The sequence below is a fragment of the Cognatilysobacter terrigena genome (assembly GCF_004361065.1).
GTDB classification, from domain to species: Bacteria; Pseudomonadota; Gammaproteobacteria; order Xanthomonadales; family Xanthomonadaceae; genus Cognatilysobacter; species Cognatilysobacter terrigena.
Map to the genome: position 1 here is coordinate 1 of NZ_SELT01000022.1, position 53,188 is coordinate 53,188.

Sequence of the window (53,188 nt, forward strand, 5' to 3'; positions counted from 1 at the left end):
GAACGACGTGTGCGTGCGCATCGACGAGCGCGTGCTGCGCCAGGTGAGCGAGAACCTCGTCACCAACGCGATGAAGTACGCGCCGGAAAGCGAACTCACCATCGCGGGCCGTCCAGGCGCGCCCGGTTACTGGCAGCTGGTGGTCGAGGATCGCGGCCCGGGCATTCCGGCCGCGAAGCAGCGCGAACTGTTCAAGCCGTTCGTGCGCCTGCACGAAGGCGACGACGGCATTTCATCCGGTCTCGGCCTGTCGCTGGCGAAGCAGATCATCCAGAAGGCCGGCGGCCAGCTCTGGTACGAAGACCGCAAGAACGGCGGCGCGCGCTTCGTCATCGAGCTGCCGCAGAGCGCCTGAGCGCACTTCGACGCGCTGCGTCGAGCGCCGAACCCATCACCGCACAAACGAAGATGCCGCCGGAGGCCGGCGGCATCGACGGGTCGGCCCGGGCCGACCTCCTCTGGAACTCAGTGCTCGGTGCGCGACTCGCGCGTGCTGCGCGCACGGCTGGTCGACGCGCGGCGGGTGCCGGTGCGGCGCTGCGTGCGCGTGCGGCCCTGCGTCGTGTTGTCCTCGTCGGCGTTGCGCGCCTCGATGCGGCGCGAGCGGCCTTCGATCGCGCCGTCGTTGCCGTTCTCGGCACGCTTGGCGCGACGACGCGCGGCGTACCAGAGCAGGCCGGCGCCGGCCAGCGCCGCGCCGAACACCACCGGGTTGCGACGAACGACCTTGAGGCCGACCTTCGACGCGCCCTTCAGCGCGCCCAGCTTGGCGCCCGCGTCGAGCCACTCGCTCGCGCGCGGGGCGAGGCTGCCGATGCGGTCACCGGCCTGGCTGGCGAGATCCAACATGCGTTCGGGGAGACGGTCCAGCGTGCTCATGGCGGAAGTCCTGCGGGGGATCGAGCGCCAGTGTTGGCGCGAAATCGTCGAAGCGGCGTGAGAGCGGAGCGTCATCGCTGAACAGCCGCTGGCTCGCGGGCGCGGTTCGCGGTCGGGGACTGCGGCAATGTCCTTGGGAGAACCGACGCGTGCTGGGTGCCGCTAACGTCGGACGGGACGTCGCGGAGTACGCAGGTGAATCGCTTCGGCCTTTGCGTAATGCGTCGCGGTGTCATCCGCTTGCGATGCGATCGCAGCACGGAGTCAGGCGTCCCGCGTCCCGCCGGCGAAAGGTCGATTGCCGTGCAATACACGGGCTCGAACGAAAGCCTATGTTCCCCGCGGCTTCGCGCGATGCGTCGCCGTCGCGGTCCATGGATCGTCGGGCCACGGGTGCTTGGGGTACCGGCCTTTCATCTCCTTCTTCACTTCCGGGTACGTGCGTTCCCAGAAGCCGCGCAGGTCCTGCGTCACCTGCAGCGGTCGGCCGGCGGGCGAGAGCAGGTGCAGCGTCAGCGGGATGCGGCCGTCGGCGATGCGCGGCGTGTCGGCGAGGCCGAAGAGTTCCTGCAGCTTGACTGCGAGCACCGGCGACTGCGGCGTACCGTCGGCATCCGTCGCGTAGCTGATCGCACGTTCCATGCCCGACGGCACGGCGATGCGCACCGGCGCGAGCGCATCGATGCGTTGGCGCGTCGACCAGTCGACGCCGGACTTCAGCGCTTCGCCGAGATCCTGTTCACTCAACGCGTCGAGTCGCGTCTTGCCGGTGAGTGCGGGCTTGAGCCAGGTGTCGAGCGTCGCGAGCAGCGCGTCGTCGGACAGATCGGGCAGCGCATCGGCGAGTTCGGGCACCCACGCACGCAGGCCGCGCACGCGGTCGCGCCATTGCCGGAGGGAGTCGGTCCACGGCAACGCATCGAGGCCGAGCTGACGCACCGCATCGACCAGCGCATCGGCATAGCGCGACGGATCCGGCTTCGGCAGCGGCTTGGATTCCAGCACGATGCGATCGAAGCGACGCTCGCGCACCGCGGCGATCGCGCGGGCGTTCGCATCCCAGACCACGCGATCCTCGCTGACGAAGCGCTGCGGGAATTCACGTTCCAGACGCGCCTCGTCGAGCGGCGCAGCCTGCAGGATGCGCGCATCCCGCGCTTCGTCGCGCAGCTCGTTGACGACGAGCCACGGCTCGCCGCGCAGCAGCGAGTCGTCGAAGAGGCGCACGGTGCGGCCGGTCGCGAGCTGGTAACGGAGTGCGTCGGTCGGATGCTGGCGCGCGATGCGATCGGGAAACGCATGCAGCAGCACGTCGCCGAACAGATGCGGCGCGACGTGCGACGGGGGTGCGGCATCGAGACGCAGGCGGCGTCGCCACTGCTTCGAGGCCTGGTCGATCTGCGCGAGTCCGCTGCGCGAGGCGTCGGCCGGCACGCGGCCGTTGCGGAAGGCCGCCAAGGCTTGCCAGCGATCGGCGAGCGCGTCGCTGCGCGGGCGACCCGGTACGGGCCGCAGCGGATCGCGCGCTTCGATCAACGCGGCGAGGTCGCAGGCGATCGCCTGTTCGCGCCCATCGGTCGACGCGAGCAGCATCGCCGCGAGGCGCGGATGCGTGCCCAGCGCGAGCATGCGCTTGCCGAGCGTCGTGACGGTGGTGCCGTCGAGCGCGCCGAGGCGACGCAGCAGATCGCGCGCCGCATTGAATGCGCCCGTCGGTGGTGCATCGGGGAAGCGGAGGTCGTCGCCGCCCCAAAGCGCGAGTTCGAGCGCGAGTGCCGACAGATCAACCTGCGCGATCTCCGGTCGACGCTGCGGTTCGAGCCGTTGCGACTGCGGCCACAGCCGATACGCCCAACCGTCGGCGACGCGCCCCGCGCGGCCCGCACGCTGGTCGGCCGAGGCCTGCGCGATCGGGACGACGTCGAGTCGCGAGAAGCCGCTGTTCGGATCGAAGCGCGGCTCGCGCGCGAGGCCGGTGTCGATGACGACGCGAACGCCGGGCAGGGTGACACTCGATTCGGCGACGTTGGTCGCGAGCACCACGCGACGTCGCCCATCGGTCGACGGTTGCAGCACGCGCGACTGCTGTTCGACGGGCAGTTCGCCGTGCAAGGCGAGCACCTCGGCGTCGACGTACTCGACGAGCTGCTGCATGCGCGCGATCTCGCGCTGGCCGGGCAGGAACACGAGCAGGTCGCCCGGATGCGTCGCAAGCGCGTGGTCGATCGCACGACGCACCTGATGCTCGCTCTTCTCGTCACGACGCGCCGGAAAATGCGCGATCTCGACGGGATAGCTGCGGCCTTCGCTGGACAGCCGCGGCGCGTCGAGGAACGTCGCGAGGCGCTCGCCGTCGAGCGTCGCCGACATCACGACGATGCGCAGGTCCTCGCGCAGCTGCGCCTGCACGTCGAGCGCGAGCGCGAGGCCGAGGTCGGCGGCCATGTGGCGCTCGTGGAATTCGTCAAACAGGATCGCGCCGATGCCATCGAGCATCGGGTCGTCCTGGATCATGCGTGTGAGGATCCCTTCGGTGACCACCTCGATCCGCGTCGCCTTAGACACGCGATTCTCGAAGCGGATCCGATAGCCGACGGTGTCGCCGACCTCCTCGCCTCGACTCTTCGCCATGAACATCGCGGCTGCACGCGCGGCCACGCGACGCGGCTCGAGCATCAGGATCTTCCGCCCCTCGAGCCACGGCGCATCGAGCAGCGCCGGCGGCACCTGCGTGGTCTTGCCGGCGCCGGGCGGCGCTTCCAGTACGAGGCGCGGATGCACGGCGAGCGACTCGCGGATGCGCGGCAGCAGGGGATCGATGGGAAAGGCGAGGCGATTCACGCGACAAGGATAGAGCGTCGGCGCGCACGACCTCGGCCTGCGCGCGTCATCGCGACGAGCACGGCGTGCTCCTCGCTATCCTATGCAGCCGTTTCCGCGAGCCCCCGACGTGCAGCTCATCGACATCGGCGCCAACCTCACCCACGACTCGTTCGATCGCGACCGCGACGCCGTGCTCGAACGCGCGCGCCATGCGGGCGTCGTGCAGATGGTGGTGACGGGCGCCCGCCGCGAGCATTCGCCGAAGGCGCTGGAACTCGCGCAGGCGCATCCGGGCGTGCTGTTCGCGACCGCCGGCGTACATCCGCACCATGCCGTCGAATACACCGTCGAATGCGACGCGGAGATGCGCGCGCTGCTCGCGCACGACGAAGTCGTCGCCGTCGGGGAATGCGGGCTCGACTACTTCCGCGATTTTTCGCCGCGCCCGGCGCAGCGTCGCGCCTTCGAGATGCAGCTGCAGACGGCGGTCGACACCGGCAAGCCGCTGTTCCTGCACCAGCGCGACGCGCACGACGACTTCGTCGCGATCATGAAGAACTTCGAGGGCCGCATCGGGCCGGCGGTGGTGCATTGCTTCACCGGCACGCGCGAGGAAGCGTTCGCCTACCTCGATCGCGACTGGCACATCGGCATCACCGGCTGGCTCTGCGACGAACGCCGCGGCCAGCACCTGCGCGAGATCGTGCCGCACATCCCCGCGAACCGCCTGATGATCGAGACCGACGCGCCCTACCTGCTGCCACGCACGCTCAGGCCGACGCCGAAGGATCGCCGCAACGAGCCCGCGTTCCTCGCGCACATCGTCGAGGAGCTTGCGCGCGACCGCGGCGAGACCGTCGAAACGGTCGCCGCGAAGACCACCGAAGTGGCGCGCAAGTTCTTCCGCCTGCCGGCCTGACGACGAGCGTCAGCCGTTTTCCACCACGGCGTGCGCGGGCTTGCCACGCCGCAGCTTGCGCCGCATCCAGCCACCGAGGTCGTCGACGACGGTGTATGCGGCGGGAATCACGACCAGCGAAAGCAGCGTCGACGTGATCAGGCCGCCGATCACCGCCACCGCCATCGGTCGACGGAAGCTCGAATCCCCCGACAGCCCGAGCGCGATCGGCAGCATGCCCGCGCCCATTGCAATCGTCGTCATCAGCACCGGGCGCGCGCGCTTGCGGCAGGCGTCGACCAGCGCGTCGTGCTGCGTCATGCCCTGTTCGTCCTCGGCGATGACGGCGTAGTCGACGAGCAGGATCGAGTTCTTGGTCGCGATGCCGATCAGCATCAGCAGGCCGATCAACGCCGGCAGCGAGAGCAGGTTGTTCGTGAGCAGCAGCGCGCCGAACGCGCCGCCCGCGCACAGCGGCACCGCGGTGAGGATGGTCAGCGGTTGAAGCGCGTGGTTGAACAGCAGCAACAGCACCATGTAGATGCAGGCGATGCCGGCGATCATCGCAACGACGAAGCCCGTGAACAGTTCGACGAAGACTTCGGCGTCGCCGGTGTTGATGAAGCTCAGGCCGGCGGGCGGATTCTTCACCGTCGGCAGCTGGTTCACTTCCTTCATGACGTCGCCGAGCGGACGCCCGTTGAGTTCGGCGGTGAAGGTGACGTTGCGCTGGCGCTGGTAGCGCGAGATCACCGACGGCCCACTGCCGGGTTCGATGTCGGCGACCGCGGCGAGCGGCACCGGCCCGTTCTTGCCCGGCACGCGCAGCTGGCCGATCAACGCGGGATCGCGCAACGTCTGTTCGGAGAAGCCGACGCGGATCGGGATCTGGCGCTCGGGGAGGTTGAGCTTCGCGAGACGCTGCGTGTAATCGCCGCTGGTCGCGATGCGCGCGGCTTCGGCGATGTCGGCGGTCGATACGCCGAGATCGGCCGCGCGTTGCGGATCGGGACGGATCTCGATTTCCGGGCGCAGCAGCGACGCCGACGAGCTGATGCTGCCAAGCCCCTTGATCGTGTGAAGCTCGCGTTCGAGCGTGACCGACGCGTCCTGCAGGCGCTGCGCGTCGTCCCCGGCGAGCACGAGCATCAGGTTCTCGCCGGGCTCGTTCGAGATATACGACAGCCGCACGCCGGGCAGGTCGGCCAGCTGCGTGCGCACCTCGCGTTCGAGCTGCTTCTGGTCGCGGTCGCGCGTCTTCGGCTGGCCCCAGTCGAGCACGAGCGTCGCCTTGCGCGGCTCGCCGACGCCGGTCTTGTTCGGATCGCCGACGTCGAGCACGCTGCCGACGGTGGTGTAGACCTGCTTGAGCTCCGGGATCGCATGCAGCTTCGCGCGCGCCTGCTCGGCGATGCGCGTCGTGTCCTCCAGTCGAGTGCCCGGCGGCAGTTCGAGCTGCAGGTTGCTGCGACCGATGTCGGTGAACGGAATGAACGTGGTCGGGATCAGCGGCACCAGCGCGAGCGAGGCGATGAAGAACACCGTCGAGATCGCGAGCGTGATCCAGCGATGGCGCAGCGCGGCGTCGACGAGGTGCAGGTAGCGCCGCATCAGCGGACCTTCCTTTTCCTCCTCGCCATGCGACTTCAGCTGGTACGCGGCGATCATCGGCGTCAGCAGCCGCGCGACCAGCAGCGAGAACAGCACGGCGGTCGCGGCGGTCCAGCCGAACTCGCGGAAGAACTTGCCGGCGATGCCGGGCATGAACGCGACCGGGATGAATACCGCGGCGAGCGTCATCGAGGTCGCGATCACCGCGATGCCGATCTCGTCAGCCGCTTCGCGCGCCGCCTCGAGCGGCGTCTTGCCCATGCGCAGGTGGCGCACGATGTTCTCGATCTCGACGATCGCGTCGTCGACCAGGATGCCCACGACCACGCTCAGCGCAAGCAGCGTGATCATGTTGAGCGAGAAACCGAGCCAGTACATCACCGCGAAGGTCGGGATGATCGACAGCGGAAGCGCGATCGCGGAAATCCACGTCGCGCGGAAGTCGCGCAGGAACAGCCAGACGACGGCGAGCGCGAGCAGCGCGCCTTCGAACAGCATCTCCATCGACGAGTGATACGAACGCTCGGTTTCGCCGACGGTCGACGTCACCTGCTGGAAGCGCATGCCGGGGTTCTTCTTCGCGAGCGCATCGAGCGCCGCTTTCACGCCGTCGGCGACTTCGAGTTCGCTCGACCCGCGCGTGCGCGATACCGAGAACGCGACGACCGGCCGGCCATCGAGCAACGCGACCTGCGTCGGGTCCGCGGTCGAATCGCTGATGCGCGCGAGCGTGCCGAGGCGCACGGCGCGGCCGTCGGGCAGGGTGATCGCGAAGTTCTCGAGGTCCTTCGCGTCCTGCACGGTCGCGATCGTGCGCAGCACCTGCTGGCCCGCGCCGACCTCCGCCTTGCCGCTCGGCCGTTCCACCTGCGAACGCGCGAGCTGCGCGTTCACGGCACCGGCGGTGGTGCCGTAGGCCTGCAGCGCATCGGGATCGAGGTCGATGCGCACCATGCGATCGACGCCGCCCTGGCGCGCGACCTGCGCGACGCCCGGCACGCCGAACAGCGTGCGCGTGACGTCGCGATCGACGAACCACGACAGCTCGTCGGTGCCCATGCGGTCGGACTGCACCGCGTACGTCATCAACGCGCCGCCGATCGTGACCTTGGTGACCAGCGGTTCCTGGATGTCCTGCGGCAGGTCGGCGCGGATGCGGCTCACTGCCGCGCGCGTGTCGTCGAGTGCGCCGGCGAGGTCGGTTTCGAGCTTGAACTCGATCGCCGTCGTGCTCACGCCTTCGGTGACGGTGGACGTGACGCGCTTGACGCCGTCGAGTGTCGCGACCTGGTCTTCGACCTTGCGCGTGACTTCGGTTTCGAGCTGGCTCGGCGACGCACCCGGCTCGCTGATGGTGACCACCACCATCGGGAACGAGATGTCCGGAAAGCGTGCGACCGGCAGCTTCCAGAAGCCCCAGAGGCCGGCGACGCACAGCACGAAGAAGATCATCAACGCCGGCAGCGGCCGGCGGATCGCCCAGGCGGAGACGTTGATCATGGCGCGGCGTCCGACTCCGACGCGGCGCGTGCGGGCGTCGTCGACGGGACGGGTGTCGTCGTCGCAGCAGGCGCTGTCGACGCCGCCGCCGGGACGATGCGCACCGTGTCGCCGTCGCCGAGGAAGCCGGCACCCTGGTCGACGACCTGTGCGCCGCTCGCGAGCCCGTCGAGGATTTCGACGACGCCGTTCGCGGTGGTGCCGGTGCGCACGCGCATGCGATGCGCGATGCCCTTCGGATCGACGGTGAACACATACGGATTGCCGTCGCGCTGCACGATCGCCGTCGCCGGCACCACCAGCGCCTTCGCATTGCCGACGAGGATGCGGCCCGGCAGGTACGCGCCGGTGCGCAGGCCGTCCGGTTCCGGCAGATCGGCATACACCGTACCGGTGCGCGTCGACGGATCGACACCCGGCGGCACCGCGCGCACTTCGCCTTCGACGTCATGCCCGTCCGGCGCACGCACCATCACCGCATCCCCGACGTTGACCGCGGCAAGTTCGGCGTCGGCAAGATCGGCGCGCCACTCGAGGCGTCCATCGCGAATCAGGCCGATGAGTTCCGTGCCGGCGGCGACAATTTGTCCCGGCTGCACCGCGCGCTTGCTGACGATGCCGTCGTCCGGCGCGCGCAGTTCCGCGTAACTGCGACGCAGCCTCGCGGCGTCGAGCTGCGCACGCACGGTGGCGACGCGCGCGTTCGCCTGGTCGCGCGCCGCGCGCAGTTCGTCGACCTGGCCCGCGGAGATGTACTTCTGCGCGACCAGCGGCTCGGCGCGACGCAGGTTCGCCTGTGCGAGCGACGCCGCGGCCTGCGCCTCGCGATAGCTCGCCTGCGCCTGTTCGAGTTCGCTCTGCAGCGAACGCGCGTCGAGATCGAGCAGCACCTGCCCACGTCGCACGAAATCGCCGACGTCGACATAGAGGCCGGTGACGCGCAACCCGCTCAGTTCGACGCCGAGCTGCATCTCCTCGCGCGCGGCGACGGGGCCGGACACGCGGATCTCGCGCGGAATCTCCTGCAGGCGAGCCGGCACGGTGGTGACGGCCATCGCCGGCGAGGCTTCGGCGGGTTTGGCGTCGTCCTTCTTGCCGCAGGCCGCGAGGGCGACGGCGGCGACGAGCAGGGCGCAACAGCGGAGCGTCGTGGGGCGCATTCGAAGGGAGCGGGGCGGTCGAGGCCGCCAAGGATACGGGGCGGTATGTGCAGGACGTCGCGCCGGCATCGGGCGACGTTGCGGAAGGTGATGGCGGTGTCGATGCGTGCTCGTTTCGGGTGCTTTACGCGCCCAGATCGCCTTGTCCGAAAAGACGACGCCCGCCGGGTCAGCGGCGGGCGTCGAGGTCGACTGCGCGGTGCGCGAGATCAGTGCTTCTTCTTCGGCGGCGCCGCGTTGAAGTGCACGCCCTGCGCTTCGAGTCGCGCACACACCGCGCGGCGCTCGGCGGCGGACTTGGCCTTCATGTGCTTGGCCTCGGCGTCGTAGGCGCGGGCGAAGCGGGCGTCGAAGTCCTTGGGCAGCATGTGGCGCGCCTGCAGCATCTGCTTGGCGCCGTCATGCGCGTTGCGGCGATGCGTGTCCGCGCTGCCGCCCGCGCAGTTGGCGGCGGCGACCGCGCCGGCCGCGCTGGCGCCGATCACGTCGGACGCGGTCATGGACGGCGGATTCGCGGCCGTCGCGACGGTCGACGCGGCAGCGAGCGAAAGGGCGAGAAGAGTGCGGATCATCGTGCGCATCCTGCAGGCGGGCGCGGCAGTGTAGCGGGGCGTTTTTGAACCGCCCCGTCACGCGTCACTCGTAGCGCAGCGCCTCGATCGGATCGAGCCCGGCGGCCTTCGACGCCGGCATCAGGCCGAACACCACGCCGACCAGCGCCGAAAAACCCGCAGCGACCAGCACCACCCACAGCGGCACACTGGCCGGCGGGAAATTCGGAATCATCATCGCGATGCCCGCGCCCGCGGCGTAGCCGAGCACGATGCCGATGACGCCGCCGAGCAGCGCGAGCAGGGCGGCTTCGAGCAGGAACTGCACGAGGATGTCGCGTCGCGTCGCGCCCAGTGCTTTCAGGATGCCGATCTCGCGCGTCCGCTCGGTCACCGACACCAGCATGATGTTCATGATGCCGATGCCGCCGACCAGCAACGAAATGCCGACGATGCCGCCGAGCACCGCGGTGGCGGTCGCGGTGATCTTCGACAGCTGGTCCTTGATCGAATTCGCCGCTTCGATCTTGAAGTCGTCGTCCTGGCCCGGCTTGAGGCCACGGCTCGCGCGCAGCGCACGCCGTGCGCGCTCGCGCACCGAATCGACGTCCTCGATGCGCCGCACGGTGAACGACACGCCGATCATCGGTTCGACCGTGTTGCCGTTCATCGCACGCGCGACTTCGAACGGGATGACGACGTAGTTGTCCTGGCTGAAACCGAACACTTCGCCCTTCGGTTCCATCATGCCGACGACCTTGAACCAGTCGCCGCCGAGCTTGATGTATTCGCCGACCGGATTCGCCGGCAGGTGCAGCTCTTCGCGCACCTTGGTGCCGATCACCGCGACATGGCGCCGCCCGGCATCGTCCACGGCGACGAGGAAGCGGCCCACCGACGGAAAGCGCGATCGCACCTGCTGGAACGCGGCGGTGGTGCCGATGATCTGCGGCTGGCTACTGCGGCCGCGATAACCGGCCTGTCCACCCGGCACTACCAGCGTCGGCGCCACGTCGTCGATGCCGGTGACGCGATAGCGCAGGGCATCGACGTCCTCGGCGGTGAGCGTGTTGATCTTGCCGGTGCGGAAGTTGTCGTTGTCGTTCTGCGCCTCGACGCTCAGCGTGTTGCCGCCGAGGTCGGCGAACTGGTTGCTGATCGACGCGGAAAAGCCCTGCACCAGCGACACGACGGCAATGACGCTCGCCGTGCCGATGAGGATGCCGAGCGTCGTCAGGAAGCTGCGCATGCGATGCGCCGACAGGCTCGACAGCGCGGCGCGGAATGCCTCGAGGTAGGCCTGCATCAGTGCACCGCCGTGGCGCGGGGCGGGTTGACGGTGTCCTCGACGATACGGCCGTCGAGCACGCGCAGCACGCGATGGCAGTGCGCGGCGATGTCGGGCTCGTGCGTGACGACGACGACGGTCTGCCCCTGCGCGTGCAGCGCATCGAACAGCGCCATGATCTCGGCGGAGGTCTGCGAGTCGAGGTTGCCGGTGGGTTCGTCGGCGAGCAGCAGCGACGGTTCGCCGACGAGCGCGCGCGCGACCGCTACGCGCTGGCGCTGGCCGCCGGAGAGCTGGTTCGGGCGATGATCGAGGCGATTGCCGAGGCCGACCTTGGTCAGCGCTTCGGTCGCGCGTCGCACGCGTTCGGCACGCGGCATGCCGCGATACACCAGCGGCTGCATCACGTTCTGCAGCACGCTCTGGCGCGGCAGCAGATGGAAACTCTGGAACACGAAGCCGATTTCGCGATTGCGCACGTGCGCGAGTTCGTCGTCGGCCATGCCGGCCACGTCGCGACCGTTGAGCACGTAGCGGCCTTCGCTCGGCGAATCCAGGCAGCCCAGCAGGTTCATGAGCGTGGACTTGCCCGAGCCGGACGGCCCGGTGAGCGCGACGTATTCGTTGCGACCGATGGACAGATCGACGCCGCGCAGGGCGTGCACCGTCTCGTCGCCCATCGTGTAGCGCTTGACGATGCCGGCGAGCTCGATCACTTGGCTTCGCCGTCCTTCGCGTCCTCGAGTTCCTTCGCGCTCTTTTCGCTCACGCGATCGCCATCGTGCAGCGTGCGCAGCGTCTTGGCCGGGCCGACGATGACCTTGTCGCCCGACTTCAGGCCCGAGGCGATCACCTGCCAGCGGTCGTCGGCGACGCCAGTCTTCACCGCCTGCTTGCGTGCGCGGCCGTCGCGTTCGATCCACACGTAGGTCTTGGCGACGGTCGCCTTGGCCTCCTCGTGCTTGGTCGCATTGGCGTCGTCTTCCGCTGCGGCGGCGGCGAGTTCGTCGCTGTCGTCCATCACCGCTTCGACCGGCACTGCGAGCTGCGGGCGCCCGTCGCCGAGGTAGATGTCGGCACGCGCGCTCATGCCCGAACGGGGGTTGAGCGAGCCCGGCAGGGTGAGCGCGACGGTGACCTTGTACGCGCGCGCCTGGCCTTCGACCGTCGGCGCGAGTGCGATCTTGTCGACGCGGCCGTGCAGCGCGGTGTCGGGATACGCGGCGGGATACACGTCGACCGCCTGGCCCACCGACACCTGGCCGATGTCGGCTTCGTCGACCTTGAGCTCCGCGGTGAGCGCGGAGACGTCGGCGATCTTCATCAGCTTCGCGCCGGCGAGTGCGTTCGTCGACGGGATCGCGGTCTCGCCGACCTTGATCGGCAGATCGACGATGCGGCCGGAGATCGGCGCGCGGATCTCGGTCTTCGACAGCTGCTCGTACGCGTCGCCGAGCACCGCCTGTTGGCGCTGCAGGCTCTGCGTGCTCGTCGCGAGCTCGGCGCGCGCCTGCTCGAGCGCGAGTCGACTTTCTTCCAGCGAGTTGCGATCGATCAACTGCTGCGCCGCGAGCTTCTGCGCACGCGCGTACTGCGCGGTGCGCAACTGCAGCGTGGCGCGCTGACGCGAGATGTCGATCGTGCCCTGGCGACGGCCCGCGGATTCGCGATCGATCGCGTTGCGGTAGAGCTTCGGATCCAGCGTCAGCAGCAGTTGGCCCTTCTCCACCGTGTCGCCTTCCGCGACGAGGATTCGATCGACCTTGGCGACGACTTCGGAGGTGAGGTTCACCTCGGTGCCGTAGGCGAGCGTGCCGGAGGCGAGGATGGTCGGACGCACCGCGTGCACCGTCGCCGGTTGCACCTGCACCGGCGTGCCGTGTTCGCCACGCAGGCCGCGCAGCGCGAACGGCAGCACGAGGACCGCCACCACCAGCCCGCCGGCCAGTGCCTTCTTGGTATTCGGTTTCATTACTGCCTCAGCCGAAGGCCACCGCGACTGCCGCCATCACGCCGTAGAGAACGACATAAGGAAGCACCGCGATCAGGATCGACTTGCCCCAGGACGCGCGGGTGAACGTGCGCCAGCCGAGCGCGGCGAGGAACAGCGACCACAGCGACAGCAGATCGAGGCTCTGGGCGAGCTTCTGCCAATGCGAACCGGTCGTGTCGATCAGCAACGGATCGACGTGGGTCAGCATCAGCGATTCCATCGTGGCCTGTCCGGTCATCGTGAGCGCACCGACGAGTCCGACCACCGAGCCCAGCGCACCCGGCATTGCCGACCACGCGGTGAGGCTCACGCCGTGCTTGAAGCCGAGGCCGGCGCCGGTGATCTTCGAGGCCAGCCAGTAGTAGAGGCCGATCAGGGCGAAGATCAACGCGACCGCGACCGGGCCCAGCACGGCACCGAAGATCGCCATCACGCGCGTGCCCGGCATCATGGCTTTCGCCTGCGCCATCTCCTTCGCGGTCATGCTCGCGCGCTTGGCGTCGAACATGTGGTCCGCGTACCACGCGGCATCCACGCGCATGAAGTAGGCGAGGCTCAGCGCCACGGCGAGCGCCGCGAGCACCAGCCACGGCACCAGGAACGTCGGGCGCTCGCGCTCTTCGGCGAACACCTTCGACGGCTGCAGGAAAATATCGACGAGCTTGGCCATCCCTGTCCCTCCCCGGGCGTTGGTGGCGCGGACTGTGGACCCCTGCGACCCCCGTCGCAATGGGCCGGAGGTCACATCCTCAGCTGCGCAGGCCGACGCCGCGCTTGAGCAGCCACAGGCCGAGCGATGCGAGCGCCACGACGAACGCGAGCATCAGCCCGTAGGCGACGGCGAGCGGCACGTCGCTGCGGTCGAGCAGGCCGTAACGGAACGCGTTGACCATGTAGAAGATCGGATTCAGGTGCGTCGCCGCTTCCGCCCACGTCGGCAGCAGCTTCACCGAATAGAACACGCCGCCGAGATACGTGAGCGGCGTGAGGATGAAGGTCGGCACGATCGCGATGTCGTCGAACTTCTTGGCGTACACCGCATTCACGAAACCGGCGAGCGCGAAGATGGTCGCGCCAAGCAGCACGGTGGTGAACGTCACGAACGGATGCGGCACGCGCACGTGGGTGAAGAACATCGCGATGATCAGCACGATGGCGCCGACCATCAGGCCGCGCAGGACGGCGCCGGCGACATAACCGGTGAGGATCACCCAGTTCGGCATCGGGCTGACCAGCAGCTCCTCGACGTGCCGGCCGAACTTCGCGCCGAAGAAACTCGACGAGATGTTGCCGTAGCTGTTCTGGATGATCGACATCATCACCAGGCCCGGCACGATGAAGTCCATGTAGCGGATGCCGTCCATCTGACCGACGCGCGAGCCGATCAGGCCGCCGAAGATCAGGAAGTACAGCGTCATCGTGATCGCCGGCGGCACCAGCGTCTGGCCCCAGATGCGCAGGATGCGATGCACCTCGCGGCGCACGATCGTGCCGAGCGCGATGAGGTGGCCCGAAGGCGGCGTCTGGACGGTGGCGGGCGAGGTGGACATCGGTGGTTCCGTAAAAGCGTGGCGTTCGACGATCAGACCGCGGCGGTGCCGGCGTTCTCGCCGGTCAGGCGCACGAACAGTTCTTCGAGGCGGTTGGACTTGGTGCGCATCGAGCGCACGCGGATGCCGTTGGCGTCCAGCGCAGCGAACACGCGATTGAGATCCATCGCGCGCGGCATCTCGACGTCGAGCGTGTGGTCGTCGGTGGCGACCATCGTGGTGTTCTCCACCTGCGGCAGCGCACCCGGCAGCACGCCGTCGATGTCGAGCACGAAGCCTTCGACGTCGAGCTTGGACAGCAGCGCCTTCATCGAGCCCTGCGCGACGATCAGGCCGCGGTCGATGATGGCGACGTTGCGGCACAGGCTCTCGGCTTCCTCGAGGTAGTGCGTGGTGAGGATGATGGTGGTGCCCTGCGCGTTGATCTCGCGCAGCGTCTTCCACATGCCGCGGCGGATCTCGATGTCGACGCCGGCGGTGGGTTCGTCGAGGATCAGCAGCCGGGGCTGCGTCATCATGGCGCGCGCGATCATGAGGCGACGCTTCATGCCGCCCGACAGCGTGCGGCTCATGACGTTCGCCTTTTCCCACAGCTGCGAGCGGCGCAGTTCGATCTCGGCACGCTTGAGCGCTTCCTCGCGCGGCACGCCGTAGAAGCCGGCGTAGTTCACGAGGATGTCGATCGGCTTCTCGAACATGTTGAAGTTGATTTCCTGCGGCACCAGGCCGATCTGCCGCATCGCCGCCGCGCGATCGCGCGTGAGGTCGATGCCGAAGACGTCCACGGCGCCGGAGGTCAGGTTCGCCAGCGAGCTGACGATGCCGATCAGCGTGGACTTGCCGGCGCCGTTCGGGCCGAGCAGTGCGAAGAAGTCGCCCGGCTGCACCTCCAGCGAGACGCCCTTCAGCGCTTCGACGCGGTTGTCGTAGGTCTTGCGCAGGTCGCGCACGGACAGCGCGACGGTCGAAACGGTTGCGGCCATGTCAGGGGATCGAACGGCGATGCCGGTAGTATAGGCAGCCCGTGTGCACCGCCTGCGCGCTGCAGCGTTCCAGCGGCCGCGTCGATGCACACCGACGTGAGGATTCCACCGCCTTGGCCATCGTCCAGTTCCCGCTTCAGCTCGTCTCGCGCCGCATGCTCGCGCCCAGCGTCGGTCACTACGCCTTCGTGCGTGCCGACGGGCAGCCGCTGGATTTCATCCCCGGCCAGTTCATCCAGGTGCATTTCGAGTACGCGGACGGCACGGCGACCAAGCGTAGTTATTCGCTCGCGACGATCCACGATCACGCGATCGGTCCCGGCGAGGCGGTGGAGATCGCGGTGAGCTACGTGCCGGGCGGCGCGGCGACGGCACTGTTCGAGAGCCTGGAAATCGGCGGCAAGGTGAACGCGAGCGGCCCGTTCGGGCGTTTCTGCCTGATGCCGCAGGACGCGAACCGTCGCTACCTGCTCATCGCGACCGGCACCGGCGTGACGCCGTATCGCGCGATGCTGCCGGAGCTCGAGAAGCAGATCGCGAGCCGCGGCATCGAAGTCGTGCTGCTGTTCGGCGCGCGCACGCCGGTCGAACTGCTGTACGGCGACGAGTTCCGCGCGTTCGCGGCGAAGCATCCGTCCAACTTCCGTTTCGTGCCGTGCTTCTCGCGCGAACTGCCCGCACCCGATTCGCCCCAGGCGCACGCGGACGTGCGCCACGGTTACGTGCAGCAGTTCCTCGACGAGTTCGCGCCGAATGCGGACGGCGACATCGCGTATCTGTGCGGCAATCCGAACATGGTCGACGCGTGCTTCGAAGCGCTGAAGGGCCATGGCCTGCCGGTGCCGCAGATTCGCCGCGAGAAGTACGTCAGTTCGAAGTAGCGCCGCACGGTCCAAGCGCGTTCCACGTCCGCGCCGGGCCCGCTGAACCGTTGTGCCGTCGCTTTGCCGTCCGTCGGCCGCCGTGTAAAGCACGCTTGACAGCCCGCTACCGCCGGTCCTAACGTGCCTGTCAAGTTTGTTTGACAGGCCGTCATGACCCGTTTTTCGCCCCGCCTCTTCATCGCTGCCGGTGCCGCCGTCCTGGCGTCCGCCGTGGCGATCGGCTTCTTCGCGCCGCACGTGCCGGACTTCGTCCGCGGGATGCTCTACGGCGTCGGCGTCGCGCTGGTCTTCGGCGGCGTGCTGCGCTCGCAGATGCCGGACGCCTGCGACGCCAGCACGCCCGCGCTGCGCCGCCGCTACATGCGCGAGTTCGTGCCGCCCATGGTCGGCTACGTCGCGACCATCATGGGCTCGGTCTGGCTGCTGAAGTCGGTGACCGATCCCGCGCTGCGTGCGCTAGTCGCGCTCGCGCCGGTGCCGTTCATCGCCCTCGCGATGCGCGCGGTGGTCCGCTACATCCGCGACACCGACGAACTGCAGCGACGCATCGAAGTCGAAGCGGTGAGCTTCGCGACGGCGCTCGTGTCGCTCGGCTATTTCACCGCGGGGCTGCTGCAGGCCGCGAAGGTGATCGACGTGCCGTCGGCGGTCGCGATGATCTGGGTATTCCCGCTCATCTGCCTCGTCTACGGCGTCGCGAAAGTCGTCATTTCGCGGCGGTACGCCTGACATGGAAAGCCGCGTGCGCGAACTGCGGGAAACGCAGGGCTGGTCGCAGGGCGAACTCGCCGATCGACTCGCGGTGTCGCGCCAGACCATCAACGCGATCGAGACCGGCAAGTACGACCCCAGCCTGCCGCTCGCGTTCCGAATCGCGCGCCTGTTCGGCGAACCGATCGAATCCATCTTCATTCCCGGAGACCTGGCATGAACCCGCAGCATCCGCGTGTCCTTGCGCTTTTCGTCGTCGCCATCGGTTGCGCGGTGATCGCGATCGTCGGCGACCGCCCGATGTTCGCGACCACGCTGTTCCCCGCGCTTTACATCGCGGCGTTCGGCGGCGCGCAGCGTCGTTGCCCGGCGCCGCTCTGATCCATCTCGTCGTTCCCCTCTGTCTTACCGGAAGGAATCCATGTCCCGCACCCGAATACTCGCGAGCGCACTGACGCTCGCGCTCGCCGGCTGCAGCGGCGCCGCGCACGGGCCCGTCGCCCACAGCGACGCCGAGTCGGCCAAGCGCACCGTCGGCCGCGTCGCGTTCGAACCCTGCGCGTTGTCGAGCGCACTCGCGGCGCAAACCGTCGACGGCATGTGCGGCAGGCTCGCCGTGCCGGAAAACCCCGCGCAGCCGAACGGTCGCAAGATCGACCTGCGCATCGCCTGGCTGCGTCCGAACGACAACGCGGACGTCGCGGCGGACCCGGTGTTCTTCCTCGCCGGCGGCCCCGGCCAGGCGGCGAGCGAATACGCCGCGCAGGTGCAGGGCGCGCTGCACGAGGTGCTGAAGACGCGCAACGTCTTCCTCGTCGACCAGCGCGGCACCGGCCAGTCGGCGCCGCTGGATTGCCCGAAGGAATTGCGCGACGAATACAAGGATCGCGAGGACGACGGCGCGATCGCCGACTACTCGGCCAAGTGCGCCGCTGCGCTGAAGAACGATCCGCGTTTCTTCACCACGACGGTCGCGGTGGAGGATCTCGACACCGTGCGCAAGGCGCTCGGCGCGCAGACGATCGATCTCGTCGGCGTCTCGTACGGCACGCGCGTGGCGCAGCAGTACGCGATGCGCCACCCGCAGCAGACGCGTGCGGTGGTGCTCGACGGCGTGCTGCCGAACGACGTCGTCGCAGGCGGCGAATTCGCACGCACGTTCGAACGCTCGCTGGAACTGCGCGCCAAGGCCTGCGAGACCGACAAGGCCTGCAAGGCGCGTTATCCGCAGGACCTGCGCGCGCAGCTGGCGACGCTCAAGCAGCGTCTGGCCAACGCGCCGGTCGACGTCGAATACCGCGACCCCGCGACTGGCGAGGCGAAGCACGACAAGCTCACCGCGCAGACCGTCGTCGGCCTGACGCAGCTGTTCTCGTACGTGCCGCAGGCCGCGGCGCTGTTGCCGGTGGTCGTCGACGAAGCGGTGCACGAACGCTACGGCCCGCTCACCGCGCTCGCCTCGCTCGGCGGCGAATCGATGGCGGGTAGCATGAACCGCGGCATGCAGTGGTCGGTGATCTGCGCGGAAGATGCGGATCGCTACGTCGAAGATCCGCGCGATGCCACCACCGCGCTCGGCACCGACATGGCGCGCACGTTCTTCGCCGCCTGCCGCACGTGGCCGCACGGCACGCGTCCGGCCGACTTCAACAAGCCGCTGACCGGCAACGTGCCGGTGCTGCTGATGTCGGGCGAACTCGATCCGGTGACGCCGCCGTACTACGCGGACCGTGTTGCGAAGGCGCTGCCGAACTCGAAGGCGGTCGTGCTGAAGGGCCAGGGCCACAACGTGATGGGCACGGGCTGCATGCCCAAGCTCATCGGCAAGTTCATCGAAACCGCCAACGCGAAAGCGCTCGACACGACGTGCACCAAGACGGTCGCGCCCGTGCCGCCGTTCACCAGCTTCAACGGATGGGAGCCGTAAGCCGGCCATGATCACCGCACGTAATCTGCACAAGGCGTTCAAGACCAAGGCCGGCGTGGTCAAGGCGGTCGACGGCGTCGAATTCGAAGCCCGCGACGGCCAGATCACCGGCCTGCTCGGTCCCAATGGCGCCGGCAAGACCACCACGCTGCGCATGCTCTACACGCTGATGCATCCCGACAGCGGCGAAGTGCTGGTCGACGGCATCGACACCGCGAAGGATCCGATCTCGGTGCGTCGCGCACTCGGCGTGCTGCCCGACGCACGCGGCGTCTACAAGCGACTGACCGCGCGCGAGAACATCGCCTACTTCGGCGAACTGCACGGCATGTCGTCATCGGCGATCGCCGCGCGCACGCAACTGCTTGCACGCGAGCTGCAGATGGAGGACATCCTCGATCGCCAGACCGAAGGCTTCTCGCAGGGCCAGCGCACCAAGACCGCGATCGCCCGCGCGCTGGTGCACGACCCGAAGAACGTGATCCTCGACGAGCCCACCAATGGCTTGGACGTGATGACCACCCGCGCGATGCGCGGCTTCCTGCAGCAACTCAAAGCGGAAGGACGCTGCGTGATCTTCTCGAGCCACATCATGCAGGAGGTGGCCGCGCTCTGCGATCGCATCGTGATCATCGCGAAGGGGCAGGTGGTCGCCAGTGGCACGCCGGACGAGCTGCGCGCGCGCTTCGGTGAAAGCAATCTGGAGGATGCCTTCGTCAAGGCGATCGGTTCGGACGAGGGCCTGCACGCATGAAGACCGGACTGCTCTCCACCGTGTGGTCGGTGATGCGCAAGGAACTGCGCGACATCTCGCGCGATCGCCGCACGCTTGCGATCGCGCTGCTGCTCGGCCCGCTGCTGTATCCGCTGATCATCATCGGCACGGGCTCGATCGCGGAAAAGCGCGCGAAGACCGAACTCGATCGCACGCTCACCAGTCCCGTCGAAGGCATGGAGCGCGCGCCGAACCTGGTCGCGTTCCTCGCGACGCAGGGCATCGTCGCGAAGAGGCCGCCGAAGGACCTCGACGCCACCGTCGCCGACCAGAGCGAGGACGTCGGCCTGCGCATCGACGAGGATTACGCGAAGGACTGGCGTGCCGGTAAGCCGGCGGTCGTCGAGATCGTCGCCGACAGCACGCGTCGCAATGCCGAGATTCCGATGGCGCGCGTGCGTGCGGCGCTGGAAGGCTATCGCGACCAGATGGGCGCGCTGCGCCTGCTCGCACGCGGCATCGATCCGTCGGTGACGCGCGCGGTGAACGTCGGCAGTCGCGATGTCGCCAGCGAACAGGCGAAGAAGGGCCAGGTGCTGTCCATCCTGCTGCCCTATCTGCTCATCCTCGGCTCGTTCCTCGGCGGCGCCTACCTGATCCTCGACGCCACTGCGGGCGAACGCGAACGTCAATCGCTGGAGCCGTTGCTCGCCACGCCGGCGCGTCGTAGTGCGGTCGTGAGCGGCAAGATCCTGGCGGCATGCTCGCTCGGCCTGTTGTCGATGCTGCTCACGCTGCTGTCGTTCAAGCTGAGTGCGCAGATGGCGACGACCGCGCGCATGCTCGACGTCAGCTTCCCGGCGATCGCGAAGATGCTGTTCACGCTGCTGCCGATGCTGCTCATCGGTACGTCGCTGCTTACCTTCCTCGCCGCATCGGCGAAGAGCATGAAGGAGGCGCAGAGTCACATGACGTGGCTGATGCTGCTGCCGATGCTGCCGTCGATCGTGCTGATGGCGAATCCGATCAAGACGCAGCTGTGGCAGTTCGCAGTGCCGTTCCTCGCACAGAACCAGTTGCTGCTGAAGATCGTGCGTGGCGAGGCGATCGACCCGCAGGTGTGGATGGTCTATCTCGCCGCCGGCTTCGGCCTCGCGCTGCTGTTGTGGTTCGCGGCGGTGCGTCGCTACCAGCAGGAGCGGCTGGCGATCTCCGGCTGATACAGCGTCCCGGCGTGTGCGGTTCCCTGCGGCAGCGTTCGCCTTCGGCGGCGCTGCCGCAGTTCTTTTGGGCTCTCGCTTCGGCAACGCGGTGATCGAATGCTTCGATCGCGCATGCCGACGCATCCGACATCGCAGCGGTCCTGCGCGACGTGTCGACGTTCGTGAGCCGTCGCTGACGGGTTTACGGCCGGTTTCACGACGCATCGCCGCCGACCGGTCGACGCTGCATCCCGGACTCGGGAGATCGACCATGCGCAGCATCCTCGCCACCCTCAGGAACGAACACGACCAGCTCCGCGCGCTGTTCGAGCAGATGAACGCGACGACCGATCGCGCGGAGAAGACGCGCCTCGAACTGCTGCAGAAGATCGAGGCCGCGCTCGTGCCGCACGCAAAGTGGGAAGAGCTTGTGTTCTATCCCGCGCTCAAGTCACGCGCGAGCCACGAGCAGAAGCTGCTGTGGGCAACGGCGATGCAGGAGCATCGTGCGGTCGAGCAGAGCGTGCTGCCCGACCTCAAGGCCTGCGAGCCGACGAGCCGCGAATTCGCGGGCAGCGCCAAGGTGATGGGCGAGCTCATCGACCATCATGCGAAGGAAGAGGAACGCGACATCTTCGCCGTCATGCGCGAGCTGTTCACCGCGCAGGAACTGGCCAATATGGACGAGCAGTACGAGGAGTGGAAGGCGTCCGGCATGGGCGAAGGCGTGGCCCTGCACGCGAAGATCAAGACGGGCATCGCATCCATTTTCCGTTCACCGGGTTCCCCCGGGTAAGCAGCGGCGCTTGCGAGCCGTAGGTTCGTGCCGCTGCGAACGCTGAAGCGCCGCGCGCTTCGGTGGAAGAGTCGCCACGGGAAGGGCGGCGGCTCTGACATCGACGGCCGCCGCGCAGATCGGTAGACATTGCACGACCACGCTGACTTTCGGTCGTACCCATCGCCCGCTCGTCACCCAAAGAAAAAGCCCGGCCGAAGCCGGGCTTTTTCGTGCGTCACGTTCGCGGGATCAGGTGCCCGGGTTGAACGTGATCGTGCGGCGCGTGGTGACCGGCGCGTCGACCGGCTGGAAGCGCCAGCGCTTGACCGCGTTGACCGCGGCGCGGTCGAACACGCGCGGCGGGTTCGCACGCACCACGCGTGCGGCCGACACCGAACCGTCCGGCGACACGGTGAACTCGACCTGCACTTCGCCCGACTGCGCCGAACGCAGCGCCTCCGGGGGGAACGCAGGCGCCGGCGTCGACAGTGCACGCAGCTCCGAGTTGCCGCCACCGGCCGCGGGACGCGACGGCGTCGCGGCGGCGGTCTGTGCGGCAGCGGCGCGCTGCGCGGCTTCGCGCTCGGCCGCGGCGCGATCGGCGGCTGCCTTGTCGGCCGCAGCCTTGTCCGCAGCGGCTCGATCCGCTGCCGCCCTGTCGGCGGCGACGCGGTCGGCCGCGGTCTTGTCGGCGAGCTGCTTGGCGGCCAGTTCCTGCTGCTTCTTCTGGTCTTCCAGGCGCTGCTTCTCGAGGTCGGCCTGCTTCTTTGCCTGCTCCTCGGCAGTGAGCTGCTGCTGGGTGGCGCGCTGCTGCGCGACCTGCTGCTGCTCGGTGATCGAGGTCTTCAGGCGGTTCAGCGCCGGATGCTTCGGATCGGCCTTCTCGAGCAGCGCGGTCAGGCGCTGCGCTTCGCTGAAGTCGTCGCGCGCGACGCTCTGTTCGGTCGCGATCACGGCCATCGGCAGCAGGTCGGTCAGCGCGCTCGCCACCGACGGATCGTTCGGCGACTTGTCGCGCAGCGCGAGGTAGTACTCGATCGCGTTGTCGCCGGCCGGCGCGTACAGGCGGTTCTCGTTGTACGCCTTGCTGGCGGCATCGCGCAGCTGGTCCGGCGTCATCGACGCGACCTTGTCGGAAATCACGGTCGCCGGCGTGGCGGCCGGCGTGGCGGTCGACGCGGCCGGGTTGGCGGCGGTCGGCGCGGTGTCGTCTTTGCCACAGGCGGCGAGCAGGCCACCGAGCGCCAACACCAGGGCCACGCGCGGCAGGACGGAAACGCGCGAGGGCGCGCGGGTATCGGAATTCATCGGTCTCACTCCCCAGGAGTGCACGCGGCGCGCGCACGCGCCTAGATCGCTTGTGCCACGGGGCTTTGTCAAGCGCTTTGCCGCTGCTTTTCCGCCCGGATCGTGAAGCGCGTCGCAGGCGGCCGCGGAGGGTCGACGCGTCGCGTCAGACTGCGACGCGGGGCGGCAAGCGGGTCGGGCGGGCGATCGACGCGACGCGACGTCGCGCCGTCAGACGCGCGCCGCGGTTCGCCGGTGCGCGCGGGCCAGCGACAGGGCCTGTTCGATGCCGGTCAGATCCACCGGCTTGACCAGGTGCAGGTCGAAGCCGGCGGCTGCGGTGCGCTCGCGATCCTCTGTCTGCCCCCAGCCCGTGAGCGCGACCAGCGTGATGCGATGGCCGAGCCGAGCGCGCAGTTCGCGCGCGACCGCATACCCATCCGGCGGCGGCATGCCGAGATCGAGGAAGACGAGGTCCGGCGCCTGCTTGTCGGCGAGTGCGAGCAACTGGTTGCCGCCGTACGCGACGCCGACGTGGTCGACGCTGCATTCGAGCAGCATGCGCAGGCTGTCGGCGGCGTCGCGGTTGTCGTCGCAGACGATGACGTGCAGTGCATCGCCGGCATCGTGCGCGGCGCGGCCGACCACGCGCTCCGGCACCGCGCAGGTCGCGCCGAGCATCGGCAACGTCACACGGAACACGCTGCCGCGGCCGGCGCCTTCGCTGCGCGCGCTGACGTGGCCGCCGTGCAGTTCCACGAGTTGCTTCACCAGCGCGAGCCCGATGCCGAGGCCCGTCGGCAACGCGCCGGTATCGGAGCGCCGGCCCTGCACGAAGAGGTCGAACAGTTGCGGCAGCAGGTCCGCTTCGATGCCGATGCCGGTGTCGCGCACTTCGATCGCGACGTCGTCGCCGTCGCGCAGCACGGCCAGCGTGATGTCGCCGCCGGCGGACGTGTACTTCGACGCGTTGTTGAGCAGGTTCACGAGGATCTGCGTGAGCCGCACCGGATCGCCGTCGACCGCGATCGCCGGCGGTGGTGGCAGCTGCACGCTCAGTCGATGTCCCTGTGCCTCGAGCGTGGGGCGCGCGGCTTCGAGCGCGGCATCGACGATCGCCTGCACCGTGACGCGTTCGCGCTTGAGCTCGATCTTGCCTTGGCTGATGCGCGACACCTCGAGCAGGTCGTCGACCAGGCGGACGAGGTGGTCGACCTGACGCCGCATCATCCCGTGCAGTCGCGCGGGCGTCGCCGACGGCGCGTCGTGCTCGAGCAGCGTGATCGCCGTGCGCAACGGCGCGAGCGGGTTGCGCAACTCGTGCGCGAGCGTGGCGAGGAATTCGTTCTTGCGACGATCGGCGACCTGCAGTTCGTCGAGCGCGTCGTTGAGCGCACGCTGCGCATTCAGCCGCTGCAGCGCATCCCAGCATCGCGTGGCGACGGCTTCGACCAGCTGCACTTCGGCCGGCGTCCAGTGCCGCGGCGTGCGCTGGTGTGCGGCGATGATGGCCACGAGCCGGCCATCGACGACGAGGCCGACCGACACGTAGGCGCGCACGTCGATCGCGGCGTGGGCCTCGACGACGTCCTGCATGCTTTCCACGGTGTGCACGTCATCGACTACGAATGGGCGACCGGCGCGATACGCGTCGATCTGCCCGGTGCCGAAGTCGGCGATGGGCCATCGACCTTCGAGCGTGTCGAGTTCCGGCGTGGCGACGTACGCGCCCAGCACTTCGACGAAACCGGCGGCCTCGTCGACCTTGCAGAACGTGCAGCGGTCGAGGCCGAGATGCCGTGCGAGCAACGTGACGCCCTGCGTGAGCAACTCGCGCGGATCGTCGATGGCCTGCGCGTGATCGGCGAGCTGCGCGAGGATGCGATGCCGCGCCTCGCTGTCGCGCAGCGCTTCGTTCGCATGCGCGATCTCGCCGCGTGCATGCGCGAGCTGCAGCACGCCCTGCACGCGTGCGATGAGTTCGCGCGCCTGGAACGGCTTGGTGAGGTAGTCGTCGGCGCCAGCGCGCAGGCCTTCGAGCCGCGCTTCGTCGCCCGCGCGTGCGGACAGAAGGATCAGCGGAAGGCCGGCGGTGTCGTCGTCGTCGCGCAGCCGGCGCAGCAGTTCGAAACCGTCGATGCCGGGCATCATCACGTCGGACAGGATCAGGTCGGGCCGCACCGCGCGCGCGAGCGCCAGCGCCTCGAGGCCGTCGCCGCAGGTCACGACCTCGTACAGCGGCGCAAGCAGGCGTTCGAGATACGCGCGCATGTCGGCGTTGTCGTCAGCGATGAGCACGCGATAGCGCGGGGCGTCGCCGGGCGGTGCGTCGATGGCGAGCGCGCGCGATTCCGACGGCGTGCCGCCGTTGGCGTCGAGCCAGCCTTCGATCTCCTCGACCCAGCCGGCATCCCACGTCGCAGCGTCGCTCTCGTTGTCGTCGATCTGGGCGTCGAGCAGGTGCGCGCGGCCGGTCGGAATGCTGACGGTGAAGCGACTGCCTTCGCCGGGCCGGCTGTGCACCGCGACGCGTCCGCCGTGCAGACGCGCGAGTTCCTGCACCAGCGCGAGGCCGATGCCGCTGCCTTCGATCGAGCGGCCCGCTGCGCCTTCGACGCGATAGAAGCGTTCGAACAGTCGCGCCTGCGCGTCTTCGGGAATGCCGCAACCGGTGTCGCTGACGATCAGTTCGAAGCGCGGCCCGCGGTCGACGATCTCCACCGCGATGCGGCCGGCGAGCGTGAACTTGAACGCGTTCGACAGCAGGTTGAAGACGATCTTCTCCCACAGCCGGCGATCGAGATACACCGGGTCGACGATCGGCGTGATGCGGATGTCGAACTCGATGCCGGCACGCTCGACCGCGGAGCGGAACATGCTGGCGAGATCCTGCGTATAGGCCGCGGCATCGATGCGTCGATACGTCGCCTGCATGCGGCCCGCCTCGATGCGCGAGAAGTCGAGCAGCGTATTGACCAGGCGCTGCAGGCGACGCCCGTTGCGGCGTGCCGTATGCAACAGCGTCTGCACCTGCGCGTCCTCGACACGCTCGCTCACTTCATCGAGCGGTGAGAGGATCAGCGTCAACGGCGTACGCAGTTCATGACTCACGTTCGAGAAGAACGCGGTCTTGGCGCGATCGAGTTCGGCCAGCTGTTCGGCGCGGCGCGCCTGGTCCTCGAACGCGGCGGCGTCGGCCATGGCGTTCGCGACCTGTGCACCGGCGAGCTGCAGGAAGCGCTCGTATTCGCCATCGAGGACGAGGCGTGGGCTCAAGCCGGCGACGAACAGCACGCTCGGCTTGTCGTCCTGCGGCGCGCGGCGCATCGGCACCACATACGCGCGCTCGACCGGCTCGCCCCATTCGCTCGCGACCGGCAGCAGCCCATCGAATCGATCGACCACGCCGGAATGGTTGTGTTCGAGCAGGCGCACGACCTCCTGCGGCAGCGCCGCGATCTCGGACGGCGCGGCCGGCACGCCGGTCGCGGCGACGCGACGTGCCGTCGTGCCGTCGACGCGGTAGATCGCGACGAACGGCAGGTCGCGCGACGCGCTCCTGAGCGTGTCGACCGCACGCGCGCAGGCATCGTCGACGCTGCGCGCACCGATCGAGCGCGCGGACAGATTCGCGATCGTCGCCATGCGCCGCTCGGCGAGCGTGCGCTCGGTGACTTCGGTGACGACGCAGAGCATCGCTTCGATGCGGCCGGTGTCGCCCTGCACCGGGCTGTAGGAGAACGTGTGGTACGTCTCCTCCTTGAATCCGCGACGCTCCAGATAAAGCTCGAGGCCTTCGTCCCACGTCGCTTCGCCGGTGCGCAGCACGTGTTCGATGCGCGGGCCGATGTCGGGCCAGATCTCCTTCCACACCTCGCGCGCGGACGCGCCGATGAAGTCGCGCTTCACGCCGAGCGTCGGCCGGTATGCGTCGTTGCAGAAGAAGGTGAGGTCGTCGCCCCAGGCGAGCCACATCGCGAACCGCGAATCGAGCATCAGCTCGACGACGGTCTTGAGGCTGCGCGGCCACGTCGATGGCGGGCCCAGCGGGGTGGCCGTCCAGTCGCGTTCGGCGATGGTGCGGCGCATGGAGGCGTCGGAAGCCGGCGCGATCCGCGCCGCGGAAACGGTCGGCGTCATGAAGTGGCGTCGGGGAAGCGTGGGGCGAGTATAGGAAGCGTGACGAAGCCTCCCGTGACGATGGTCTTCACGCCCGGCTACAGCGGGCGGACGCGGCCTTACTTGCCGATGCAGAAGCTCGAGAAGATGTGACCGAGCAGGTCGTCGGCGTGCACGCGGCCGGTGATCTCGCCGAGCGCGTCGTGTGCGCGGCGCAGCTGCTCGGCCGCAAGGTCGAGGTGCTCGTAGGCGAGCTGCTCGCGCGCCGCAGCGAGTTCGTCGCGGGCAAGGACGAGCGCATGGACGTGGCGGGTGCGCGCGGTGAAGGCGCCCTGCGCGGTGTCGGCCTGCGGGCCGAGGGCGAGCGCATGAAGGTGACGGCGCACGTCATCGAGACCGGCGCCGGTGCGCGCGGACACCGCGACGAAATCGTGGGGCACATCGCCGCCGGACAGATCGATCTTGTTCGCGATACGCAGCACGTGCGGCACATCGGCGATCGCATCGCGCACCGCCTCGACGCCGGCCTCGGCGTCGCGGGCATCGACCACGACGATGGCCAGGTCCGTGCGTTCGAGTTCCCCCCGCGCGCGACGCATGCCTTCGCGTTCGATCGCATCGCCGCTCTCGCGCAGGCCGGCGGTGTCGACCAGCGTGAGTTCGACGCCTTCGATGCGCACGGTTTCGTGCAGCACGTCGCGCGTGGTGCCGGCGATGTCGGTGACGATCGCGCGGTCGACGCCGGCGAGCGCGTTGAGCAGCGAGCTCTTGCCGGCGTTCGGCGGCCCGACGATCACCGCGTGCAGGCCATCGCGCAGGCGGCGCCCCTGTTCGGCGGCGGCGATCAGCGCATCGAGATCGTGTCCGATCGCGTCGAGGCGGCGACGGAGGTCCACGCCACCGAGCGTGTCGATCGGTTCGTCGGCGAAATCGATCGCGGCTTCGCAATGCACGCGCACGTGTAGCAGGGCCTCGGCGAGTGCGTCGACGCGACGCGAGAAGTCGCCATCCAGGGCGCGGCGGGCGGCGCGGGCGGCGCGTACATCCGCGGCCGCGATGAGGTCGGCGACCGCTTCGGCCTGCGCGAGGTCGAGGCGGCCTTCGAGGAAGGCGCGTTCGGTGAACTCCCCGGGCCGCGCCGGCCGTGCGCCGAGTGCGAGACAGGCATCGAGCAGTTGCGCGAGCACCGCAGGGCTGCCGTGCGCCTGCAGTTCGACGACGTCCTCGCCGGTGTAACTCGCGGGCGCCGCGAAGAGGATCGCGAGGCCGTCGTCGATGACGTCGTCGCCGTGATGGAACTGCACATGATGCGCGTGGCGTGGCGTCAGCGTGCGCTGCGCGATGGCTTCGCCGATGCGGCGCGCCTCGCGTCCGGACAGTCGCACGATGCCGACACCCGCACTGCCGGCGGCGGTGGCGATCGCAGCGATGGTCTCGCGCATCGAAGCCTCCAAACGACGAACCCGCCATGCGGCGGGCCCGTGCGGTGCGTCAGTTCTTCTTCGCCGGCTCGCCGTACTTGCGCAGGAAGTACCACTGCTGCGCGAGCGTGAGCAGGCCGTTCGTGACCCAGTACAGCACCAGGCCGGACGGGAAGAACGCGAACATGATGCCGAACGCCAGCGGCATGAACTGCATCATCTTCGCCTGTGCCGGATCCATGCCGGCGGTCGGCGTGAGCTTCTGCGTCACGAACATCACGGCCGCATTGATGATCGGGAGCACGAAGTAGGGGTCGCGCGCGGTGAGGTCGTGGATCCACAGAATCCACGGCGCATGGCGCAGCTCCACCGACTCCGAAAGCATCCAGTACAGGGCGAGGAAGATCGGCATCTGCACGAAGATCGGCAGACAGCCGCCGGCGGGATTGACCTTCTCCTTCCGGTACAGCTCCATCATCGCCATCTGGAACTGCTGGCGATCCTCGCCGTGGCGTTCCTTGAGCTGCTGCAGCTTCGGCTGCAGACGGCGCATCTTCGCCATCGAGCGGTACTGCGCGTTCGCGAGCGGGATCAGCGCGAGCTTGATCAGCACGACGAGGCCGATGATCGACCAGCCCCAGTTGCCGATGAAGCCGTGCAGCCACGCGAGCACCGCGTACAGCCAGCCCGCGAGCGTCGCCATCGTGGTGTAGCTGCTGAAGTCGACCGCGCGCTCGAGGCCCGGCACCTTCTGCGCGTCGATGCCTTCCACGCTCTTCGGGCCGACCCAAAGTCGCGCTTCGGTGCTCGCGCGCTGGCCGGGCGCGACGTTGAACGTCGGGCCGACTTCGCGGATCACGTAGTTGGTGCCGCCGGTGCCGTTGACGGTGAGCGTGTCGAACTTCGCGCCGTCGGCCGCCTGCGGAATCCACGCAGTGAAGAAATGATGCTGCAGGAACGCGATCCAGCCGCCCTTGACGGTCTTCGACAGCGCGGCGTCATCGGCGAACTTGTCGAACGGGCGCTTCTCGTACTTGTCCTGCGGGCTGTACCAGGCGGCGCCCTGGAACGCGAACACGCGCCCCGAAGTGAAACCGCCCTTGGGTTGCGGTGGCATGGTGCGCGTCAGCAGGCGATACACGCTGCCCTGCCACGGCGCAGTGCCGGCGTTGACCACCTCGTCGCGAACACGCACGGCGTAGTCGTTGCGCGAGAACGTATAGGTGCGGCGAATGGTCACGCCGTTCGCGCCCTGCCAGACGAAGGGCACGTCGAGCGTCGTGGCGCCGGGCGCCAGCGAATACGCACGCGCCGGGCCGGCGGGCACGAAGCCGGCGAGATGCGTCGGCGCAGGCGCGCCCGCCGCGACCCAACCGCTCTGCGCAGCGAAGTAATGCGCCGGATCGGTGGAGAACAGGCGCACCGGGCGCGTCGGGTCGTCGAGGTCCGGATAGCCCGGCAGGTCGGCCTGCAGGATCTGGCCGCCGTCGAGCGTCGCGTCGAGCACGTTGGTGTGCACGGTGACGGCGCTGGGCGTCGCCGGTGTCGCGCTGGCGTTCGCGGTGGGCGCCGTCGGCACGGCGCCGGTCGATGCGGGCGTCGGAATGCCGGCGGCCGGGTTCGCGGCTGCGGCGGTCGTGGTGGTCGTCGGCGTGGGCTGCGGCGGCGCGGCCTTCTCGCGCGTCCATTCCATCCACAAGAGCGACGCCACGAGCAGCCAGGCGAACAGGAGGAAAGCGCGGGTCTGGTTCATCGGCAGGCAGGCTCGGGCCGGGCGCGCGGATTACGCGCCGGCGGATAGGTCGGTGGACGGCGGCGGCATTGTGCCGGCGGGGGCGGGGGCCGGCAACGCGCGGGCCCGACGCAGGAGATCGTGGAACGCGGCGCGCAATTCAAGCCCCGACCGCTGCGATGCGCCCGGCCGCGCGACGACGACATAGTCGCCAGGCGCGAGCGTGGCGCGCAGGCGACGGAATTCGTCGCGCAGCTGGCGCTTGATGCGGTTGCGGCCGACGGCGTGCGGGTCGACCTTGCGCGAGACGGCGAGGCCGAGGCGCGGCGCGATCGCGTCGTCCTGCGTCCAGTGCAACGCGAGCACGGGAAGTCCGGCGCGTCGACCGCCTTTGAACACACGATCGAAATCGGCACGCGTTCGCACGCGCGCCGATCGGGGAAAGCGCTGGGAGATCATGATGCGTCGTCGACGCAGGCGTCCGCGGCGATCTGGCGCGGCGCGGACGCGGCCCGGCGAGACACGCCAGGCGACCGGCCGAAGCCGATCAGGCCGTCAGGCGCTTGCGGCCCTTGGCGCGGCGGCGGGCAAGAATCTTGCGGCCGTCGGCGGTGGCCATGCGCGCACGGAAGCCGTGGTCGCGCTTGCGCTTGAGGTTGCTGGGCTGGTAGGTGCGCTTGGTGGCCATGAGGCACTCGCGAAGAACGGCAAAAGTGAACCCGGAAGTCTAGCGGGCCGTGCTTGCCCGGGTCAAGCCGGCGTGACGACGCAACTCCAGCGGGCGGTGTGGACAACCCTGTCCCCGCCCTGTGGATAAATGATAGGCTGCCCGACCCCCGAACGGTTGGACGCGGCCTCGCCCGAGGCATCCGCGCCGCCGGCTCGTCGCCTTCGTTTCCGCTGAATTTCCCGGGTTTTTGCCTTGTCGACGATGGATGCCTGGCCGCGCTGCCTCGAACGCCTGGAAGCCGAACTGCCGGCCGAGGACGTGCACACGTGGCTGCGACCGCTGCAGGCCGACCTGCAGGGCGACCGCGCCGTGCTGTACGCGCCGAACGCCTTCGTCGTCGACCAGGTGCGCGAGCGTTACCTGCCGCGCATCCGCGAGCTGCTGAGCTATTTCGCCGGCGCCGACGAGGTCCGCCTCGAGGTCGGCGCGCTGCCCAAGCCCAAGAGCGCGGTCGCGACCCCGTCGTCGATGAGCGCGTCGAGCGCGCCCGCTCCGGCGCCGATGCCGTTCAACGGCAACCTCGACAACCACTACACCTTCGAGAACTTCGTCGAAGGCCGCAGCAACCAGCTCGGTCGCGCCGCGGCGATGCAGGCCGCGTTGAAGCCGGGCGATCGCGCGCACAACCCGCTGCTGCTCTACGGCGGCACCGGCCTCGGCAAGACGCACCTGATGTTCGCCGCCGGCAACCTGATGCGGACGAACAACCCCGGTTTCCGGGTGATGTACCTGCGCAGCGAGCAGTTCTTCAGCGCGATGATGAAGTCGCTGCAGGACAAGACGATGGACGCCTTCAAGCGGCAGTTCCAGCAGGTCGACGCGCTGCTGATCGACGACATCCAGTTCTTCGCGGGCAAGGACCGCACGCAGGAAGAGTTCTTCCACACCTTCAACCAGCTGTTCGACGGCCGCCAGCAGATCATCCTGACCTGCGACCGCTACCCGCGCGAAGTCGAAGGCCTGGAGCCCCGGCTGAAGTCGCGGCTGGCGTGGGGCCTCAGCGTGGCGATCGAGCCGCCGGACTTCGAGACGCGCGCGCAGATCGTGCTCAGCAAGGCGCGCGAGCGCGGCGTCGAGATTCCCGAGGACGTCGCCTTCCTGCTCGCGAAGAAGATGCGCAGCAACGTGCGCGACCTCGAAGGCGCGCTCAACACGCTCGCCGCGCGCGCCAACTTCACCGGCCGCACGATCACCGTCGAGTTCGCCCAGGAGACGCTGCGCGACCTGCTGCGCGCCCAGCAGCAGGCGATCGGCATCCCGAACATCCAGAAGGTCGTGGCCGACTACTACGGGCTGCAGATGAAGGACCTGCTCAGCAAGCGCCGAACGCGCTCGCTGGCGCGGCCCCGGCAGATGGCCATGGCGCTCGCGAAGGAGCTCACCGAGCACTCGCTGCCCGAGATCGGCGACGCCTTCGCCGGCCGCGACCACACGACGGTCCTCCACGCCTGCCGGCAGATCCGCACGCTGATGGAGACGGACGGCAAGCTGCGGGAAGATTGGGACAAGCTCATCCGCAAGTTGAGCGAGTAAGGTGTGCATGGCGCCTGTACGCGCCGGGGGCAAGCTGTGGACAATTCGGAGCGGTCGCGATGACGGCCGGTTTGTCCACAGGTTGATCACGATCCCGAGGGCGGTTTCCAACAGGGTCGTTAGGTCAGGAAAAACCAGAGATTTCAAAGGCTTGAGAGGGTTTTACCGGATTTCGGCGCCCTCCACCGCCACCATGCTTTTGATTTAATCCACTCTTTAGAAACGGAACGGGGATCGGGGTCCAGATGCGCTTTTCCCTTCAACGCGAAGTGTTCTTGAAGCCACTCGCGCAGGTCGTCAACGTCGTCGAGCGACGCCAGACCCTGCCGGTGCTCGCCAACCTGCTGGTGCAGGTGCAAGGCGGCCTGCTCTCCCTGACCGGTACCGATCTCGAAGTCGAGATGGTCTCCCGCGTCGCTGTCGAGGACGCCCAGGACGGCGAGACGACGATCCCGGCCCGCAAGCTGTTCGAGATCGTGCGTGCCCTGCCCGACGGCAGCCGCATCACGATCAGCCAGAGCGGCGAGCGCATCAGCGTCCAGGCCGGGCGTTCGCGTTTCACGCTGTCGAGCCTGCCGTCGACGGATTTCCCGTCGCTGGATGACGTCGACGCCACCGAGCGCGTGCAGGTACCGGAAGCGGCGCTCAAGGAGCTGATCGAGCGCACCGCGTTCGCGATGGCGCAGCAGGACGTTCGCTACTACCTCAATGGCCTGCTGTTCGACCTGCGCGAGAGCTCGCTGCGCTGCGTCGCGACCGACGGCCATCGCCTCGCGCTGTGCGAGTCGGGCCTCGAGGGCACGGGCGCGCAGACCAAGCGCCAGATCATCGTGCCGCGCAAGGGCGTGACCGAGCTGCAGCGCCTCCTCGAGGGCGGCGACCGCATCCTCGAGCTGGAAATGGGCCGCGGCCACCTGCGCGTGAAGCGCGACGACGTGACCTTTACGAGCAAGCTCATCGACGGCCGCTTCCCCGACTACGAGGCGGTGATTCCGATCGGCGCCGACAAGGAAGTGCGTATCGACCGCGACGTCCTGCGTGCCGCCCTGCAGCGCGCGGCGATCCTGTCGAACGAGAAGTACCGCGGCGTGCGCATGGAAGTCTCGCCGGGGCAGATCAAGGTCTCGGCGCACAACCCCGAGCAGGAAGAGGCGCAGGAGGAGGTCGAGTGCGAGACGCGCGTCGATGACCTCGCCGTCGGTTTCAACGTCGGCTACGTGCTCGATGCGCTCGGCTCGCTCAAGGACGAGGTCGTCGTGGTGCAGCTGCGCGACGCCAATTCGTCCGCGCTGATCCGCGAGGCCTCGAACGAGCGATGCCGCCACGTGATCATGCCGCTGCGGCTCTGACCGCTCGGTTCCACGTGGAACATCGGACGCCCGGCTTCGGCCGGGCGTCGTCGTTTGCGACGCCAGTGAACGACAATGCCCTCTGGCCGGCGTCACCGTGAGTCGTGCCGGCCGCGGCTACCCTCTCCCGCCCCCTGGACTCGTCTTCGCCTGTGCAGGTCACCCGCCTCGACATCCGCCGGCTGCGGCGCTTCGACGACGTCAGCCTGGCGCCCGCGCCCGGCCTGAACCTGCTGATCGGTGATAACGGGGCCGGGAAGACCAGCGTCATCGAGGCCCTCCATCTGATGGCCTACGGTCGGAGCTTCCGCGGGCGGGTGCGGGAGGGGCTGGTCCGGGCGGGTGCGGAGGCTCTGGAGCTGTTCGTCGAGTGGGAGGAGGCGACGGGAAGTGGCGTTCGAACCCGACGCGCCGGGCTCCGCCACAGCGGCGGCGACTGGACCGGCAGGCTCGACGGCCAACCGGTGGCGCAGATCGGTGAGCTGTGTGCGGCGCTCGCGGTGGTGACGTTCGAGCCGGGCAGTCATGAACTCGTCCACGGCAGCAGCGAAGTGCGTCGCCGGTTCCTCGACTGGGGACTGTTCCACGTGGAACACGGGTTCCTTCGTCCGTGGCGGCGTTACGCGCGGGCGCTGAAGCAGCGCAACATCCTGCTCAAGCAGCGGGTGCGGGACGCCCAGCTCGATGCGTGGGACGCCGAGCTCGCCGAGACCGGCGAGGAACTGACCGAACAGCGGCAGCGCTACGTAGCCGCATTGGCGCCGGGCTTCGCGCAGGTCGCGGACGAGCTCGCGCCCGGGCTCGGCGTCGCCTCCCTCAGCTAGTCACCCGGCTGGCGTCGCGACGAGCTTTCGCTGGCCGATGCCCTGCTGCTCGCCCGCGACCGGGACCTTCAGGCCGGCCACACGAGTGTCGGTCCGCACCGGGCCGACTGGCGCCCCGCCTTCGCCGCAATCCCGGGCCGCGACGCCCTGTCGCGCGGCCAAGCCAAGCTCGCCGCGCTCTCGGCCCTGCTGGCGCAAGCCGACTTTCACGCCGAAGCGACTGGCCAGCAGCCGGTGTTCGCACTGGACGACTTGGCCTCCGAGCTCGATCGCCACCATCAGCGCCGTGTCCTGCAGCGTCTCGCCGAGCGCGGCAGCCAGGTTTTCGTCAGCGGTACGGACATCCCCAGCGCGATCGCCCAACTCGACCTGTCGCCCAAGGTGTTTCACGTGGAACACGGCAGCATCTCGGCGATCTGAGCGACGCCGTTCATCCCCCGTCCGCCGTTGCGCTGAGACGCGCTGCTATACTTCGCGCACGTAAAGCTAATGTGTCGCGACGCCCCCGCACCCCGCGGACGCCGGTGTCGCGCGAGGCGCCTGCCTGATGTCCGAGATGCATGACGAGGCGATGCCGACCCCGGCACCGTCCGATTCCTACGACTCCTCCAAGATCACCGTGCTGCGCGGCCTCGAAGCCGTGCGCAAGCGTCCCGGTATGTACATCGGCGACGTGCACGACGGCACCGGCCTGCACCACATGGTGTTCGAGGTCGTCGACAACGGCATCGACGAGGCCCTCGCCGGCCACGCCAACGAAGTCACCGTGACGTTGCACGCCGACGGCTCCTGCTCGGTGTTCGACAACGGCCGCGGCATTCCCGTCGACATCCACAAGGAAGAGGGCGTTTCGGCGGCCGAGGTGATCCTCACCGTGCTGCACGCCGGCGGCAAGTTCGACGACAACTCGTACAAGGTGTCCGGCGGCCTGCACGGCGTCGGCGTGTCGGTGGTCAACGCGCTGTCCGAGAAGCTCTGGCTGGAGATCTGGCGCGACGGCTACCACTGGCGCCAGGAGTACGCGCTGGGCGAGCCGGTGTATCCGCTCGAGCGCCTGGAAGCGTCGGATCGCCGCGGCACGCTGCTGCGCTTCAAGCCGGCGGCCGAGATCTTCACCGACGTCGAATTCCACTACGACATCCTCGCGCGCCGCTTGCGCGAACTCTCGTTCCTCAATTCCGGCGTGCGCATCGTGCTCGCCGACGAGCGAGGCGACGGCAAGCGCGACGTGTTCGAGTACGAGGGCGGCATCCGCTCCTTCGTCGAGCACCTGGCGCAGCTCAAGAACCCGCTGCACCCGAACGTCATCTCGGTGACCGGCGAGCAGAACGGCATCACGGTGGACGTCGCCCTGCAGTGGACCGACGCCTACCAGGAAACGATGTTCTGCTTCACCAACAACATCCCGCAGAAGGACGGCGGCACGCACCTGCAGGGTTTCCGCGCCGCGCTGACGCGCACGCTGACCAACTACATCGAGCAGAACGGCATCGCCAAGCAGGCGAAGGTCGCGCTCTCGGGCGACGATATGCGCGAAGGCCTGATCGCCGTGCTGTCGGTGAAGGTGCCGGACCCGTCGTTCTCGTCGCAGACCAAGGAAAAGCTGGTCAGCTCTGAGGTCCGCCCGGTTGTTGAAAGCACGTTCGGTGCACGTTTGGAGGAGTTCCTGCAGGAACACCCCCACGAGGCGCGTGCCATCGCCGGCAAGATCGTCGACGCCGCTCGCGCCCGCGAGGCCGCGCGCAAGGCCCGCGACCTCACCCGCCGCAAGGGCGCGCTCGACATCGCCGGCCTGCCCGGCAAGCTCGCCGACTGCCAGGAGAAGGATCCAGCGCTGTCGGAGCTTTTCATCGTCGAGGGCGACTCGGCGGGCGGGTCGGCCAAGCAGGGCCGCAACCGCAAGACGCAGGCGATCCTCCCGCTCAAGGGCAAGATCCTCAACGTCGAGCGCGCGCGTTTCGACCGCATGCTCGGCAGTGCCGAGGTCGGCACGCTGATCACCGCGCTCGGCACCGGCATCGGCAAGGACGAGTACAACCCGGACAAGCTGCGCTACCACCGCATCATCCTGATGACGGACGCGGACGTGGACGGCTCGCACATCCGCACGCTGCTGCTGACGTTCTTCTATCGCCAGATGCCGGAGCTGATCGAACGCGGCCACGTCTACATCGGCCTGCCGCCGCTCTACAAGATCAAGCAGGGCAAGACCGAGCTCTACCTCAAGGACGACTCGGCGCTCGATGCCTATCTCGCCGGCAATGCGGTCGACGGAGCGTCGCTGATTCCTGCGGACGGCGAGCCGCCGATTTCCGGCGAAGCGCTGGAGAAGTTGCTGCTCGCGTATGCGAATGCGCGCGAAGCGATTCGTCGCCATGCGCACCGCATCGATTCGCAGGTGCTCGAAGCGCTGCTCGACATCGCGCCGTTCAATGCCGGCACCGCGTCGGTCGACACCGACGCATTGAAGGTGATCGAAGCGCGCATCAACGACGGCCTGCTCGGCAAGCCGACGTATCGCCTCGAGTGGAACGCGGCCGAGGAATCGCGACCTGCCGCATTGCTCGTGCGTCGCATGCACATGGGCGAGGAAACGGTGCAGATCCTGCCGATGCCCTCGTTCGAAACGGGCGAGTTCCGCGCCATCCGTGAGGCCGCAACGTTGCTCAACGGCCTCGTCCGCGACGGTGCGCAGATCGTTCGCGCCAACAAGGCGCAACCGGTCACGCGCTTCGCCGAGGCGTACGCGTGGCTGATGGACGAAGCGAAGAAGGGTCGCCAGATCCAGCGCTTCAAGGGCCTGGGCGAAATGAACCCGGAGCAGTTGTGGGAGACCACGGTGAATCCGGAAACGCGTCGCCTGCTGCAGGTGCGCATCGAGGACGCCGTCGCCGCCGATGCGATCTTCTCGACGCTGATGGGCGACGTGGTCGAACCGCGTCGCGAGTTCATCGAAGAGAACGCGTTGAAGGTCGCCAACCTCGACGTGTAATGCATCACCGCATCGTGTGATCAGAAGAGCCCGGTTCGCCGGGCTCTTCGTTTTTAAGGGTTTCGCTTTCGCCCGCTGTGCACTGCGTGCACGCCACGTGAGTGCATGAACCGCACATCGCCGCGCACTGTGCGTTTGACAACCCCTTGATTCTCCGCCGCTTACAACCGAAGCCCCATTCAGCCGGATACCGCCATGAAACCGCTTCTGCTTGCGCTGGCCATCACCCTCGCGGTCTCCGGTTGCGCCACGACCACGACGTCGCCGACGGGCCGCAAGCAGACCGTCGGTGCGGTGTCGCAGGAACAGCTCAACCAGCTCGGCGAGCAGGCCTTCGCGCAGGCGAAGGCGCAGACGCCGCAGAGCACCAACGCGACGCAGACCGCGTACGTGCGCTGCGTCGTCGGCGCGCTGACACGACAGCTCGCGCCGGAATGGCAGCAGGGCGGTTGGGAAGTCGCGCTGTTCCAGAAGGACGAGCCGAATGCGTTCGCGCTGCCGGGCGGCAAGGTCGGCGTGTACACCGGCATCTTCAAGGTCGCGACCAATCAGGATCAGCTCGCCGCGGTGATCGGCCACGAAATCGGCCACGTCGTCGCGCGTCACCACGACGAACGCATCACCAAGCAGATGGAAGCGCAGACGATCGTTGGCCTCGCCGGTGCGATCGCAGGCGCGAAGTACGGGTCCGGCATTGGCAATGCGGTCTCGCAATACGGTGCTGCCGGTGCGCAGACGCTGTTCCTTCTGCCGAACTCGAGGCAGCAGGAAAGTGAAGCGGACATCATCGGCCAGCAGATGATGGCGAAGGCCGGCTTCGATCCGCGCCAGGCCGTGAACCTCTGGCAGAACATGGCAGCGCTCGACAGCAGCCGTCCGCCGACCTTCCTGTCGACGCACCCGGATCCGCAGTCGCGACTCGCGGAACTCAGCCAGCGCGCCGGTGGTCTGATGCCGACGTACCAGCAGGCGCAGGCATCGGGATTGCGTCCGCGCTGCGGCTGACCGGCGCCGGAACGAGCCCGGCCGACGCCCTACGCACCCGTTCCACCGCCGGTCGCGATTCTGCTAGCGTGACCGCCCCCGCGGCGTTTCGGCCGCGTCCCCCGCCGCACGTGTGCGGTAGAACGAGGTTCCTTCGATGAAGTCTTTCGATCGCCGCCAGCAGCTGCTGGCAGCCGCCGTCGCCGCGCTCGCCGGCGTCGCCACCCTCGCCCCGGTCGCGCACGCGCAGGACATGACCGACACGTCGTCGACGAGCCCGGCAGGCCGTCGTGCAGCGCGTGAGAAGGCCAAGCAGGCCGAACAGGCGGCCGCCACGAAGGGCAGCACCGCGGCGCCGACCGCCGCGCGATATCCGAATGCGACGCGCAAGGACCCGCAGGCCAAGGCATCGGCCAAGGGCGCGAAGCGCCTGCAGTCGCTCGTCGAGCTTTACAACGGAAAGAAGGATGCGGAAGTCCGCGCCGCGGCCGATGCGATCATCGCCGACGCGAGCGCGACGCCGTACGAGAAGGCGTTCGCGGCGCAGCTCGCTGCACAGGGTGCGATCGGCGCGCAGGATTACGATGCCGCGCTGAAGTACATCGGCACCGCCGTCGACGCCGACATCCTCGACAATGACCAGCATTTCACTCTGATGCTGCAGCGTGCGCAGCTGCAGGTGCAGGCGAAGGATTACAACGGTGCGCTCGCAAGCGCGCAGCGCTTCCTCGACGACACGAAGTCGAACGACCCTGCCGCGCTCGCGGTCAAGGGCAACGCGCTGTATCGCCTCAATCGCTATGCCGAAGCCGCCGATGTGCTGACGCCGGCGGTTGCCGCGCAGCCCGATCGCGACGACCTCAAGCAGCTTCTCGCCGATTCGCTGCGTCGCAGCGGCAAGGCCGACGAAGCGATCCGCATTGCGGAACAGTCCGCCGCGGGCAATCCCGGCGACAAGCGGGCGCAGTTCAACCTCGCGCAGAACTACATCCAGACCAAGCAGTACGACAAGGCGGTCGCGACGCTCGAGCGCATGCGCCAGTCCGGTCAGCTCACGGACGAGACGGATTACCGCCAGCTGTTCTCGTTGTACGCGAACATGGAGGGCAAGGAGAAGGAGACGATCGCCGTCATCAACGAAGGTTTGTCGAAGGGCGTGCTGAAGCCCGACTACAACGTCTATCTGTCGCTCGCGCAGTCGTACTACTACAGCGACCAGGTGGAGAAGGCGATCGAGAATTACAACAAGGCCGGTCCTCTCGGAAAGGACGGCACCGCGTACTACAACCTCGCGGTGCTGCTGAAGAACGAACAACGTATTCCCGAAGCAAAAGCGGCCGCGCAGAAGGCACTCGACAAGGGCCTGAAGAATTCCGCGGACGCAAAGAAGATCCTCGCTACCCCGAGCAAGTAAGACAACGCGGCAGCGGTCACAAGCGCGTAAAAACCGCTTGGAACCGCTGCTGCTGTTTGGTATATGCTTGGTAGTTCCCACGGGCGTGAAGACCGTTGGGGTGAACCACGCCCGCGGCGCCATGGCGTCCGGAATTCCCTCCTGAGCAATGGCGCATGACGCAAGACCTCTCCCACGCCACTCGTCGAGATAGCGAAGGGCTGAACTGGCCTCGTATTGCCGGTATCTCCTCCGCGATCGCCGTGCACGTCGCGGCACTCCTTCTTCTTCTCGTGCCGGCCACTGCGCCGAAGGTGCACAAGGAGGAGGAGCAGGTCACCGTCGTGAACCTGATCAAGCCGCCGCCGCCGCCCCCTCCGCCGCCGCCGCCGCCGCCGGAGCCGCCGAAGCAGCTGATCCTCAATCCGCCCAAGCAGCAGATCGTCCAGCCGACGCCGACGCCGCCGCCGCCGGAGCAGCCGCCGATCATCACGGAGGATGCCAACGCGATGTCGACGCCGGCCCCGCCGCCGGCTCCGCCCGCGCCGCCGGCCGCCGCGCCTGCGCCGCCGACCGAGCAGAACGGTGGTGCGGCCAGCGTCTGCGGTCGTGCGCCGATCTCGTATCCGCCGACGGCGCTGCGCGAGCAGGCTGAAGGCACGACGTCGGTCACCGTCACCTGGACGGCCGACGGCACGATCCAGACCGCAACCGTCCGCAAGAGCTCCGGCAATCGCGACCTCGACCGCGCTGCGGTCTCCCAGGTCAAGCGCTGGAAGATCTGCCCGGGCACGACCGGCTCCGGCTTCGTCGACTTCCAGTTCACGCTCGGCGGCTAAGCGAGCGCAGCTCCACCCACCCTTTGCACCACCTTTCAACTACTCAACAAAGGTAAGCGTCATGTTGCAGGAAACCCTCGCCCAAGCCGCCGCCACCGGAGGCAACGCCGCATCTGCCCTGACGCAGATGGGCCCGCTGCACCTGCTGCAGGAAATGACCGGCAATCCGGGCCAGTACATCATCTCGTGGGTCGTGCTCCTGACCCTGACGCTGATGTCGGCCATGTCGATCTACTGGATCGTCATGAACTTCATCAAGAACACCCGCCTGCGCGCCAGCAGCGACCGCGTCATCAGCACGTTCTGGGAAACCCCGAACGCGCAGGACGCGATCCGCTACATGGAAGAGCAGCCGCGCTTCGAGCCGTTCTCGAAGATCGCGCTCGACGCCGCCCAGGCCGCTGCCCACCACCAGCGTCACGAGGGTTCGCGCCTCGTCGAGTCGCTGAACCGCTCCGAGTTCGTCGACCGCGCCCTGCGCCAGGCCGTCACCCGTGAGTCGTCGCGTCTGGAAGCCGGCCTGACCGTGCTCGCCACCGTCGGTTCGACCGCTCCGTTCGTCGGTCTGCTCGGTACGGTGTGGGGCATCTACGGCGCGCTGATCCGCATCGGTGCTTCGGGCCAGGCGTCGATCGACGCGGTCGCCGGTCCGGTCGGCGAGGCGCTGATCATGACCGCCCTCGGTCTGTTCGTCGCGATCCCGGCGGTTCTGGCGTACAACTTCTTCAACCGCCTGAACCGCGTTACTAACAACAAGTTCGATACGTTCGCGCACGACCTGCACGACTTCTTCGCGACCGGCGCGCGCGTCGGCGAAGTCCCGGCCAAGCGCTAATCACCGGTCGAACGTCCTAACCGGAGTCGGAAATGGCCTTCAGTTCAGGCAACAGCGGCGGCCCGATGGCCGAGATCAACGTCACCCCCCTCGTGGACGTGATGCTGGTGCTGCTGATCATCTTCATGATCACGGCGCCGCTCATGACCCACAAGGTGAAGGTGGAACTGCCGCAGGCCAACCTCGAGAAGCGCAACGAGGACCTGCCGCCGGTGCCGCCCGTCACGCTGACGGTCAAGGACGACGGTTCCGTGTACTGGAACGACGAGCCGATCCAGAAGGGTCTGCTCGAGAGCCAGTTCTCGGTGATCGCGCAGCAGACGCCGCAGCCGCAGATCAACGTCCGCGGTGACAAGACGACCAAGTACCAGGTCCTGAAGGAGCTGGTCGACATGGCCCAGAAGCAGGGCATGCGCAAGGTCGGCTTCGTCGCCACCAAGGAAAAGTAAGGAACCGCCATGGCTTTCAGCACAGGCTCCGGCAGCGGCCCCATGGCCGACATCAACGTGACGCCGCTCGTCGACGTCATGCTGGTGCTGCTGATCATCTTCATGGTGACGGCGCCGACCCTCTCGTACCCGATCGACATCAACCTGCCGCAGCCGACCCTCAACCCGCCGCCGCAGGACAGGGAGCCGCCGCCGCCGGTCTCGCTGAAGATCGACGCGTCGGGCACGGTGTCCTGGAACGGTGCACCCGTTGCGCTGAACCAGCTGCAGAACCTGATGTCGCAGACGGTGCAGCGCGATCCGACCAACCAGCCGCGTCTGGAAATCGACGTGAACGGTCAGGCCGAGTACGAAACGCTGGCGAAGGTTCTCGCGTACGCGAAGAACGCCCAGATGGACAAGATCGGCTTCGTCCAGACCAACGAGTGATCGCAGTACGGCGCGTCAAGAACTCGAACAACGTCGCGCCGCAGCAATAACGATTTACCGCTTACCTTGTTGAAAGCGCCGCCCTCGGGCGGCGTTTTTTTTGGCCCGTTTCCGGTCGCGCGCATCGTCCACGCGCCGAGTGCTTTATCGCCGCATCGAGCGCGCGTGACGGCGTCTGTTCGCAGGCGCTGCAGATCGAATAACACGGGACGGGTCGAGCGCGTCCTAGAAGACAAGATCGCGTATTGCCGACTACCCGACGTTCGCACACATAGCGATGTCGACTCGCCGCACCGGACTTATTCGTAAGCGCTGCGAATCACGCGCAGATAGCCATCGACCGTCGCGCGGAGGCCGTCGTACAGCGCCTCGCTAATCAACGCGTGGCCGATCGACACCTCGAGAACATCGGGTACGCCGCGAAGGAACGATGCAAGATTGGCCTGGCTGAGATCGTGGCCTGCGTTGACGCCCAGTCCGACCGCCTGCGCACGGCGTGCGACAGTCGATGCCGCCGCGATTGCTGCACGCGCATCGCCATGCGCAAAGGCTTCGGCATAGGGTCCGGTGTAGAGCTCGACGCGATCGGCGCCCACATCCGCTGCGCGCTCCACGCCACGCGCCGACGGCAATGCTGCTGCGTCCGCATCGGCGTCGACGAACAGGCTCACGCGACAGCCGAGCGACCTCAACGCCGCAACCAGTTCGCGAAGCCGGCCCAGGTCGCCACCGAAATCGAAGCCGTGGTCCGAGGTGATCTGCGCATCGCTGTCGGGCACGAGCGTCGCCTGCGCAGGGCGCGTCGCTTCGCACAAGGCGAGGAAGCCGGGATAGCCGGCACGAGGTGGGGCGAACGGATTGCCTTCGATGTTGAACTCGACGCCGCGCGCGCGCGTCAGCTCCGACAGGCTGTAGACGTCGTCGGCCGTGATGTGCCGCGCGTCGGGGCGCGGATGCACCGTGATGCCCGCGGCTCCAGCATCGAGACAAGTTGCTGCCGCCCGTACGACGCTCGGTTCGCTGCCGCCTCGGGAGTTCCGAAGCACCGCGATCTTGTTGACGTTGACGCTGAGCAAGGTCATGACCCGATCGTAGCGCGACGCACCACGATTCGCGCGCAGCCTCCATGGCGACTGCCGACGTGCAGCGTCGTCAATGCGGCGGAAAGACGAAAGCCGCTAGGGACGGAGTTCGATGCGAGCAACCGTCGAGCGGCACATGCGCGCGTCGCGGCCAGTCGATATGGCCCTCGAGGGCAGAGCTATGCCAATGCCAACGTGGCAGTCGCCGGCCACGCTGACGACGGCTGGACGTCGTTCGCCATCTGGCCACATCCCCGCAAGCAAACACGCACGTGCGCGGCCGCACGTGCAGCAATCTCTGCGCAACCGACTTTGCAGCAGCTCGACGTGACGCGCCGGCGTGGTGCACGCGAAGCCCCCGAGTGCGTACCAAAGCGAGGCGTACGTTACACGCCCTGCGCATGCGATTCGCAGGCCGCGAGCCTCCGCGCCAACCGGTGCGCGCGCTCCGCACGCCGCGAGTCGCGTGCATCCACCCAAGGCGCGGCCACGCAGCGCGATTAAACGGTCGGCGGTTCCGTGTTCGCCGCTGCGGCCTGCCGTGCCTCCGCCTGCTCGCGCAGACGCGTGAGTTCCGCGGGGTCGACGATCATCGCGGGGTTGCCGCTCCGACTTTCGAGGCGTGCCGCCAGCAGGCCCATCAACCATGCGATCACCAGCGCGAACGCGACGATCAGGGCGACCACCATCAACGCGGTCGAGGCGGTCTTGAAGGCGACGGCGAAGGCCGCGATCGCGAGCAGGAGATAGAGCCAGGACATGCGATGTTCCTCGTGGGACGAGGCGAGTGTAGCGCCGTCATCCGCCGCTGGGCCTCGTCCGGGCCGCGACGTCGACCGTCTATCGGAGCGTTGTCGCGCCAAGGCACGCCGGCTGCGGCCCAACGCAAGCTGCCCATCCGCTGGAACCGTCGTTCCGCCTTCAAGGGGCTTCGTCGGCCGCGCCATGCCCCGCGCGGAATCCGGCACGCGCGCGACAGCCCATCGCGGCAACCAACGCCTCTATCCACTGCATTGAGCGACCCACGGCTACAACAACGGCGACATCAACCGCGCTAGCGCTTCCGGCAGCTTCGCCCGTAGGAACGACCGATGACGATCCACGCGCACCCGCGGGGCATGCGACATGTCGTGATGCAGGATGTCGGCGAGCGACGCCGCGATCCCCGCGTCGCGGAACAGCATCGATACTTCGAAGTTCAAACGGAAACTGCGGTGGTCGAAGTTCGCGCTGCCGATGATCGCGATGTCGTCGTCGCAGAGCAGCGCCTTGGTGTGCAGCATGCGCGGGCCGTATTCGTGGATGCGAACGCCGGCAGCGAGCAGCTCGTCGAAGTACGAGCGTGCCGCGTAGGTCACCAGGCGCGAGTCGCTGGTGCGCGGCACGAGCAGGCGCACGTCGAGGCCCGCGAGCGCGGCCGAGGTCAGCGCCATCATCGCGGCCTCGCCCGGCACGAAATACGGCGTCGCCAGCCACACGCGCTGGCGTGCGCCGTGGATCGCCGACACGTGCATGCGATGGATCGCCTCCCACGACGCATCCGGCCCGGATACCACGACCTGCGCCGACACCTCGCCGGGCTCGAACGTCACCCGAGGCAGGCTCGGCGGCCGCTGCCCGGTCGCGTAGATCCAGTCCTCGATGAAGACCTGCTGCAGTGATGCCAGCACGTCGCCTTCGAGTCGCAGGTGGAGGTCGCGATAGGCGTCCGGGCGCAGGCGCTCGTCTTCCTCGTCGGTGACGTTGATGCCGCCGGTGAACCCGATGCGGCCGTCGATGACGACGATCTTGCGGTGCGACCGCATGTTGAGCCACGGCCGCCGCCACCGCGACAGCATCGGATGGAACCACGCGACCTCGGCACCGGCCTCGAGCAACGGCGCGAGGAAGCGATGACCGACCTTCGCCGAGCCCACCGCGTCGATCAGCAGACGCACCGCGACGCCCGCGCGCGCACGTTCGATCAGCGCATCGCGTACGCGGGTGCCGGTGCGGTCCGGCTCGAAGATGTAGTACTCGAGGTGCACGTGTTCCTGTGCGTTCCCGATCGCCTCGAGCAGCGCATCGTAGGTCGCACCGCCATCGACGAGCAGGCGTACGTCGGTGGCGGTGGATGCAGGCAGGCGCGTCGTCGCCAGGCCGAGGCGGGCGAGCTCGCGCGATTCCGCGGCTTCGGCGCTGTCGGGCGTCTCGGGCATGCGCGCACGCGCGCGACCGCGACGCAGGCGCTGGCGTCGGATGCGCTGCGGGCCGAACACGTAATAGACGACGAAGCCCACATACGGCAGCGCGGCGAGGCTGATCAGCCAGGCCAGCGTCGCCGCCGGTTCGCGTTTCTGCAGGACGATCCACAGACCCAGGCCGACGAGGTAGACCAGCCAGCCGGCCAGCAGCCACGCGCCCAGCGTCGGGTGTGCCCGCACCAGCCCGTGCAGGGCGTCGACGAGACTCAGCACGACGCCACCGCGGGCGCGGCCGGGACAGGGCGGGGTGGAGCGGCGTGCATCGTTCGCGACCGGACGGACACCGGGCGCCCGATCATACGGCCGCTGCGTCGAGGCGGAGGTGACATCCACAGCCGGGTCGCGGAGGGTGAGACGACCGCGACCGACAATCGGCGCATGACCGACGCCCGCAAACCGCAGAAGCCGATCAAGGGCCGCGGCTCGGCGTCGCGGGTGGCCGGCCGGTTCGAGGTAACGACGACCGAAGGCGTCGACGATGGCTGGGGTTCGGTCTACGAGGATCTCGTCGATCCGCCGAAGCTCGCGACCACCGTCACCGAAGAACGCGCGCGCACGATCCTGACGCGCAACCAGTCGCCGGACGTCGGCTTCTCGCAATCACTCAATCCGTACCGCGGCTGCGAGCACGGCTGCGTGTACTGCTTTGCGCGGCCGACGCACGCGTATCTCGACCTCTCGCCCGGTCTGGACTTCGAGACCAAGCTCTACGCGAAGACGAACGCACTCGAGCGGTTGCGCGACGAACTCGCCAAGCCCGGCTACGTGCCGATGGTGACTGCGCTCGGCATCAATACCGATGCCTACCAGCCGATCGAACGACGCTACGGCATCACGCGGCAGGTGCTCGAACTGTTCGCGGAGACCAAGCATCCGGTGAGCTTCGTCACCAAGAGCGCGCTGATCGAACGCGACGTCGACCTGCTCGCCCAGATGGCGCGCGACAACCTGGTCAGCGTGCACTTCTCGGTGACGACGCTCGACAACCATCTCGCCTCGAAGCTCGAACCGCGGGCCACCGCGCCGCATTCGAAGTTGCGTGCGATGAAGACGTTGACGGACGCCGGGGTGCCGGTGGGCGTGATGGTCGCGCCGGTGATCCCGATGATCACCGACATGGAGATGGAGCACATCCTCGAGGCCGCGTACGAACACGGCGCGCGCGAGGCCGGCTACACGCTGCTGCGGCTGCCGTACGAGCTGAAGGACGTGTGGCGCGAATGGCTGGAGCTGCACTACCCCGATCGCGCCGCGCACGTGATGAGCCTGGTGCAGCAGATGCGCGGCGGCCGCGACTACCAAGCGGAATTCGGCACGCGCATGACCGGCACCGGCGTGTTCGCGCAGCTCGTGCAACAGCGCTTCCGCAAGGCGCGTGCGCGCATCGGCTATGGGCGGTATCCGGAACTGGATGCGAGCAAGTTCGTGCCGCCGCGGAAGGTCACGCCGCAGGGTGAGTTGTTCTGATCACACCGGCCACAACGGACCACCCAGCCACAGCCACTGCGCCATCCACGCGCTGACCAGCGCGATCGTGGCGGTCAGCGGCACGCCGACTTTCAGGAAGTCGGCGAAGCGGTACTGCCCCGGCCCGAGGATGAGGAGGTTGCCGTGGTGGCCGATCGGCGTGAGGAAGGCCACGACCGCACCGAGCGCCGTGCACACCACGTACGGCGTCGCCGGCTGATCGAGCGAATGCGCGACGTTCAGCGCGATCGGCGCGAGCAGCACCGTCGTCGCGCCGTCGGAGAGGATCTGCGTGAGCAGCGCGGCCGCACCGAACATCACCAGCAACACGCCGAGCGGCGGCCAGTGCGCGACGACCTTGAGCAGCGCATCGGCGAGCAGTTGCGCCGTGCCGGTCGATTCCATCGCGATACCGAGCGGGATGACGCCGGCGATCATCACGAAGATGCGCACGTCGATCTCGCGATAGGCGCGGTCGACGTCGACGCAGCGCGTCGCCACCATCGCGACCGCGCCGCACAGGAACGCGAGCGGCGCGGGCAGCCATTCGGTCGCCGCGGCGATCACGGTCGCGGCGAGGATGCTCAGCGCAAGCGGTGCGCGCAGCCGTCGCATCGCTTCGCCGCCGAACGGCATCAGCATGAGGAAGCCGTGGTGCGCGGCCAGTTCGGCGAAGCGCGACGCGCGGCCGTAGAGCACGAGCAGGTCGCCTTCGCGCAGGCGCTCGTCGGCCAGGCGCGTGCTGTGCACGCCGTAACGACGCCACAGGCCGCCGACGACGACACGGAAGCGCCGCGCGAAATCGAGTTTGCGTAACGAACGGCCGATGAATTCCGACGCCGGCGCGACAACCGCCTGCACGAACTGCGTATCGCCCTCGCCGTCGATGTCGCGGCCGAAGCGCGCGATCGCATGCAGGTCGAGGCCCGGATCGTCGTGCAGCGACGCCATCGCGTCGGCCGACGCCTCGACGAGCAGCAGATCGCCGGCGATGAGCGGGCTCGCGTCACCCAGGTCGTCGCGAACGCGGCCGTCGCGCACCCAGCCGTGCAGCTGGAAGGTGTCGCCGAGCGCGTCGCGCAGTTCGGCGAGCGGGCGCGTGCTCCAGCGCCCGCCTTCGACGACGCACAGCTCCGTGCGATAGCGATCGAGCGTCATCCAGTCGTTGCCGCTCGCCGCGCCCGCACGCCGCGGCAACAGCCAGCGCGCCAGCAGCATGTAGGGAATGCTGATCGCGACGAGCGCCAGGCCGATCGGCGTGATCGAAAAGATGTGCAGCCGGCCCGCGTGCGAACGTTCGAGCAGGTCCGCCGCGAGCAGGAACGCCGGCGCGCTGACCAGCGTCAGCGTGGTGCCGAGCGACGCCGCGAGCGACATCGGCATCAGCAGTCGCGACGGCGACAGGCCACGCGCCTGCGCGAAGCGGGTGACGATCGGCAGCATCATCGCCGTCACCATCACGTGGTGGGTGAACGACGACAGCGCCGCCACCGCCGGCATGATCACCAGTACCGCGCGCCATTCGCTCTGGCCGGCCGCATGCCCGATCCATTGGCCGAGGCGTTCGGTCACCCCGGTCGCCGCCAGCGCGCCGGAGATGACGAATACCGCTGCGATGATGATGGCGGGCTCACTGGCGAACCCCGACAACGCCTGCTTGGCGTCGAGCACGCCGGTCAGCACCAGCGCGACCAGCGTCAGCATGGCGGTGACGTCCACGCGCAGCCGCTCGCTCACGAAGAGATAGAGCGCGCCGGCGAGGATCAGCAGGAAGGCGATCTGGTGGACGTCCATGGGCGAGCCGTCGGGTGTCGACCGATGCTGCCACCGACGACGGTCAACGCCGCGCGTGCAACCGGACCGGGTCTTCACCCCCGGGGACTAAACTCAAGGTTTCCGCTTGTGCCCGCCCGCCGTGCCTACTCCTATGCCGACCGACCGGATGGATCCGACGGCCAGCGCCTCCACGGCCTGGCTCTCGGCCTGCGCGGCGCCGACCGCGTTGATCGATGCGGACGGGCGCGTGCTCGCGGCGAATGCCGCGTTTACCCGACGCCTGCACGTCGGCGAGGGCGCACGCCTGGCCGACGTCGACCCCGCGCTGGGCGATCGCGCGACGCTTGATAGCCAAGGCCCGAGCGACGTCGCCGGCCATCCGACGGGTCACCTGCACATCGGCACGCTCGACGCCACGCATCGCGTCGCGCAGTGGATCGATACCCCGCCGGACCATCACGCCGAGCAGCGCCAGCTGCAGATGTTCGCCGACACCGTCGCGCACGACCTGCGCGCGCCGCTGCGGTCGATCGAAAGCTTCGCGAAGCTGCTCGAGGATCGCGCGTCGGAAAAACTCGACGCCAGCGAGCGCATGCACCTCTCGCGCATCCGCGCGGCGGCGACGCGCATGTCCGGCCTGCTGGTCGCGCTGGGCGAGCTGTCGCGCGCCGCGAGTGCGCCAATGCAGCCGGGCGAGGTCGACATCTCCATCCTCTGCGAATGGGCGCTCGCCGAACTGCACGATCTCGACCACGGGCGCGACGTCATCGTCCATGTCGATCCCGGCCTGCGTGCGGTCGGCGACGAACGCCTGCTCCGACAGTTGCTGAAGTCGCTGCTGGAGAATGCGTGGAAGTTCACACGCAACGTCGACCAGCCGCGCATCGACGTACACGGCGAGCGTGTCGGACGACGACTCAAGCTCGTGATCCGCGACACCGGTGCGGGTTTCGACATGCAGTATGCTCACAAGCTATTCCAGCCGTTCCAGCGCCTGCACGGGTTGGACCAAGGCGCAGGCCACGGGCTCGGTCTCGCCATCGCGCAGCGCATCGCGCAACGGCATGGCGGGCACATCACCGCCGAGTCCACCGAAGGGCAGGGCAGCACGTTCACCGTCGACCTGCCCGCCGTCGACGACTGAGGCGCCGATGCACAAAGACATCCTTCTGGTCGAGGACAATCCGGACGACGTCGAACTCACGCGACTCGCGTTCGACGAAGCCAAGATCGCGAACCAGCTCGCGGTCGTCGGCGACGGCGCCGAGGCGCTCGACTATCTGTTCGCGCGCGGTCGCTTCGCCGATCGCGATCCGGCCGACCTTCCGTCGCTGGTGCTGCTCGATCTGAACCTGCCGAAGGTGGACGGTCGCGAAGTGCTGCAGGCGATCCGCGGCAACGACGCCACGCGCTCGCTGCCGGTGGTCGTGCTGACCACGAGCACCGAACCGTTCGACGTCGAAGCGACGTATGCGCTCGGCGTGAACAGCTACATCCAGAAGCCCGTCGACTTCGAGCAGTTCGTGTGGGCGGTGAAGCAGGTCGGGCTGTACTGGCTGGTGCTCAACCACTCACGGCCGTGACGTCGCAGGCGAAGCGCGTCTGGCTCGCGCTCGCCGCACTCGTTCTCTCCGTCCCCGTCGCCCTCATCGCGACGTTCGCGCTCGCGCCGCTATGGCGGTGGATCGAAGCTGCGACCGGGATCGAATCGATCGGCCATTCGGGTCCGGCGGCGTGGTGCGTCGGCGCGGTCGAAGCATTGCTTGTCGTCACCGTGCTCACCGCAATGGCACGACGTCGCTGACGCCTCAACGCGCGCCGAACAGCGTCTCCGCACGCTGGAACAGGATCCAGCTCGTCGCGATCATCTTGTCGCCGCCCTGCGGCCGATTGCCGCGGTGCGTATGGGTGAACGCGGCGGGTGCGATCAACAGCGCACCCGTCTTCGGCGCGATCTTGCGACGCTGATAGAGGAATTCGGTTTCGCCTTCGCGGAAACCGTCGTTGAGATAGACGGTCCATAGCAGGTGGCGGTGCAGCGTTTCCGCGCTCGCGTCGCGCGGCATCAGTTCGCAGTGCCAGTACGGATACCCGCCGCGGCCGGCGGTGTAACGCTGCAGATTGATCGTGCCCGGACGGAACAGCTGCATCAGCAGCGGCGTGAGCGCGGCATCGTCCATCGCCTGCAGGCGCTCGCCGGTGAGGCGATGGCGCTTGTCGCCGTCCTGCATCTCCAGCATCAGCGGCGCGACGACGGTATGCGGCCAGCGCCGCACGTAGTCGCGCAGGCCCGCGACCACCGCTTCGTTGAGCGTGTTGGTGACGTCCAGCCACTCCTCGCGTGTGGAGATGGCGAGGTCGAGGCTGTCCTTCATGTCCGGAAACACACCACCGCCGACGCGCCCCGGCTCATGCCCGGCGCCGCGCGAGAAACGTTCGACCACCTGCGCGCACCACGCCGGATCGAGCGCGTTTTCGATGACGTGGATGAAGTCGGGCGCGGCGGTGTCGTCGGCGGTCATGGGGCAATGGGACGGCGGCGGGCGGACGGCGATCCTCGCACGGCGCTCCCGGTTTCGCGGATGAAACACGGGCCCCGAGCGGGCGGTCCGAACCGGCCGTAACGGCGGAAACGCTGGCCCGGCGTGGTCCGGCAGCCACGACCGTGGATAGGGCCGCTGTCACGGCGCGTCGATATCGGTGAATTCTTCCTGAGCGGCGTTTCAGGAATGAAACGATTGAGCTCGCCGACCTCGGGCCGGCCTCGGTCTTCACCGCAAAAACACCTTTCCGAACAATCACTTAAAAAGTTGGCACGGGACTGGCTCCTAGGGGCATACCCCAGCGGAGTCCACCCGTGCCCCTGTCCCGCCCCGCCCTGACGCTGACCCTCGCCACCGCATGCCTTGCGGCGGGCCCGGCTTGCGCGGGCGACGGTGCCCCCTCCCCCACGGGCATGGACGCGGCGCAGAACCTGACCATGGTGGTGGTGCGCGACGTCAATCCGCGCATCGCCTACCGCGGCCTGCCCGACACCACCGACAACCCGGCCCGCGTCACGGCCACCGTCTTCCCGGGCCAGGTCTTCGGCAACGCGCTCGGCGGAATCATGGACACGCTGGTGGGCGACAGCGCGCTGGGCGACACCGCACCGACCTCGCTCGACCTGCGCACCGCCCGCGAGCCGCGCATGGTCGGCGGCGAGGCGATCGAACTGCGCGCCGGCATGCCGGTCGGCGCGGGTGCGACGCCGCTGGGCATGAGCGGAACGATCGGTAGCACGGTGCTCAGCGCGACGTCGGGCATCGCCGACACCGTGACCAACGCCGCCATGCGCGCGACCAAGATCGGGGTGGGCCCGTGATGCGTCGCGCGTCGATCGTGCTCACGCTGCTCCTCCTCGCTCCGGCCGCGTTCGCGCAGTCGCGCGACGACAGCCGCATCGACGGCAATGCCGCCGCCGATGTGTCGGGCGTCGCCAGCCTCAACGTCGCCGCGGGCGTCGGCAACGCACAGACGAACCTCCGCGCGATCGCGATCGGCGATGCCAGCCTCGCGATGGCGTTCGGCGCGCAGGCGGTCGACACCACCGGTGCGGATCTTTCGCGCGATGCGCACGCCACGATCAGCGGCGGCGCGCTCGGCAACGCGACCGGCGTCATTGGTGTCAACCAGATCGCCGGCCAGGCGAACGCGCAGGCGAACCTCGTCGCGATCGGCACCGCGGCGGGCGTCACGTTCGCGCAATCCGTCGACGAATCCGCGCTCGCCGCGACGGCCGCGCCGACGTCGACCACCACCAGTTCAACGCCCGTCGGCGTGCGCGAAGCGCGCATCGATGCGGGCGCGATCGCGGCGCCCACCGGCGTGCTGCAGATCAACCAGACAGCGGGCGTCGGCAACGCGTCGGCGAACGCCATCGTGCTCCAACTGCCGGGGGGCACGCCGTAACCCACGGCAGCTAGGCAGACCCACGTCGTATCAAGGAGAGAACCCAATGAAACTGCATCGCACGCTGATCGCGCTGGCCGCCAGCGCACTGTTCGCCGCCCCGGCCTTCGCTTACGGCGACGCCACGATCTTCAACTACACCGATTCCACCGACTACGCGATCACGCTCGGCTTCGTCGACGTGTATGGCGACATCAGCGTCTCCAGCAAGTCCGCTGCGGTCGCCGACCAGACGCAGGAAGCGGTCGAGAACTTCTCGATCGGCGACGGCTCGCACGCCGCCGACTTCAACGGCAACGC

Annotated in this window: 48 protein-coding genes and 1 pseudogene; 27 read left to right on the forward strand and 22 right to left on the reverse strand. The window is 68.3% G+C overall.

The features are described 5' to 3' along the window. The coding region (locus EVS83_RS12170) for a sensor histidine kinase (RefSeq protein ID WP_133501310.1) at positions 1-355 on the forward strand (355 nt) is incomplete at its 5' end. Positions 356-465: 110 nt separating this feature from the next. On the opposite strand, the gene EVS83_RS12175 is transcribed toward EVS83_RS12170, so the two are convergent. Both EVS83_RS12175 and hrpB read right to left on the reverse strand, forming a co-directional pair. Next, positions 466-879, reverse strand: coding sequence for a hypothetical protein (locus EVS83_RS12175; protein ID WP_208108728.1), 414 nt, complete (start codon positions 877-879; stop codon positions 466-468). 330 nt (positions 880-1,209) lie between these two features. Further along, a complete protein-coding gene (gene hrpB / locus EVS83_RS12180) occupies positions 1,210-3,720 on the reverse strand; it encodes an ATP-dependent helicase HrpB (RefSeq protein ID WP_133501311.1) in 2,511 nt (836 codons plus the stop codon). A 109-nt stretch (positions 3,721-3,829) separates the two neighbouring features. On the opposite strand from hrpB, the gene EVS83_RS12185 reads away from it, so the two are divergent. Further along, positions 3,830-4,621 carry a TatD family hydrolase gene (locus EVS83_RS12185; RefSeq protein WP_133501312.1) on the forward strand — a complete coding sequence of 264 codons (792 nt, stop codon included), beginning with the start codon at positions 3,830-3,832 and terminating at the stop codon, positions 4,619-4,621. Between the two features lie 9 nt (positions 4,622-4,630). On the opposite strand, the gene EVS83_RS12190 is transcribed toward EVS83_RS12185, so the two are convergent. The 9 genes from EVS83_RS12190 to EVS83_RS12230 form a co-directional block, all read right to left on the reverse strand. Continuing rightward, complete coding sequence (locus EVS83_RS12190) at positions 4,631-7,711, reverse strand: efflux RND transporter permease subunit (RefSeq protein WP_246022928.1); 3,081 nt, start codon at positions 7,709-7,711, stop codon at positions 4,631-4,633. Continuing rightward, a complete protein-coding gene (locus EVS83_RS12195; protein WP_133501313.1) occupies positions 7,708-8,871 on the reverse strand; it encodes an efflux RND transporter periplasmic adaptor subunit in 1,164 nt (387 codons plus the stop codon). The genes EVS83_RS12190 and EVS83_RS12195 overlap by 4 nt, the downstream gene beginning before the upstream one ends. Before the next feature lie 209 nt (positions 8,872-9,080). Then, positions 9,081-9,443 carry a hypothetical protein gene (locus EVS83_RS12200; RefSeq protein ID WP_133501314.1) on the reverse strand — a complete coding sequence of 121 codons (363 nt, stop codon included), beginning with the start codon at positions 9,441-9,443 and terminating at the stop codon, positions 9,081-9,083. Between the two features lie 64 nt (positions 9,444-9,507). Next, entirely contained in the window at positions 9,508-10,728 is a 1,221-nt protein-coding gene (locus EVS83_RS12205) for an ABC transporter permease (protein WP_133501315.1), read from the reverse strand. Beyond that, positions 10,728-11,426, reverse strand: coding sequence for an ABC transporter ATP-binding protein (locus tag EVS83_RS12210; protein WP_208108741.1), 699 nt, complete (start codon positions 11,424-11,426; stop codon positions 10,728-10,730). Before EVS83_RS12210 ends, EVS83_RS12205 begins: the two co-directional genes overlap by 1 nt. Then, a complete protein-coding gene (locus tag EVS83_RS12215; RefSeq protein WP_133501316.1) occupies positions 11,423-12,682 on the reverse strand; it encodes an efflux RND transporter periplasmic adaptor subunit in 1,260 nt (419 codons plus the stop codon). Before EVS83_RS12215 ends, EVS83_RS12210 begins: the two co-directional genes overlap by 4 nt. A gap of 7 nt (positions 12,683-12,689) precedes the next feature. Then, positions 12,690-13,373, reverse strand: a complete 684-nt coding sequence (locus tag EVS83_RS12220; protein ID WP_115647694.1) for a YIP1 family protein — start codon at positions 13,371-13,373, stop codon at positions 12,690-12,692. 79 nt (positions 13,374-13,452) lie between these two features. Continuing rightward, positions 13,453-14,253 carry an ABC transporter permease gene (locus tag EVS83_RS12225; RefSeq protein WP_133501317.1) on the reverse strand — a complete coding sequence of 267 codons (801 nt, stop codon included), beginning with the start codon at positions 14,251-14,253 and terminating at the stop codon, positions 13,453-13,455. A gap of 32 nt (positions 14,254-14,285) precedes the next feature. Beyond that, the gene (locus tag EVS83_RS12230; RefSeq protein WP_133501319.1) at positions 14,286-15,236 is read right to left on the reverse strand and encodes an ABC transporter ATP-binding protein; all 951 of its coding nucleotides are present in this window, start codon (positions 15,234-15,236) and stop codon (positions 14,286-14,288) included. A gap of 113 nt (positions 15,237-15,349) precedes the next feature. Here EVS83_RS12230 and EVS83_RS12235 point away from each other — a divergent pair, with 113 nt between their 5' ends. The 8 genes from EVS83_RS12235 to EVS83_RS12265 all read left to right on the forward strand — a co-directional run bounded on the left by EVS83_RS12235 (position 15,350) and on the right by EVS83_RS12265 (position 21,471). Continuing rightward, positions 15,350-16,117, forward strand: coding sequence for a ferredoxin--NADP reductase (locus EVS83_RS12235; RefSeq protein ID WP_281275115.1), 768 nt, complete (start codon positions 15,350-15,352; stop codon positions 16,115-16,117). Between the two features lie 153 nt (positions 16,118-16,270). Beyond that, positions 16,271-16,849 (forward strand): hypothetical protein, encoded by a 579-nt coding sequence (locus EVS83_RS12240; RefSeq protein ID WP_133501320.1) that lies wholly within the window; start codon positions 16,271-16,273, stop codon positions 16,847-16,849. A gap of 1 nt (position 16,850) precedes the next feature. Beyond that, positions 16,851-17,051, forward strand: coding sequence for a helix-turn-helix transcriptional regulator (locus EVS83_RS12245; protein ID WP_133501321.1), 201 nt, complete (start codon positions 16,851-16,853; stop codon positions 17,049-17,051). After that, positions 17,048-17,212, forward strand: a complete 165-nt coding sequence (locus tag EVS83_RS15695; protein WP_162823861.1) for a hypothetical protein — start codon at positions 17,048-17,050, stop codon at positions 17,210-17,212. The genes EVS83_RS12245 and EVS83_RS15695 overlap by 4 nt, the downstream gene beginning before the upstream one ends. 40 nt (positions 17,213-17,252) lie before the next feature. Next, positions 17,253-18,758: an alpha/beta hydrolase gene (locus EVS83_RS12250; protein WP_133501322.1), complete on the forward strand. Its 1,506-nt coding sequence runs from the start codon at positions 17,253-17,255 to the stop codon at positions 18,756-18,758. Positions 18,759-18,765: 7 nt separating this feature from the next. Further along, entirely contained in the window at positions 18,766-19,512 is a 747-nt protein-coding gene (locus tag EVS83_RS12255; protein ID WP_133501323.1) for an ABC transporter ATP-binding protein, read from the forward strand. Beyond that, positions 19,509-20,693: an ABC transporter permease gene (locus EVS83_RS12260; protein ID WP_133501324.1), complete on the forward strand. Its 1,185-nt coding sequence runs from the start codon at positions 19,509-19,511 to the stop codon at positions 20,691-20,693. Before EVS83_RS12255 ends, EVS83_RS12260 begins: the two co-directional genes overlap by 4 nt. Positions 20,694-20,946: 253 nt before the next feature. Next, positions 20,947-21,471 (forward strand): hemerythrin domain-containing protein, encoded by a 525-nt coding sequence (locus EVS83_RS12265; RefSeq protein ID WP_133501326.1) that lies wholly within the window; start codon positions 20,947-20,949, stop codon positions 21,469-21,471. 231 nt (positions 21,472-21,702) lie between these two features. On the opposite strand, the gene EVS83_RS12270 is transcribed toward EVS83_RS12265, so the two are convergent. From EVS83_RS12270 to rpmH, 6 genes are all read right to left on the reverse strand, one after another. Next, positions 21,703-22,761, reverse strand: coding sequence for an energy transducer TonB (locus EVS83_RS12270; protein ID WP_133501328.1), 1,059 nt, complete (start codon positions 22,759-22,761; stop codon positions 21,703-21,705). A gap of 210 nt (positions 22,762-22,971) precedes the next feature. Further along, entirely contained in the window at positions 22,972-26,829 is a 3,858-nt protein-coding gene (locus EVS83_RS12275) for an ATP-binding protein (protein WP_166636894.1), read from the reverse strand. 149 nt (positions 26,830-26,978) lie between these two features. Next, entirely contained in the window at positions 26,979-28,301 is a 1,323-nt protein-coding gene (mnmE, locus tag EVS83_RS12280; protein WP_133501330.1) for a tRNA uridine-5-carboxymethylaminomethyl(34) synthesis GTPase MnmE, read from the reverse strand. A 49-nt stretch (positions 28,302-28,350) separates the two neighbouring features. Then, the gene (yidC, locus tag EVS83_RS12285) at positions 28,351-30,033 is read right to left on the reverse strand and encodes a membrane protein insertase YidC (RefSeq protein WP_133501331.1); all 1,683 of its coding nucleotides are present in this window, start codon (positions 30,031-30,033) and stop codon (positions 28,351-28,353) included. Between the two features lie 30 nt (positions 30,034-30,063). Next, positions 30,064-30,471: a ribonuclease P protein component gene (rnpA, locus tag EVS83_RS12290; protein WP_133501332.1), complete on the reverse strand. Its 408-nt coding sequence runs from the start codon at positions 30,469-30,471 to the stop codon at positions 30,064-30,066. A gap of 88 nt (positions 30,472-30,559) precedes the next feature. Continuing rightward, positions 30,560-30,700 (reverse strand): 50S ribosomal protein L34, encoded by a 141-nt coding sequence (gene rpmH, locus EVS83_RS12295; protein WP_027083663.1) that lies wholly within the window; start codon positions 30,698-30,700, stop codon positions 30,560-30,562. 243 nt (positions 30,701-30,943) lie between these two features. Here rpmH and dnaA point away from each other — a divergent pair, with 243 nt between their 5' ends. The 10 genes and pseudogenes from dnaA (at position 30,944) to EVS83_RS12345 (ending at position 42,369) form a co-directional block, all read left to right on the forward strand. Beyond that, positions 30,944-32,275 carry a chromosomal replication initiator protein DnaA gene (dnaA, locus tag EVS83_RS12300; protein ID WP_133501333.1) on the forward strand — a complete coding sequence of 444 codons (1,332 nt, stop codon included), beginning with the start codon at positions 30,944-30,946 and terminating at the stop codon, positions 32,273-32,275. A gap of 245 nt (positions 32,276-32,520) precedes the next feature. After that, on the forward strand, positions 32,521-33,624 hold the full coding sequence (gene dnaN / locus EVS83_RS12305; RefSeq protein WP_133501334.1) for a DNA polymerase III subunit beta: 1,104 nt from the start codon (positions 32,521-32,523) through the stop codon (positions 33,622-33,624). Positions 33,625-33,776: 152 nt separating this feature from the next. Next, positions 33,777-34,868: pseudogene (gene recF, locus EVS83_RS12310) on the forward strand (DNA replication/repair protein RecF). Between the two features lie 136 nt (positions 34,869-35,004). After that, the gene (gene gyrB / locus EVS83_RS12315; protein WP_133501355.1) at positions 35,005-37,440 is read left to right on the forward strand and encodes a DNA topoisomerase (ATP-hydrolyzing) subunit B; all 2,436 of its coding nucleotides are present in this window, start codon (positions 35,005-35,007) and stop codon (positions 37,438-37,440) included. 195 nt (positions 37,441-37,635) lie between these two features. Next, positions 37,636-38,445 (forward strand): M48 family metallopeptidase, encoded by an 810-nt coding sequence (locus tag EVS83_RS12320; protein WP_133501335.1) that lies wholly within the window; start codon positions 37,636-37,638, stop codon positions 38,443-38,445. 136 nt (positions 38,446-38,581) lie between these two features. Further along, positions 38,582-39,838 (forward strand): tetratricopeptide repeat protein, encoded by a 1,257-nt coding sequence (locus EVS83_RS12325; RefSeq protein ID WP_133501336.1) that lies wholly within the window; start codon positions 38,582-38,584, stop codon positions 39,836-39,838. Between the two features lie 155 nt (positions 39,839-39,993). Continuing rightward, positions 39,994-40,656 (forward strand): energy transducer TonB, encoded by a 663-nt coding sequence (locus EVS83_RS12330; protein ID WP_133501337.1) that lies wholly within the window; start codon positions 39,994-39,996, stop codon positions 40,654-40,656. Positions 40,657-40,717: 61 nt separating this feature from the next. Continuing rightward, positions 40,718-41,491 (forward strand): MotA/TolQ/ExbB proton channel family protein, encoded by a 774-nt coding sequence (locus tag EVS83_RS12335; RefSeq protein ID WP_133501338.1) that lies wholly within the window; start codon positions 40,718-40,720, stop codon positions 41,489-41,491. Between the two features lie 32 nt (positions 41,492-41,523). Beyond that, a complete protein-coding gene (locus EVS83_RS12340; protein WP_133501339.1) occupies positions 41,524-41,940 on the forward strand; it encodes an ExbD/TolR family protein in 417 nt (138 codons plus the stop codon). Between the two features lie 9 nt (positions 41,941-41,949). Continuing rightward, positions 41,950-42,369: an ExbD/TolR family protein gene (locus tag EVS83_RS12345; protein ID WP_133501340.1), complete on the forward strand. Its 420-nt coding sequence runs from the start codon at positions 41,950-41,952 to the stop codon at positions 42,367-42,369. A gap of 299 nt (positions 42,370-42,668) precedes the next feature. Here the strand turns inward: EVS83_RS12345 and EVS83_RS12350 are convergent, their stop codons facing one another. From EVS83_RS12350 to cls, 3 genes are all read right to left on the reverse strand, one after another. Continuing rightward, positions 42,669-43,451, reverse strand: a complete 783-nt coding sequence (locus tag EVS83_RS12350) for a pyridoxine 5'-phosphate synthase (protein ID WP_133501341.1) — start codon at positions 43,449-43,451, stop codon at positions 42,669-42,671. 500 nt (positions 43,452-43,951) lie between these two features. Continuing rightward, positions 43,952-44,212, reverse strand: a complete 261-nt coding sequence (locus EVS83_RS12355; protein WP_133501342.1) for a hypothetical protein — start codon at positions 44,210-44,212, stop codon at positions 43,952-43,954. Positions 44,213-44,479: 267 nt separating this feature from the next. After that, entirely contained in the window at positions 44,480-45,907 is a 1,428-nt protein-coding gene (gene cls, locus EVS83_RS12360) for a cardiolipin synthase (RefSeq protein ID WP_246022930.1), read from the reverse strand. A gap of 165 nt (positions 45,908-46,072) precedes the next feature. Between cls and EVS83_RS12365 the strand changes: the two genes are divergently transcribed. Continuing rightward, positions 46,073-47,161, forward strand: a complete 1,089-nt coding sequence (locus EVS83_RS12365; protein ID WP_133501343.1) for a PA0069 family radical SAM protein — start codon at positions 46,073-46,075, stop codon at positions 47,159-47,161. Here EVS83_RS12365 and EVS83_RS12370 read toward each other — a convergent pair whose 3' ends face one another. Beyond that, a complete protein-coding gene (locus tag EVS83_RS12370) occupies positions 47,162-48,955 on the reverse strand; it encodes an SLC13 family permease (protein WP_133501344.1) in 1,794 nt (597 codons plus the stop codon). 133 nt (positions 48,956-49,088) lie between these two features. Between EVS83_RS12370 and EVS83_RS12375 the strand changes: the two genes are divergently transcribed. The 3 genes from EVS83_RS12375 to EVS83_RS12385 are packed head-to-tail and all read left to right on the forward strand — an operon-like array spanning position 49,089 to position 50,741. After that, complete coding sequence (locus tag EVS83_RS12375) at positions 49,089-50,081, forward strand: sensor histidine kinase (protein WP_133501345.1); 993 nt, start codon at positions 49,089-49,091, stop codon at positions 50,079-50,081. 7 nt (positions 50,082-50,088) lie between these two features. Beyond that, complete coding sequence (locus tag EVS83_RS12380) at positions 50,089-50,520, forward strand: response regulator (RefSeq protein ID WP_133501346.1); 432 nt, start codon at positions 50,089-50,091, stop codon at positions 50,518-50,520. After that, positions 50,517-50,741: a hypothetical protein gene (locus EVS83_RS12385; RefSeq protein ID WP_133501347.1), complete on the forward strand. Its 225-nt coding sequence runs from the start codon at positions 50,517-50,519 to the stop codon at positions 50,739-50,741. Before EVS83_RS12380 ends, EVS83_RS12385 begins: the two co-directional genes overlap by 4 nt. Before the next feature lie 4 nt (positions 50,742-50,745). Here the strand turns inward: EVS83_RS12385 and EVS83_RS12390 are convergent, their stop codons facing one another. Beyond that, positions 50,746-51,459 (reverse strand): 2OG-Fe(II) oxygenase, encoded by a 714-nt coding sequence (locus tag EVS83_RS12390; RefSeq protein WP_133501348.1) that lies wholly within the window; start codon positions 51,457-51,459, stop codon positions 50,746-50,748. A gap of 335 nt (positions 51,460-51,794) precedes the next feature. On the opposite strand from EVS83_RS12390, the gene EVS83_RS12395 reads away from it, so the two are divergent. From EVS83_RS12395 to EVS83_RS12405, 3 genes are all read left to right on the forward strand, one after another. Further along, complete coding sequence (locus EVS83_RS12395; protein WP_133501349.1) at positions 51,795-52,301, forward strand: hypothetical protein; 507 nt, start codon at positions 51,795-51,797, stop codon at positions 52,299-52,301. After that, the gene (locus EVS83_RS12400) at positions 52,298-52,888 is read left to right on the forward strand and encodes a hypothetical protein (RefSeq protein WP_166636895.1); all 591 of its coding nucleotides are present in this window, start codon (positions 52,298-52,300) and stop codon (positions 52,886-52,888) included. Before EVS83_RS12395 ends, EVS83_RS12400 begins: the two co-directional genes overlap by 4 nt. Before the next feature lie 46 nt (positions 52,889-52,934). After that, positions 52,935-53,188, forward strand: a 254-nt coding sequence (locus EVS83_RS12405; protein ID WP_133501351.1) for a hypothetical protein, incomplete at its 3' end; no start/stop codon positions are given.

What these genes read in the sequence shown, in the direction of transcription:
- EVS83_RS12175 (WP_208108728.1), bottom strand. Translation starts at nt 879, where the DNA reads ATGAGCACGCTGGACCGTCTCCCCGAACGCATGTTGGATCTCGCCAGC.
- EVS83_RS12190 (WP_246022928.1), bottom strand. Translation starts at nt 7,711, where the DNA reads ATGATCAACGTCTCCGCCTGGGCGATCCGCCGGCCGCTGCCGGCGTTG.
- EVS83_RS12195 (WP_133501313.1), bottom strand. Translation starts at nt 8,871, where the DNA reads ATGCGCCCCACGACGCTCCGCTGTTGCGCCCTGCTCGTCGCCGCCGTC.
- EVS83_RS12200 (WP_133501314.1), bottom strand. Translation starts at nt 9,443, where the DNA reads ATGATCCGCACTCTTCTCGCCCTTTCGCTCGCTGCCGCGTCGACCGTC.
- EVS83_RS12205 (WP_133501315.1), bottom strand. Translation starts at nt 10,728, where the DNA reads ATGCAGGCCTACCTCGAGGCATTCCGCGCCGCGCTGTCGAGCCTGTCG.
- EVS83_RS12215 (WP_133501316.1), bottom strand. Translation starts at nt 12,682, where the DNA reads ATGAAACCGAATACCAAGAAGGCACTGGCCGGCGGGCTGGTGGTGGCG.
- EVS83_RS12220 (WP_115647694.1), bottom strand. Translation starts at nt 13,373, where the DNA reads ATGGCCAAGCTCGTCGATATTTTCCTGCAGCCGTCGAAGGTGTTCGCC.
- EVS83_RS12225 (WP_133501317.1), bottom strand. Translation starts at nt 14,253, where the DNA reads ATGTCCACCTCGCCCGCCACCGTCCAGACGCCGCCTTCGGGCCACCTC.
- EVS83_RS12230 (WP_133501319.1), bottom strand. Translation starts at nt 15,236, where the DNA reads ATGGCCGCAACCGTTTCGACCGTCGCGCTGTCCGTGCGCGACCTGCGC.
- EVS83_RS12240 (WP_133501320.1), top strand. Translation starts at nt 16,271, where the DNA reads ATGACCCGTTTTTCGCCCCGCCTCTTCATCGCTGCCGGTGCCGCCGTC.
- EVS83_RS12245 (WP_133501321.1), top strand. Translation starts at nt 16,851, where the DNA reads ATGGAAAGCCGCGTGCGCGAACTGCGGGAAACGCAGGGCTGGTCGCAG.
- EVS83_RS15695 (WP_162823861.1), top strand. Translation starts at nt 17,048, where the DNA reads ATGAACCCGCAGCATCCGCGTGTCCTTGCGCTTTTCGTCGTCGCCATC.
- EVS83_RS12250 (WP_133501322.1), top strand. Translation starts at nt 17,253, where the DNA reads ATGTCCCGCACCCGAATACTCGCGAGCGCACTGACGCTCGCGCTCGCC.
- EVS83_RS12255 (WP_133501323.1), top strand. Translation starts at nt 18,766, where the DNA reads ATGATCACCGCACGTAATCTGCACAAGGCGTTCAAGACCAAGGCCGGC.
- EVS83_RS12260 (WP_133501324.1), top strand. Translation starts at nt 19,509, where the DNA reads ATGAAGACCGGACTGCTCTCCACCGTGTGGTCGGTGATGCGCAAGGAA.
- EVS83_RS12265 (WP_133501326.1), top strand. Translation starts at nt 20,947, where the DNA reads ATGCGCAGCATCCTCGCCACCCTCAGGAACGAACACGACCAGCTCCGC.
- EVS83_RS12270 (WP_133501328.1), bottom strand. Translation starts at nt 22,761, where the DNA reads ATGAATTCCGATACCCGCGCGCCCTCGCGCGTTTCCGTCCTGCCGCGC.
- EVS83_RS12275 (WP_166636894.1), bottom strand. Translation starts at nt 26,829, where the DNA reads ATGCGCCGCACCATCGCCGAACGCGACTGGACGGCCACCCCGCTGGGC.
- mnmE (WP_133501330.1), bottom strand. Translation starts at nt 28,301, where the DNA reads ATGCGCGAGACCATCGCTGCGATCGCCACCGCCGCCGGCAGTGCGGGT.
- yidC (WP_133501331.1), bottom strand. Translation starts at nt 30,033, where the DNA reads ATGAACCAGACCCGCGCTTTCCTCCTGTTCGCCTGGCTGCTCGTGGCG.
- rnpA (WP_133501332.1), bottom strand. Translation starts at nt 30,471, where the DNA reads ATGATCTCCCAGCGCTTTCCCCGATCGGCGCGCGTGCGAACGCGTGCC.
- rpmH (WP_027083663.1), bottom strand. Translation starts at nt 30,700, where the DNA reads ATGGCCACCAAGCGCACCTACCAGCCCAGCAACCTCAAGCGCAAGCGC.
- dnaA (WP_133501333.1), top strand. Translation starts at nt 30,944, where the DNA reads ATGGATGCCTGGCCGCGCTGCCTCGAACGCCTGGAAGCCGAACTGCCG.
- dnaN (WP_133501334.1), top strand. Translation starts at nt 32,521, where the DNA reads ATGCGCTTTTCCCTTCAACGCGAAGTGTTCTTGAAGCCACTCGCGCAG.
- gyrB (WP_133501355.1), top strand. Translation starts at nt 35,005, where the DNA reads ATGCATGACGAGGCGATGCCGACCCCGGCACCGTCCGATTCCTACGAC.
- EVS83_RS12320 (WP_133501335.1), top strand. Translation starts at nt 37,636, where the DNA reads ATGAAACCGCTTCTGCTTGCGCTGGCCATCACCCTCGCGGTCTCCGGT.
- EVS83_RS12325 (WP_133501336.1), top strand. Translation starts at nt 38,582, where the DNA reads ATGAAGTCTTTCGATCGCCGCCAGCAGCTGCTGGCAGCCGCCGTCGCC.
- EVS83_RS12330 (WP_133501337.1), top strand. Translation starts at nt 39,994, where the DNA reads ATGACGCAAGACCTCTCCCACGCCACTCGTCGAGATAGCGAAGGGCTG.
- EVS83_RS12335 (WP_133501338.1), top strand. Translation starts at nt 40,718, where the DNA reads ATGTTGCAGGAAACCCTCGCCCAAGCCGCCGCCACCGGAGGCAACGCC.
- EVS83_RS12340 (WP_133501339.1), top strand. Translation starts at nt 41,524, where the DNA reads ATGGCCTTCAGTTCAGGCAACAGCGGCGGCCCGATGGCCGAGATCAAC.
- EVS83_RS12345 (WP_133501340.1), top strand. Translation starts at nt 41,950, where the DNA reads ATGGCTTTCAGCACAGGCTCCGGCAGCGGCCCCATGGCCGACATCAAC.
- EVS83_RS12350 (WP_133501341.1), bottom strand. Translation starts at nt 43,451, where the DNA reads ATGACCTTGCTCAGCGTCAACGTCAACAAGATCGCGGTGCTTCGGAAC.
- EVS83_RS12355 (WP_133501342.1), bottom strand. Translation starts at nt 44,212, where the DNA reads ATGTCCTGGCTCTATCTCCTGCTCGCGATCGCGGCCTTCGCCGTCGCC.
- EVS83_RS12365 (WP_133501343.1), top strand. Translation starts at nt 46,073, where the DNA reads ATGACCGACGCCCGCAAACCGCAGAAGCCGATCAAGGGCCGCGGCTCG.
- EVS83_RS12370 (WP_133501344.1), bottom strand. Translation starts at nt 48,955, where the DNA reads ATGGACGTCCACCAGATCGCCTTCCTGCTGATCCTCGCCGGCGCGCTC.
- EVS83_RS12375 (WP_133501345.1), top strand. Translation starts at nt 49,089, where the DNA reads ATGCCGACCGACCGGATGGATCCGACGGCCAGCGCCTCCACGGCCTGG.
- EVS83_RS12380 (WP_133501346.1), top strand. Translation starts at nt 50,089, where the DNA reads ATGCACAAAGACATCCTTCTGGTCGAGGACAATCCGGACGACGTCGAA.
- EVS83_RS12390 (WP_133501348.1), bottom strand. Translation starts at nt 51,459, where the DNA reads ATGACCGCCGACGACACCGCCGCGCCCGACTTCATCCACGTCATCGAA.